52 protein-coding genes (2 of these 52 only partly in view) are annotated in these 57671 nt (G+C 67.0%); 38 read left to right on the top strand and 14 right to left on the bottom strand.

Going from position 1 to position 57671, the window contains the following annotated elements; all coding sequences use genetic code 11:
• A protein-coding gene (locus ACEN2M_RS06985; RefSeq protein WP_441647386.1) for a potassium channel family protein crosses the window boundary here: on the bottom strand, positions 1-388 show its 5' portion. 284 nt of this gene lie to the left of the window's left edge; only the first 388 of its 672 coding nucleotides appear in the window; it begins with the start codon at positions 386-388; its stop codon lies off the left edge, out of view.
• 104 nt (positions 389-492) lie between these two features.
• On the opposite strand from ACEN2M_RS06985, the gene ACEN2M_RS06980 reads away from it, so the two are divergent.
• Positions 493-1563: a hypothetical protein gene (locus ACEN2M_RS06980; protein WP_441647385.1), complete on the top strand. Its 1071-nt coding sequence runs from the start codon at positions 493-495 to the stop codon at positions 1561-1563.
• Between the two features lie 94 nt (positions 1564-1657).
• Positions 1658-2671 carry a hypothetical protein gene (locus tag ACEN2M_RS06975; RefSeq protein WP_441647384.1) on the top strand — a complete coding sequence of 338 codons (1014 nt, stop codon included), beginning with the start codon at positions 1658-1660 and terminating at the stop codon, positions 2669-2671.
• Between the two features lie 6 nt (positions 2672-2677).
• Here ACEN2M_RS06975 and ACEN2M_RS06970 read toward each other — a convergent pair whose 3' ends face one another.
• Positions 2678-3319 carry a TetR/AcrR family transcriptional regulator gene (locus ACEN2M_RS06970; protein WP_441647383.1) on the bottom strand — a complete coding sequence of 214 codons (642 nt, stop codon included), beginning with the start codon at positions 3317-3319 and terminating at the stop codon, positions 2678-2680.
• A gap of 87 nt (positions 3320-3406) precedes the next feature.
• Between ACEN2M_RS06970 and ACEN2M_RS06965 the strand changes: the two genes are divergently transcribed.
• The 4 genes from ACEN2M_RS06965 to ACEN2M_RS06950 all read left to right on the top strand — a co-directional run bounded on the left by ACEN2M_RS06965 (position 3407) and on the right by ACEN2M_RS06950 (position 6375).
• Positions 3407-4402 carry an ATP-binding cassette domain-containing protein gene (locus ACEN2M_RS06965; protein WP_441647382.1) on the top strand — a complete coding sequence of 332 codons (996 nt, stop codon included), beginning with the start codon at positions 3407-3409 and terminating at the stop codon, positions 4400-4402.
• Positions 4399-5238 carry an ABC transporter permease gene (locus ACEN2M_RS06960; protein ID WP_441647381.1) on the top strand — a complete coding sequence of 280 codons (840 nt, stop codon included), beginning with the start codon at positions 4399-4401 and terminating at the stop codon, positions 5236-5238. Before ACEN2M_RS06965 ends, ACEN2M_RS06960 begins: the two co-directional genes overlap by 4 nt.
• 103 nt (positions 5239-5341) lie before the next feature.
• Positions 5342-5728, top strand: a complete 387-nt coding sequence (locus tag ACEN2M_RS06955; RefSeq protein WP_441647380.1) for a VOC family protein — start codon at positions 5342-5344, stop codon at positions 5726-5728.
• Positions 5725-6375 (top strand): GyrI-like domain-containing protein, encoded by a 651-nt coding sequence (locus ACEN2M_RS06950; RefSeq protein WP_441647379.1) that lies wholly within the window; start codon positions 5725-5727, stop codon positions 6373-6375. The genes ACEN2M_RS06955 and ACEN2M_RS06950 overlap by 4 nt, the downstream gene beginning before the upstream one ends.
• A gap of 14 nt (positions 6376-6389) precedes the next feature.
• Here the strand turns inward: ACEN2M_RS06950 and ACEN2M_RS06945 are convergent, their stop codons facing one another.
• A complete protein-coding gene (locus tag ACEN2M_RS06945; protein WP_441647378.1) occupies positions 6390-7181 on the bottom strand; it encodes a LysR family substrate-binding domain-containing protein in 792 nt (263 codons plus the stop codon).
• Between ACEN2M_RS06945 and ACEN2M_RS06940 the strand changes: the two genes are divergently transcribed.
• Positions 7168-7323, top strand: a complete 156-nt coding sequence (locus ACEN2M_RS06940; protein ID WP_441647377.1) for a hypothetical protein — start codon at positions 7168-7170, stop codon at positions 7321-7323. The two genes, ACEN2M_RS06945 and ACEN2M_RS06940, sit on opposite strands and share 14 nt — an antisense overlap.
• Positions 7320-7763: a DUF5997 family protein gene (locus tag ACEN2M_RS06935; protein WP_441647376.1), complete on the top strand. Its 444-nt coding sequence runs from the start codon at positions 7320-7322 to the stop codon at positions 7761-7763. Before ACEN2M_RS06940 ends, ACEN2M_RS06935 begins: the two co-directional genes overlap by 4 nt.
• On the opposite strand, the gene ACEN2M_RS06930 is transcribed toward ACEN2M_RS06935, so the two are convergent.
• On the bottom strand, positions 7760-8428 hold the full coding sequence (locus ACEN2M_RS06930; RefSeq protein WP_441647375.1) for an alpha/beta hydrolase: 669 nt from the start codon (positions 8426-8428) through the stop codon (positions 7760-7762). The genes ACEN2M_RS06935 and ACEN2M_RS06930 overlap by 4 nt on opposite strands.
• Positions 8429-8550: 122 nt before the next feature.
• On the opposite strand from ACEN2M_RS06930, the gene ACEN2M_RS06925 reads away from it, so the two are divergent.
• Positions 8551-9138: an NUDIX hydrolase family protein gene (locus ACEN2M_RS06925; RefSeq protein WP_441647374.1), complete on the top strand. Its 588-nt coding sequence runs from the start codon at positions 8551-8553 to the stop codon at positions 9136-9138.
• A 15-nt stretch (positions 9139-9153) separates the two neighbouring features.
• On the opposite strand, the gene ACEN2M_RS06920 is transcribed toward ACEN2M_RS06925, so the two are convergent.
• From ACEN2M_RS06920 to ACEN2M_RS06900, 5 genes are all read right to left on the bottom strand, one after another.
• The gene (locus tag ACEN2M_RS06920; RefSeq protein ID WP_441647373.1) at positions 9154-10122 is read right to left on the bottom strand and encodes a nucleoside hydrolase; all 969 of its coding nucleotides are present in this window, start codon (positions 10120-10122) and stop codon (positions 9154-9156) included.
• 95 nt (positions 10123-10217) lie between these two features.
• Positions 10218-10712 (bottom strand): GNAT family N-acetyltransferase, encoded by a 495-nt coding sequence (locus tag ACEN2M_RS06915; RefSeq protein WP_441647372.1) that lies wholly within the window; start codon positions 10710-10712, stop codon positions 10218-10220.
• Between the two features lie 376 nt (positions 10713-11088).
• Complete coding sequence (locus tag ACEN2M_RS06910; protein ID WP_441647371.1) at positions 11089-12627, bottom strand: DEAD/DEAH box helicase; 1539 nt, start codon at positions 12625-12627, stop codon at positions 11089-11091.
• 311 nt (positions 12628-12938) lie between these two features.
• Positions 12939-13574, bottom strand: coding sequence for a DUF1684 domain-containing protein (locus ACEN2M_RS06905; protein WP_441647370.1), 636 nt, complete (start codon positions 13572-13574; stop codon positions 12939-12941).
• 4 nt (positions 13575-13578) lie between these two features.
• On the bottom strand, positions 13579-14130 hold the full coding sequence (locus ACEN2M_RS06900) for a hypothetical protein (protein ID WP_441647369.1): 552 nt from the start codon (positions 14128-14130) through the stop codon (positions 13579-13581).
• 43 nt (positions 14131-14173) lie between these two features.
• Between ACEN2M_RS06900 and ACEN2M_RS06895 the strand changes: the two genes are divergently transcribed.
• The 4 genes from ACEN2M_RS06895 to ACEN2M_RS06880 all read left to right on the top strand — a co-directional run bounded on the left by ACEN2M_RS06895 (position 14174) and on the right by ACEN2M_RS06880 (position 17171).
• Positions 14174-14620: an EVE domain-containing protein gene (locus tag ACEN2M_RS06895; protein WP_441647368.1), complete on the top strand. Its 447-nt coding sequence runs from the start codon at positions 14174-14176 to the stop codon at positions 14618-14620.
• A gap of 170 nt (positions 14621-14790) precedes the next feature.
• The gene (locus ACEN2M_RS06890) at positions 14791-16056 is read left to right on the top strand and encodes a hypothetical protein (protein ID WP_441647367.1); all 1266 of its coding nucleotides are present in this window, start codon (positions 14791-14793) and stop codon (positions 16054-16056) included.
• A gap of 74 nt (positions 16057-16130) precedes the next feature.
• A complete protein-coding gene (locus tag ACEN2M_RS06885; RefSeq protein ID WP_441647366.1) occupies positions 16131-16730 on the top strand; it encodes a 2-phosphosulfolactate phosphatase in 600 nt (199 codons plus the stop codon).
• Positions 16731-16868: 138 nt separating this feature from the next.
• Positions 16869-17171: a DUF427 domain-containing protein gene (locus tag ACEN2M_RS06880; protein ID WP_441647365.1), complete on the top strand. Its 303-nt coding sequence runs from the start codon at positions 16869-16871 to the stop codon at positions 17169-17171.
• A gap of 169 nt (positions 17172-17340) precedes the next feature.
• On the opposite strand, the gene ACEN2M_RS06875 is transcribed toward ACEN2M_RS06880, so the two are convergent.
• Together ACEN2M_RS06875 and ACEN2M_RS06870 are read right to left on the bottom strand one after the other, a co-directional pair.
• Entirely contained in the window at positions 17341-17832 is a 492-nt protein-coding gene (locus tag ACEN2M_RS06875; protein WP_441647364.1) for a SprT-like domain-containing protein, read from the bottom strand.
• Positions 17832-18782 carry a PQQ-dependent sugar dehydrogenase gene (locus ACEN2M_RS06870; protein WP_441647363.1) on the bottom strand — a complete coding sequence of 317 codons (951 nt, stop codon included), beginning with the start codon at positions 18780-18782 and terminating at the stop codon, positions 17832-17834. Before ACEN2M_RS06870 ends, ACEN2M_RS06875 begins: the two co-directional genes overlap by 1 nt.
• Here ACEN2M_RS06870 and ACEN2M_RS06865 point away from each other — a divergent pair.
• Positions 18775-18963, top strand: coding sequence for a hypothetical protein (locus ACEN2M_RS06865; RefSeq protein WP_441647362.1), 189 nt, complete (start codon positions 18775-18777; stop codon positions 18961-18963). The genes ACEN2M_RS06870 and ACEN2M_RS06865 overlap by 8 nt on opposite strands.
• Positions 18964-19175: 212 nt before the next feature.
• On the opposite strand, the gene ACEN2M_RS06860 is transcribed toward ACEN2M_RS06865, so the two are convergent.
• Together ACEN2M_RS06860 and ACEN2M_RS06855 are read right to left on the bottom strand one after the other, a co-directional pair.
• On the bottom strand, positions 19176-19853 hold the full coding sequence (locus tag ACEN2M_RS06860; protein WP_441647361.1) for a hypothetical protein: 678 nt from the start codon (positions 19851-19853) through the stop codon (positions 19176-19178).
• 177 nt (positions 19854-20030) lie between these two features.
• Positions 20031-20900, bottom strand: a complete 870-nt coding sequence (locus ACEN2M_RS06855) for a spermidine synthase (RefSeq protein ID WP_441647360.1) — start codon at positions 20898-20900, stop codon at positions 20031-20033.
• A gap of 485 nt (positions 20901-21385) precedes the next feature.
• Between ACEN2M_RS06855 and rpoB the strand changes: the two genes are divergently transcribed.
• From rpoB to ACEN2M_RS06805, 10 genes are all read left to right on the top strand, one after another.
• Complete coding sequence (rpoB, locus tag ACEN2M_RS06850; protein ID WP_441647359.1) at positions 21386-24877, top strand: DNA-directed RNA polymerase subunit beta; 3492 nt, start codon at positions 21386-21388, stop codon at positions 24875-24877.
• A gap of 44 nt (positions 24878-24921) precedes the next feature.
• Positions 24922-28818 carry a DNA-directed RNA polymerase subunit beta' gene (locus tag ACEN2M_RS06845; protein WP_441647358.1) on the top strand — a complete coding sequence of 1299 codons (3897 nt, stop codon included), beginning with the start codon at positions 24922-24924 and terminating at the stop codon, positions 28816-28818.
• A gap of 333 nt (positions 28819-29151) precedes the next feature.
• The gene (locus ACEN2M_RS06840) at positions 29152-29613 is read left to right on the top strand and encodes a hypothetical protein (protein WP_441647357.1); all 462 of its coding nucleotides are present in this window, start codon (positions 29152-29154) and stop codon (positions 29611-29613) included.
• Positions 29614-29972: 359 nt separating this feature from the next.
• Positions 29973-30317: a hypothetical protein gene (locus ACEN2M_RS06835; protein ID WP_441647356.1), complete on the top strand. Its 345-nt coding sequence runs from the start codon at positions 29973-29975 to the stop codon at positions 30315-30317.
• Positions 30314-30448, top strand: a complete 135-nt coding sequence (locus tag ACEN2M_RS06830; RefSeq protein ID WP_441647355.1) for a hypothetical protein — start codon at positions 30314-30316, stop codon at positions 30446-30448. Before ACEN2M_RS06835 ends, ACEN2M_RS06830 begins: the two co-directional genes overlap by 4 nt.
• Before the next feature lie 395 nt (positions 30449-30843).
• Complete coding sequence (locus ACEN2M_RS06825) at positions 30844-31239, top strand: hypothetical protein (protein ID WP_441647354.1); 396 nt, start codon at positions 30844-30846, stop codon at positions 31237-31239.
• 166 nt (positions 31240-31405) lie between these two features.
• Positions 31406-34300, top strand: a complete 2895-nt coding sequence (locus tag ACEN2M_RS06820; protein ID WP_441647353.1) for a sensor domain-containing protein — start codon at positions 31406-31408, stop codon at positions 34298-34300.
• Positions 34301-34546: 246 nt separating this feature from the next.
• Positions 34547-35248: a hypothetical protein gene (locus ACEN2M_RS06815; RefSeq protein ID WP_441647352.1), complete on the top strand. Its 702-nt coding sequence runs from the start codon at positions 34547-34549 to the stop codon at positions 35246-35248.
• Between the two features lie 344 nt (positions 35249-35592).
• Positions 35593-36042 (top strand): hypothetical protein, encoded by a 450-nt coding sequence (locus ACEN2M_RS06810; protein ID WP_441647351.1) that lies wholly within the window; start codon positions 35593-35595, stop codon positions 36040-36042.
• A 149-nt stretch (positions 36043-36191) separates the two neighbouring features.
• Complete coding sequence (locus tag ACEN2M_RS06805; RefSeq protein WP_441647350.1) at positions 36192-36530, top strand: hypothetical protein; 339 nt, start codon at positions 36192-36194, stop codon at positions 36528-36530.
• A gap of 54 nt (positions 36531-36584) precedes the next feature.
• Here ACEN2M_RS06805 and ACEN2M_RS06800 read toward each other — a convergent pair whose 3' ends face one another.
• A complete protein-coding gene (locus ACEN2M_RS06800) occupies positions 36585-36989 on the bottom strand; it encodes a hypothetical protein (RefSeq protein WP_441647349.1) in 405 nt (134 codons plus the stop codon).
• Positions 36990-37404: 415 nt separating this feature from the next.
• On the opposite strand from ACEN2M_RS06800, the gene ACEN2M_RS06795 reads away from it, so the two are divergent.
• From ACEN2M_RS06795 to ACEN2M_RS06730, 14 genes are all read left to right on the top strand, one after another.
• Complete coding sequence (locus ACEN2M_RS06795; RefSeq protein WP_441647348.1) at positions 37405-38082, top strand: hypothetical protein; 678 nt, start codon at positions 37405-37407, stop codon at positions 38080-38082.
• Between the two features lie 518 nt (positions 38083-38600).
• Complete coding sequence (locus ACEN2M_RS06790) at positions 38601-42794, top strand: FtsK/SpoIIIE domain-containing protein (protein WP_441647347.1); 4194 nt, start codon at positions 38601-38603, stop codon at positions 42792-42794.
• Between the two features lie 114 nt (positions 42795-42908).
• A complete protein-coding gene (locus ACEN2M_RS06785; protein ID WP_441647346.1) occupies positions 42909-43205 on the top strand; it encodes a WXG100 family type VII secretion target in 297 nt (98 codons plus the stop codon).
• 69 nt (positions 43206-43274) lie between these two features.
• Positions 43275-43577, top strand: coding sequence for a hypothetical protein (locus ACEN2M_RS06780; protein WP_441647345.1), 303 nt, complete (start codon positions 43275-43277; stop codon positions 43575-43577).
• 71 nt (positions 43578-43648) lie between these two features.
• Positions 43649-45313, top strand: a complete 1665-nt coding sequence (locus ACEN2M_RS06775) for a hypothetical protein (RefSeq protein WP_441647344.1) — start codon at positions 43649-43651, stop codon at positions 45311-45313.
• Positions 45314-45488: 175 nt separating this feature from the next.
• Entirely contained in the window at positions 45489-45833 is a 345-nt protein-coding gene (locus tag ACEN2M_RS06770; protein WP_441647343.1) for a hypothetical protein, read from the top strand.
• Positions 45830-46483 carry a hypothetical protein gene (locus ACEN2M_RS06765; protein ID WP_441647342.1) on the top strand — a complete coding sequence of 218 codons (654 nt, stop codon included), beginning with the start codon at positions 45830-45832 and terminating at the stop codon, positions 46481-46483. Before ACEN2M_RS06770 ends, ACEN2M_RS06765 begins: the two co-directional genes overlap by 4 nt.
• 215 nt (positions 46484-46698) lie before the next feature.
• A complete protein-coding gene (locus tag ACEN2M_RS06760) occupies positions 46699-47277 on the top strand; it encodes a hypothetical protein (protein WP_441647341.1) in 579 nt (192 codons plus the stop codon).
• Positions 47274-47945, top strand: coding sequence for a hypothetical protein (locus tag ACEN2M_RS06755; RefSeq protein ID WP_441647340.1), 672 nt, complete (start codon positions 47274-47276; stop codon positions 47943-47945). The genes ACEN2M_RS06760 and ACEN2M_RS06755 overlap by 4 nt, the downstream gene beginning before the upstream one ends.
• A 117-nt stretch (positions 47946-48062) precedes the next feature.
• Positions 48063-49208: a serine/threonine-protein kinase gene (locus ACEN2M_RS06750; protein WP_441647339.1), complete on the top strand. Its 1146-nt coding sequence runs from the start codon at positions 48063-48065 to the stop codon at positions 49206-49208.
• The gene (locus ACEN2M_RS06745; RefSeq protein ID WP_441647338.1) at positions 49208-55186 is read left to right on the top strand and encodes an Ig-like domain-containing protein; all 5979 of its coding nucleotides are present in this window, start codon (positions 49208-49210) and stop codon (positions 55184-55186) included. The genes ACEN2M_RS06750 and ACEN2M_RS06745 overlap by 1 nt, the downstream gene beginning before the upstream one ends.
• A 57-nt stretch (positions 55187-55243) precedes the next feature.
• The gene (locus ACEN2M_RS06740; protein WP_441647337.1) at positions 55244-56209 is read left to right on the top strand and encodes an AAA family ATPase; all 966 of its coding nucleotides are present in this window, start codon (positions 55244-55246) and stop codon (positions 56207-56209) included.
• On the top strand, positions 56206-57588 hold the full coding sequence (locus ACEN2M_RS06735; protein WP_441647336.1) for a DUF58 domain-containing protein: 1383 nt from the start codon (positions 56206-56208) through the stop codon (positions 57586-57588). Before ACEN2M_RS06740 ends, ACEN2M_RS06735 begins: the two co-directional genes overlap by 4 nt.
• Positions 57585-57671 carry the beginning of a transglutaminase domain-containing protein gene (locus tag ACEN2M_RS06730; RefSeq protein ID WP_441647335.1) on the top strand. Its footprint extends 2469 nt past the window's final position, so the window shows 87 of its 2556 coding nt (coding positions 1-87); its start codon is at positions 57585-57587; its stop codon lies beyond the right edge, outside the window. The genes ACEN2M_RS06735 and ACEN2M_RS06730 overlap by 4 nt, the downstream gene beginning before the upstream one ends.

The raw sequence follows: 57671 nt of genomic DNA, 5'->3' as shown, positions 1-57671 counted from the left end.
CGAGGTAAACCAGTACCCTGGCTCGAAAGGCCGTGCCGGCGGAATGCTGGAAGACGTTGCTGTGTGCGACGACCCGCAGCAGGCGCAGCGGCCGGAGCAGCGGCAGCAGCACGAAGACCAGGTTCACCGGATGGTGCAGAGCCCACTGCCACGGGCGCCGGGCGAGGATGATCTCCACGATGTAGCTCACCGGGAAGACCGCCCAGCTGACCAGGATCAGCACCCGCAGAATCCCGGCGGTGCCCACGTCGACGTCGGCGATCACCGTGACCGAATAGGCGACCAGGAAGACGATGGCCGCGATGGTCAGCGGCCAGTCCACCGCCCGCTGCCAGCGGGCCTGCCGCGGCCCGCCCCACGTGTCGCGGTGGATGTCGGTCGCCGTCATGCGGGCATCCTGCCACCGGCCGGGGGCGCGGCCAATGCCGGGCCGGCGCCGCCGGGTCGGGTGCAGATGGTGGCAGGATGTGCGCACCGAATGAGGGGAGTCCCGTGGCAGAGGCGCGGCGTGACGAAGACCCCTACGAACGCGCCCTGCACGACCCGGACTTTCTGCGTGCCGTGACCGCCGCATACCGGGGCCGCTGGCCGGTGCTCGATGCGCTCTGGTGGTGGTCACATCCCGGGGAGGCCGCGCCGAGCGGCAGCCCGTCGCCCGCGGCCCGGTTGAGCGCCATGCAGCGCCGGGTGTTTGCGGCGGATGGCGACGCGGCCGGCGACAGCGCCGTGGCCGGGGTCATCCGGGAGCTGGAAACCGAGATCGCAGCGGAGCGGGCGGGCATCGGCTCGGCGCTCGCCGCGGTGGCGGCGGCCGGAGAGCCACGGCCTGTCTCCGCGCAGTCCGCAGCCGCGCAGTCCGCAGCGTCGCAGTCCGCCACGTCGCCGGAGCGGGGGCCCGAGCTGCCGGAGGTCCGCGCCGACGGGCCGGACGGCCCTGACGAGGCTCCGGAGAACGGCTCGGCCGCACCGTCGGTCGACGACGGTGCTACGCCATCTCACCGACCCCCGCGCTCACGCCAGGGCCGACGACTGCTGCTGGGTGCCGGGCTGGTCGGGGCGTTGCTGCTCGGCGCCGTCGCCGGAAGCCAGGTGACGGCCGCGAATCGTGCCGGCGCGCCTGCGCCCACTCCGGCTGCGAGCAGCGGCCGGCCGGCCGAGGTGCCGGTGCTGGCCGCCCAGGTGTTCGCCCGGGGCCAGACCGGGCAGGACATCCCGCGAACACCGCTGCCCGCCGCCTACGACCCGACTTCGTTCAGGTACCTGGGCTCGGCCGGTTGGCGGGACTCCGACGCCAACGGGGTGACCGACTCGCCCTACTACGCGGCCAGGGGAGCGTCGAACATGGTCTGCCTCGTCGTGATCCCCGAGGGAGCGGGCTATCTGAGCACCTGCACGCTCGAAGCGGATTTTCCGCGCGACGGCCTGCGCCTGTCCTGGCAGAGCACCGACCTCCTGCCGGTGGAAGAGGACGGCCGCACGACGATGGTCATGGACATCACGGTGGCGTGGTTGCCCGATTCCTCCATCGAGACCAGGGGGTCTGGCCGGGCGCTCATCCCCTGAATCCTCGCCGGGATGCGCCGGTTCTGGGGGCTCCGCGGCACCGGGTTGTGTCAGGCTGTACCGACAATGCCGGGGGGTTCCATTGGACGAGACTGTGAACGACGACCCGTACGACCTTGCGCTGCGAGATCCGGGTTTCCAGGCCGCCGTGGCCGCCGCCCACACCGGGCGGTGGCGCCTGCTCGACGCGCTCTGGTGGGAGTGGCACCCGGAGGAGCCGGCTCCGAGCGGGAGCCGGTCGCCGATCCAGCGTCTGCGTGAGCTGCAACGCCGGGTCTTCGCGGCGGACGGCGATGCCGCCGGCGACCACTCCGTGGCCCAGGTCATGCGGGAGCTGGAGGTGGAGATCACGACCGAACGAGCCGCGATCACGGTGGCGATCGCGGCCGCGCGCGCACACCTCGAGCACCGCACGGCGGCCCGGCCCGCCCCGGCCCCGCCGCCCGGTTTCACAGGCGTCGGGACCGCCGTCGACCCCGCCGTCGCTGCCGCCGCCGCCGCGGATGCGGGGGATGCCCACGGGATCGCAGCGGCCCGGCCCGCACGTCGCCGACACGTGCCGACCCTGATCCTCGTCGCGGCCCTGATCGCGGCCGCCGTCCTCGGCGGGGTGCTGGGCAACCGGCTCACCCTCTCCGGCCTTGACGCGGCCGAGCCGACGCCGTCCGCCAGCGCCACCGCCGAAGCGCCGGGCAACCCGGCGGTGCTGTTCGCGCAGGCCCAACGCCCGGAGGACATCCCGGCGGTGGCGGTATCCGCCGTCTTCGAGCCGGACTCCTTCAGGTATCTCGGCTCGGCCGGCTGGCTGGACGACGCGAATCCGGTGGGGCCGTCACCGTACTATGCGGCCAGGGCGACCGGCGGCCTGACCTGCCTCGTGGCCGTGCCGGAGGGCGGCCGTTACCTCTCCACCTGCGCCCTCGAGTCCGCCTTCCCCTCGATCGGGCTGCGCCTGTACTGGGAGAGCACTGACCTTCCGACGGGAATGGCGTCGACCGTGTCTGTGCCGGAGGAAACGAGCCCCATGCTCGGCGACGTCACGGTGATCTGGGGCCGCAATGGTGAGGTCACCTCGGAGTGGGCGCTCCGTTCGCCGGTCATTCCCTAGCCGCGGCTACAGTCCCTGCTCCACCATGTCGATCACCCGGGTGATCAGGGCCTGCTTCACCGGGTCTGGCAGGGCCCGCAGCGGCCCGTCGATGAACAGTTCGGCCAGACCGTGCACGGCCGACCAGGCCAGGAACTCGGCCGCCGGCCGGCGCTCCGCGGGCAGGAGGCCCGCCGCCACAATGTCGTCGAGCGCGACGGTGAGCAGCTGGAAGGGGGTCAGGCCGCTGTCGCCGGCGCGGTCGGAGCTGGTGGCGCTCTCCAGGTCGGACGACGCCGAGAACGCGGTTTGGAACTGACCCGGCTCCTCGAGGGCGAAGCGCAGGTAGCCGGTGCCGACGGCGCGAAAGCGCAGCCGGGCGTGCTCGGCCGCGTCGCCGGAGCGGATGCCCGCCTGGTCGGCCTCGATCGCCCGCGCCACCAGTGCCTGGCAGCGCGAACACACGGCATCCAACAGGGCCTGCCGGTCGGCGAAATGCCTGTAGGCAGCGGAGGGGGTCACCCCGGCGCGCCGGGTGGCCTCCCGCAGAACGACGGCGCCCGGTCCGCCCTCCCTGGCCAGGTCGACACCGGCCTCGATGAGGGCCCGGCGCAGGTCGCCGTGCCGGTACGAAGTTCGTGCCGGAGAATCGCCCAGACCCGTTGTCATATCGCATCCGTTTCGTTACGATAAAAGCTCACATGTGTACAACGTACACATACAAGCATACCCATCCGATTCGGCAGGGGCATGGCAATGACAATTATCGAAGCTACGGGGCTCACCAAGACCTACAAATCCAAGACCGGACCTGTGCACGCGCTCGCCGGACTCGACCTGACCGTGCCGCGCGGCACCGTCAAGGCGATCCTCGGGCCCAACGGTGCAGGCAAGACCACGGTGGTCAAGATCCTTACCACCCTCATCCGGCCCGATCGCGGCACCGCGATCGTGGACGGCATCAACGTGCTCGACGACCCGAAGGCCGTGCGCAGCATCATTGGCGTGTCCGGCCAGTACGCGGCCGTCGACGAGAACCTCACCGGGTTCGAGAACCTCGAGATGGTCGGCAGGCTGTACCACCTGGGCGGCGCCGCCTCACGGCAGCGGGCCCAGGAGCTGATCGACCTGTTCGAACTCACCGCGGCAGGCAACCGGCCGGTGAAGGGTTTCTCCGGCGGCATGCGGCGGCGCATCGACCTGGCCGGGGCCCTGGTGTTCAATCCCAAGATCCTCTTCCTCGACGAACCGACCACCGGCCTCGACCCGCGCAGCCGGATGGCGCTGTGGGGCGTGATCAACCGGCTGGTCGAGAACGGCACCACGGTGCTGCTCACCACCCAGTACCTCGAGGAGGCCGACCAGCTGGCCGACAGCATCGCGGTCATCGACGACGGCAAGGTCATCGCCGAGGGCACCTCCGACGAGCTGAAAGCGCAGATCGGCGGCCACCGGGTGGTGATCGCCCTGGTCGATTCGGCCGACGCCGCAGCCGCCCGCGAGGTGCTGGCCCGGTACGGCGCGGGCGAACCGCAGGTGTCCAGCGACGGTCGCGGCGTCGACGTGGCCGTCACCGACGGCCCGCCGGCACTGCAGCACGTGCTCGCCGACCTGCGCTCCGCCGGCATCGAACTCCACGACGCCGGCATGCGCCGGCCCACCCTCGATGACGTGTTCCTCAAACTCACCGGGCACAAGGCCGACATGGCCGCCGGTGAGAACGAAGACGAGAAAATGGAGAAGGTGAAATGACCGCCACCGCCACCAGGCCCGCCCCGGCGCCCACCTGGAACCCGCTGTCGACGTGGTCCTCCGACGGCTGGACGACCACCAAGCGCAACCTCATCAAGATCAAGCGCACCCCGGACATGCTGGTCTTCGCCGTCATCCAGCCGATCATGTTCGTGCTGCTGTTCAGCCAGGTCTACGGCGGCGCCATCGCCGTGCAGGGCACCGACTACGTGCAGTTCCTCATGGCCGGCATCTTCGCCCAGACCGTGGTGTTCGGCTCCACCTTCTCCGGCTCGGCCATGGCCCAGGACCTGAAAGACGGCATCATCGACAGGTTCCGCAGCCTGCCGATGAGCTCCTCGGCGGTGCTGGTCGGCCGCACCAACGGTGACCTGGTGCTCAACACGATTTCGATGGTCATCATGATGGCCACCGGGTTCCTGGTGGGCTGGCGGGTGAACTCGTCGATGGGTGAGTTCTTCGCCGGCCTCGGCCTGCTGCTGCTGTTCAGCTACGCGTTCAGCTGGGTGATGGCGCTGCTGGGCATGAGCGTGCGTTCCCCCGAGGTGATCAACAACGCGTCGTTCATCATCCTGTTCCCGATCACCTTCATCTCCAACGCGTTCGTGCCGATCGAGACCCTGCCAGACCCGTTGCGCATCTTCGCCGAACTCAACCCGGTGTCGGCGCTCGTGCAGGCCGCCCGCGAGCTGTTCGGCAACGAGGGCAGTGCACCGGTGCCGGATGTCTGGACGCTGCAGAATCCGGTGCTGACGGTTCTCATCGGGGTCGTTGTGCTGCTGGTGGTGTTTGTGCCATTGTGCATCCGTAAGTTCGCGTCGATCAGTTCGCGCTGACCCGGCCGATCGCCGTTTCCGAACCACGGAGCAGTTCCGAACCACCGAGCAGTTGCGAACCACCGAGCAGTTCCGAAACACCGAGCAGAGGGAGTCGATCCTGGTGACAACAACGCAACTGACCTACGTGCGCGGATTCAGCGGATTCGCGGTGCCCGACCTTGATGCCGCCCGCAGTTTTTACCGCGACGTGCTCGGGCTCGCCGTGGCCGACAACGCCATGGGCATGCTGGAGATCACCCTGCCCGGGGGCGCCGTGGTGTTGGTTTACCCCAAGGACGACCACGAACCCGCGGTGTTCACCATCCTCAACCTCTCGGTGGCCGACATCGAGAAGTCCGTGGACGCGCTGGCGGAACGGGGTGTTCAGCTCCTGCGCTACGACTTCTTCGAGCATGACGAGCGGGGGATCGTGCGCGGCGAGGGCATGCCCGCCGGCGGCTGGTTCGTCGACCCGGCCGGCAACATCATCTCGATCCTGCAGGAGTGACCGCGTCGGTGGCGACGTCGCCGTATGACGTGAAGCGCGAGCTGCGTGCGCTGTATGCCCCGAAGAACCGGGACTGGGAGACGCTGGTGGTGCCGCCGCAACGGTTCCTCGCGGTGGACGGCTCTGGCGACCCGAATACGTCGCAGGCCTATGTCGATGCCGTCGAGGCGCTCTACTCGGTGGCGTACACGGTGAAGTTCGCGAGCAAGAATGCCGGCGGGCGCGACCTGGTGGTGGGTCCGCTGGAGGGACTCTGGTACGCCGAGGACGCATCGGTGTTCAGCGCCAGGAACAAGGCCGCGTGGAGCTGGACCATGCTGATCAGCCAACCCGACTGGGTGGACGACGCGCAGATCCACGACGCCGTCTCGGCGGCGCGCGCCAAGGCCCAGGCCAAGAAGAAGGCGCTGCCCGGCCTCGACCTGGTGCGCATCGAGCGGCTCGACGAGGGGCTCTGCGCGCAGGTGCTGCACGTGGGCTCGTACGACGACGAGGCGCCGGTGTTGGCCCGGCTGCACGGCGTGGTGTTGCCCGCGGCGAGGCTTCGCGAACGTGGTCGGCACCACGAGGTGTATGTCGGCGACCCGCGCCGGACCGCGCCGGAGAAGCTCAAGACAGTGGTGCGGCAGCCGGTGGCACCCGCCTGATTCCGCGCGTCGGGTCAGCGGCCGCCGCGGCGCTTTCCGGCCTGCGGGCTCGGGGAGTTGCGGGTGCGGCCGGCGCTCTGGGTCTTCCGCGGAGTGGCCGGTTTGGCCAAGGCGGCGGCGGCGCGCACGGCCTTGGCGGCGGCCTTGGCCTTCGCGGTCTTCTTTTCCTTCTTCACGGGCTCATCCCCGGCAGCGACAGCGTTGGTGCGTGAGCTGTCCCGGGTGCGGCCGCGCACGATGCCGATGAACTCCTCCACGTCGGGGGTGGTGTCCACGGTGCGCCAGGCCAGGGCGATCCGGCTCTCGGCGGTGTCCTCAACGGGCTTGGACACGACATCCTTCCGGCTGTGCAGGCGCGCCACCGAGTGCGGCAGGATGACGATACCCACGCCGGCGGCGACAAGCTCCATGGTCTCGTCCATGTCGCGCATCGGCGGCAGCGGGCGGCGGCTGCCGTCTCGCACCTCCACGGCCGCATCGCGCCACTCCGGCACGTCATCAGGGTTCTGCAGCAGGTGCTCATCGACGAGGTCGGCCACGACCACGCTGTCGGCGTCGGCCAGGAAGTGGTCCTTGGCCACGAGCACCACCGGGATCTCGTTGTACAGGTTGATCAGGCTCAGGCCCTCGACATCGATCGGCAGGCGCACCAGACTCACGTCGGCGCGGCCGTCGCGCAGCACGGCCTCCTGCTCGGCGAGGTCGGTGCGGAAGACGGTCAGCTCGACCTCGGGCCGCCGATCGGCCCAGATGCGGGTCCACTTGGTGGGGGTGACCCCGGCGACGAAGGCAATGGAAAAGGTCACCGGCATCCTTTCGTTGTGCAATATCAGTGTGTGGGTGGCGGCAGCGCTGGGGCTGCGCTGTGCCGCCGTGGGCCGTTTTGGCGGCGTTCGGGCGCACGGCACCCAAACCTTAGTGCTCTCAGGCTATACGCTGGAACAATGAGCGAGAAGAAGCCCCAGACCATGAAGCCGGCCACGGCTGCCCAGAAGCTCGGGATTCTGCTCGAAGCAGCACCCGAGGAATTCCAGTCCACCCCGGTGTCCCGCACCGAGCTGGCCGCCCTCGAGGCGAACCCGCCGGAGTGGCTCACCGGGCTGCGCGCCAATGGGCCGCACCCCAAGCAGGTCGTCGCCGCCAAGCTCGGCGTCTCGATCTCGGGCCTGGCCCGCGGCGAAGTGACCGAGCCGCTCACCAGCGCTGAGATCCTCGCGCTGCTGCAGCAGCCTCCGGCCTGGCTCGTCACCGAGCGCGCCACCCAGTTCGAGGTGCGCGAAGAGCAGATCCGCGTGAAAGACCGCGACGCCGAGAAGGCCCGCAAGAAGGCGCACGCCGAGCGCTTCGCCGCCCAGAACGAGCAGGCGGCTGCCCGCAAGCGCTCCTAGCTCGCCGGTACCGCCGGCACTGCGTACTGCTCGCGCAGGAACGTGACGATCTCGCCGAGTTCACGTTGTGAGATCGAGTGGCCCATGCCCTCGTAGATGCGCTCGGTGAGCGTGGAATGCGCGGGCAGCCAGGCCTGGGTGCGGGCGACCGCCGCCTCGGGGATCACCGGGTCGAGCGTGCCGCGGCCCCAGAACACCGGCGGCTTGAGCTCGGCGAGGCGGGTGTCGCCCGGATGCGTGCCGCTGGCGATGAAGCCCGACAACTGCACCGCGAAGGCGAACCGTTCCGGCGCGTGCCGCATCAGCTGCATCGTCATGGCGCCGCCCTGCGAGAAGCCGAGCAGGCCGATCGACGTGGGCTGCTCCGGCAGGGCGTCGAGCCACTCGATGATGCCCAGCGCTGCCGCGTCCAGAGCGTCGCCGACGGGGTCGCCCGGCACGCCGATCGGGAACCAGGACCAGCCCTGGCCGGCGGACAACGGTGCGCGCAGCGCCGCGATGGCCGGCTCCAGCGGCAGGTGCGGGGCCAGCGAGAACAGGTCGCCCTCGCGCGACCCGTAGCCGTGCAGCACCAGCAGCAGCGGGCGGTCCACCCGGTCGGGTTCGGCGGCCGACCAGAGCACGGCAGCCGGGTCGATCGGCTCGGGGCGGATGCTGTCAGGCATTGTTAGTCCTCACGCTCAGGCCGGCGCGTGGGGAGTGCCGACTCCGTCAATCCTTCCACGCCCGGGCGCGGACTCGCGGGGCCCGGTGGTGCATCCATCGCCCGGGTGAGTGAGAATGAACTATGAGCGTGCGCACCCCTGACCCCGATCCGGACTGGACGCCTGGCGGGGATGACGCGCCGCCACCCAACTCGAACCCCGGCTGGCTGACCGACGTCGAGCTCGCCGAGATCCGCCAGCGGCTGCCGCTGCTGTACGTGGAGGCGGTGCCCGTGCGGGTGGACGGACTGGGCCAGGTCGTGGAGGTGGGTGTGCTGTTGCGTGCCACTCCCGAGGGCAAAATGACCCGCACCCTGGTCTCCGGCCGGGTGCTCTACGGCGAAACCATCCGCGACGCACTGTTCCGCCACCTCGAGAAGGACCTCGGCCCGATGGCGTTCCCGCAGCTGCCGCCGAGCCCGGTGCCGTATTCGGTGGCCGAGTACTTCCCGATGCCCGGCATCACCGCGTTCACGGATGACCGCCAGCACGCCGTCTCGCTGGCCTACGTCGTGCCCGTCACCGGCACCTGCGACCCCCGCCAGGATGCCCTCGAGCTCACCTGGATGACCCCGGAGGAAGCAGCCACCGACGCCGTCTCGGCCGAGATGGAAGGCGGCCGTGGCGGCCTGCTGCGCATGGCACTGGCCTCGGTCGGTGCCCTGCGCTGACTGAGCCGGGATGACTCAGCCCGGGGTCGCCGAGAGGCCCAGGGTGTCCAGGAACAACCTGGCGAAGCGGGGCGCGTCCACGTCCAGGGCCACCTCCACGACCTCCCAGCTGCCCGCGGTGCCGTGCAGGATGTCTTCGCCCACCCGGCGGCGCTGATCCACGAGGGTCTGGCCGCGGCCGTAGCCGGTCAATTCCACCCGCACGGGCAGCAACCGCGTGGTCAGGGCCTCCGGATCCACGAGGGCGCAGAGAGCGCCGGCGTCGCCAATCAGCCCGGTGTATTCGGTCGCGCTGTTCTCGCTACGCGCCACCCGGTTCGCCAGCAGGGCCCCCACCACCCGGCCGTAGGCCGAGTCTCCGGTCTCCAACGCCGTCGCCACCTCGCGCTCCACCTGCACCTGATTGAAGACATCCAGCCCGTACATGAAGGTCGGGATGCCGGCATCCAGCACGATCGCCGCCGCCTCGGGGTCGTGCCACACGTTGAACTCGGCCACGGCGGTGGCGTTGCCCACGCTGGCCGAGCCGCCCATGAAGACGATCCGCTCGATGTTCTCGGCCAGGTCGGGGTACTGGCGCAACAGCAGGGCCAGGTTGGTCTGCGGTGCGAGCGCCACGAGGGTGACCGGGCGCGGGCTGTCGGTGATCAGCCGGCGCATCAGTTCGACGGCGTTCACGGGCTCCGGCCTGCGGTCGCCGGGCGGCACGTGCACGGTGCCGAGGCCACCCTCTCCGTGCACGTGCGACGCGCTGCGGGCCGGGGAGATCAGCGGACGCCTGGCGCCGGCGGCGACGGGGATGTCGGGGGCGCCGGCGACGTCGAGAATCCGCAGGGTGTTCTCCACCACCCGCTCGAGCGAGGCATTGCCGGCGACGCAGCCGATGCCGAGCACCTCGATGCCGGGGTGGGCGATCGCGAACAGGATGGCGAGGGCGTCATCGACGCCGGTGTCGACGTCGAGGACAACGGGGATCGTAGGCATCCGCCCAGTTTATGGGCCCGCGCCGGGTGTGGAGCCGAGAGAAAAGCCCCATCCCGGCGGGCGGGATGGGGCTGGCTTGTTCTCGTGAACGGCTGCTACTCGCGCACCAGGCGCACCTCGTGCACGGGCTCGCCGAGGATTTCCTCGTTCTTCTCCACGCCGTCGGGCCGGTAGCCGTTGCGGGTGTAGAAACGGTGCGCGCGGGGGTTGTCGGCGGCGACCCAGAGGTAGGTGGGGCCGACATCGACGACGGCGTCGAAGAGCTGCTGGCCGATGCCGGTGCCGTGGTACGCGTCGAGCAGGTAGATGAAGTACAGCTGGTGCGGCGTGGGCTTGCCTTCGTCGCGGCCGGGGCCGCTGCCGGCGAAGCCGACGATCTCGCCGTCGACCTCGGCGACCACCTGACGGAAGTCCGGGCCCTGGGAGGTGAACCGGCGCCACATGGCGGCGAAGCGTTCGGGGTGCAGCTGCGCGAGCGCGGCCTTGCTGAGGAGGTGGTCGTAGGTTTCGTGCCAGCAAGCCGCGTGGACGCGGCCGAGGCTGTCGGCATCCGTTTCGGTGACGGGCCGAACAACAGCAGTGGTGTTCATACATCGACCCTAACCCCGGCTGCGGACCCTCCCGGACCACCCGCCGGCAGTGCCCCGAGCCGACAGTGGCGCCTGCCCCGCGCAACGGCGCCTGACCCGCATATCGGCTCACCTCGTAGGATCGAGGGACCCGAGTTCGGAGATCTGCGGGGTACGCGCCGCTATGCGCATGGCGTGCCACCCGCATTCCGGCGCCTGCCCCGCACATCGGCTTTGTGCCGCGCGCAAAGCCGCCGTGCGTCCCGCGTGTTCGGCGCCGGCACCCGCGCACACGGCGTCACGTCCCGACCCCACCCCGACCCACCAACGACGAACGGGCCGGCCCCCGAAGGAGCCGGCCCGTTCGGGTCGTGCAAAGTGGATGCTGCCGGGCTGACTAGCCCTGCGCGCGGCGCGGAGCCGAGCGGCGGGCGCCGCCACCGGTGGAGCCGGAGCCGCGGACGAGTCCGCCGACCTGCAGGCCGCCGGAGCGACCGGAGCCGCCGGTGCCTGAGCCCGAGGTGCGGGGCGCGTTGCCGCGTCCACCGGAGGCGGGGCGTTCGGTGCGCTCGCGACGGGCGCCGCCGGCGGCAACGGCGTCGCCGCTGCGGCCACCCCGGCCACCGGAGTCGCGCGAGCCGCGGCCGCCGTTGTCGCGGTCGTCACGGTTGACGCGCTTGCGCTGGGCGTTGGCGCCCTGCGAGCGGCCGCCCTGCGACTGGCCGTGCGGCTGCTCGACGCGCGGCACCGGCTTCACGTATGCGGCCACGTCGCCGGTGAGGGCGATCACGGCGGGGGAGCCGGCGTTCACACGCTGCGGGGTCACCGTGATGGCGGCCTTCCGCAGCAGCTGGTCGGTGTCGCGCTTCTGCGCGGGCAGCACGATGGTGACGACGTCACCGGCGCTGCCGGCCCGGGCGGTGCGGCCCGAGCGGTGCAGGTACGCCTTGTGCTCTGCGGGCGGGTCCACGTGGATGACGAGCTCGATGTCGTCGACGTGCACGCCACGGGCGGCCACGTCGGTGGCGACGAGCACCTTCACGTCGCCGGCGCTGAACGCGGCGAGGTTGCGGTCACGCGCCACCTGCGAGAGGTTGCCGTGCAGGTCGACGGAGGGGATGCCCGCATCCGTCAGCGCCTTGGCCAGCTTCTTGGCGTGGTGCTTGGTGCGCATGAAGAGGATGCGACGGCCGCTGCCCGAAGCGAGCTTCTCGATGAGCTCCTTCTTCGATTCGGCGGAGTCGACCTCGAACACGTGGTGGGTCATGGCGGAGACGTGGCTGGTGGCCTCGTCGACCGAGTGCAGAACCTCGTTGTGCAGGAACCGGCGCACGATCTTGTCCACGCCGTTGTCGAGCGTGGCGGAGAACAGCAGACGCTGGCCGCTGGACGGGGTCTTGTCCAGGATGCGGGTGACGACGGGAAGGAAGCCCAGGTCGGCCATGTGGTCGGCCTCGTCGAGCACGGTGATCTCAACGGAGTCGAGGTTGACGAAGCCCTGCTTCATCAGGTCCTCGAGGCGACCGGGGCAGGCCACGACGATGTCGACGCCGGACTTGAGCGCGGCGACCTGACGGTTCTGCGAGACGCCACCGAAGATGGTGGTGGTGTTCAGGCCGTAGGCCTCGGCGAGCGGGGTGAGCGCTGCGGTGATCTGGGTGGCCAGCTCGCGGGTCGGCGCGAGGATCAGGCCGAGCGGGCGGCCCGGGCGGCGCTTGCCGCCGGCGAGTTTGCCGCCGAGGCGGGACACCATCGGGATGGAGAACGCGAGGGTCTTGCCCGAGCCGGTCTTACCGCGGCCCAGGACGTCGCGGCCCTTGAGGGTGTCGGGCAGGGTGTCGACCTGGATCGGGAACGGGCTGTCGATGCCCTGCGAGGTGAGCACGGCAACGAGGGGAGCGGGCACGCCAAGCGCGCCAAAGGAAGTTTCAGACAAAGTGGTGCCTTTCGGGCATCAGTGCCTCGCTCGAACCGGTATCGCTTGAGCGACGGCCGGAGCAAGGAGGATTCACATGGCGAAGGTGCCGATGGGCACATCCGTTCGCCGTAAGAAGGTTTCATTCGGAAATCGAGCGGGCTGCGGGTCTTGTTCGAGTCGTACTCGGCAAGGCGGCCATCGATAAGAAGAGGGCGTTCTACGACGCAGTGAGCGCAACAACGAACTCACAAGTAGGTCTACTCTAGCGGATGCTGTCAAGCGCGCAGCCGAAATGCGGCCTGAACGAGCGGCGGCCGGGACCTGCGACTCTAGTCTTTGGCCGTGTACAGCTCGCCGACGGGCACCTCGACGGTGACGATATTGCCGGCCTGCGGCAGCGGGCAGGCCCACATGGGGTCGTACGCGCACGACGGGTTGTAGGCGAAGTTGAAGTCCAGGATCAGGCTGTCGTCGCCCGCGCCGGGGCCGAGGTCGGCGCCCTTGATGGTGTCCAGCAGGTAGCGACCGCCGCCGTAGGTGCCGCCGGACTTGCCGGCCAGGGTGTCTTTGAGGGGCAGGAACAGGCCGCCACCGTAGCTGGCGAGTCGCCAGACGTCGAGCGAACCGATGTAGGGCAGCCGCACGGTGCCCACCAGGTCGAACGGCACGACGCCGTCGGTGCCGGTCTCCACCTTGATGCGCAGCGGCTCCTCGGTGCGGTGCACCTCCACCTCGAAGCGCCAGTCGGGGTCGTACGCGGCGACGGTGAGGCCGGTGAATGCGGCCCGGTCATCCGGCAGCAACGGCGAGGCCGGATGCCCGGCGAAGAGTTCGTCGCGCCCGGAGCGCCACAGCTCGTGGCCCGCGGACGGGTTGCGTGCGCTCAGCTGGCGCACCCCGCCGTAGAGCCCGAACACGCGGCGGCGCCAGTCGGCGATCTGCAGGGCACCGATGCTTGTGCTCATGTGCTCAGGCTAACCCGTCGCCCCCGTCCGGGCCGTCGGCCGCGCCAGCGGCCACGAAGGCGGGGTCGTCGGCGCCCAGGTCGTACTGCCAGGTGGGCGCCAGGGCCTTCAGCCGCAGCATCCGCAGTTGCCAGAACGCCCAGAGGCCCGGCCACACCGCGAGGGTGGCGGGCCCGGCGGAGAAGATCAGCTGGTCGCGGTAGAGGGTCTTGCCGGTGCCGGCCGGGTCGGGCGCGATGGCCATGCGGTGGTCCCAGTGTGTGACGGCCTTCATCGCCCCGGTGACGCCGTTGCCGGTGTCGTGCACGATGCGCACACCGGTCTTCGTGGTGCGCATCTCGAGCCGGATCATCTGTTGGCCCAGCGGCACCAGGCCCAGCCCGCTCATGGTCACGGGGTGCTCGCCGGGCGACCACTGGGTGGGGAAACCGTCGGTCTCCAGGGACTCGACGCTCATCAGCGGGCTGCTCACCTCGCGGAACACCGCGGGGCTGGCCAGGGCCCGCCAGGCGGCATCAGGGGTGCAGTCGAGGATCTCTTTCAGCAGTACGCGCATGCCTTCAGTCTGTGCTGTCGGGGCGATGCAGTACAACTAGTACGTGGCGATTCGGTACTGGCTCGGGGTGGTGCAGCAGGAGTATGTGCTGCGGAGCGTTGCCATGGGCCTGGCCCAGATGAACTTCGCGGCCCGCGAGATGCTCGAGGGCATGAACGAGTCCGACGGGCTGGTCTACTACTCGCCCAAGACCGAATTCGAGGGCGAGCGGCTGCGCCAGTTCACCGCGATCGGCTACGTCAGCGACAACGTGGTGGTGCAGGTGGGCGACTCCGGCAGCGAGTACCGGCCCTGGCGGCGGCGGGTGCAGTACGACCCGGATGCCGAGCCCGCGTCGATCCGGCCGCTGCTCAAGGTGCTCGACCTCACCCGCGACGACCGCGACTGGGGGCTCAAGCTGCGCCGCGGCCTGCTCGAGATCAGCCGGCACGACTTCGACCTGATCCGCGCGCAGATGCGCCGCCCCAGCGCCGACGACCGCCGCCGCTGACCCCCTCCGGCCCATGGCTGGCCCGTTTTTGCTAGTCCGGGGCGCTCTCGCACTAGCGAATCCGGGCCAGTCATGTCGGGACGACACTTTCGGCGGGCGTGAAAGCGAGAGCGCCGCCGGACCGGCCCGTCACCGGGAGTTTCGTCAGCTTCGCTCAATAGGATGGCGGCATGAGTGATGCTTTGTGGTGGCTCCCGTCCGTCATCGTTCTGGCCGTGGTCGCCGGGGTGATCGCGCTGCTGGTGACGGCATCCCGGCGCAAGTCCCGCGGCATCCGGGCGGCCCAGAACGCCGAGGTGGCCGAGCGGGCGCGTTCCGCGGCGATCAGCCTGGTGCGGGCGGATGACCTCATCGAGGCAGCCTCCGACGAGCTCGGTTTCGCGATCGCCCAGTTCGGCGAGCGGGCCACGGCCGACTTCGCCGAGGCCCTGACGGTGTCCAAGCGGCAGCTGCGGGAGGCATTCGCGTTGAAGCAGAAACTCGACGACGGCGTGCCGGACACCGATGCCCAGATTCGCCAGTGGACCGAGCAGATCACCCGCCTGGCCGACGAGGCCACCGCCAGGCTCGACGCCCAGACCCGCGACTTCGACACCAAACGCGTGGTGGAGCAGAACGCCCCGATCCAGCTCGAGCAGCTGCGCCGCCGCCTCGACCGGGCCACCGACCGCCTGTCCGGCGGAGCGGCCACCCTCAACCGGCTCACCACCAGCTACTCCGCGTCGGCCCTCGCCGCGATCAGCGGCAATGTCGAACGCGCCCGCACCGCCATCGACGCAGGCCGCCGGGCCGCGGATGCCGCCGACGCCCGCCTGGCCGCCGGGGCCACGGAGCCCGTCGGAGAGCAGGTGAGTGCCGCCGAGCATGCGCTGTTCACCGCCACGGCGCTGCTCGACGCCATCGAAACCGGCGAGGACCAGCTGCACGTGGGCTTCGCCAGCCTGGGCGCGGCCCTCGCCGCGGCCGAGACCGAACTCGCCGAGGCACGGGCCCTGCGCGACCGGCACGAGGAGTCAGACGCCAGCGCCGACCTCAACCGGGTGATCGCCGCCGCCGACACCGTGCTGGCCGAACTGCGCCGGCCCGACCGGGTGAGCGACCCGTCCGCCGACCTCGCCAGGCTGCGCGAGGCCCTCGACGGTCTCGACGTCACCCGCTCCGAGGCCCGCAACCGCCAGCTGCGACGGGACAACGCCCGCGAGGCCTACGTGGGCGCCCGGCTGGCCGCGCGCAGCCAGATCGGCATCACCCGCGAGTTCATCACCGCCAACCGCGGCCGGGTGGGCGCCGACGCCCGCACCCGTCTGGCCGAGGCCGAACGCCAGCTGGCTCTCGCCGAGGCCGAGGCCGACCCGGTCACCGCGCTCGACGCCGCCCGGCGGGCGATGACCCACGCCACGGATGCCGACGCGCTCGCCCACTACGACACGCTCTGAGTGGGAATACCCCGGATGTCTTCCGGTGACGGCGTTCCCGGCGGCGGGCCGGCCCGGTTCGGTACTCTGAACCGGTGAGCGACGCCCAGCCCCAGATCAAGTACCAGGTCCGTTTCGACTGGGGCCTCGCCGGTTTCCAGGCCCTCGCCGCCGATGCCGATGTCATCGTGCTCGCCGACGCCCTGCCCGCGGTGGATGCCGCGCGCGGCTTCCCCACCCAGCTCGCCTCGCACACCGTGATCGTCGCCGACCTCGGCACGAGCACCCTCGTGGCCGACTGGGCGCTCGCCCGCCAGACCGCGAAGGGCGACAGGTTCTCCGTCGCCGTCGTCGCGGTGGGGGAGAGCCGCGCCGACGGCAGCATCCGCTTCGCCACGGAAGACCAGCTCGTGGCCGGCGCCGTGATCGACGCCCTCGCCGCCCTCGGCATCGACCACTGCTCGCCGGAGGCCGCCGCCGCGGCCGCGAGCTTCGTGGGCCTCAAAGGGGCCGTGAAGCATCTCGTCAAGGCCTCCGAAACCGGTCAGGCCCTCGCGGCCGCCAGCCGGGTCCCGGCTGCGACGAGCCAAGCCCCCGTCACCACGGGCCAGGGCCAGGTCCCCACTCCGACTGCCGACCCCGGGGTCGGGCCCGACGCCGTCACGGTCGTCACTGACTTCGTCTTTCCCGCCTGAGCGGGCCTTTCCGTGCAACCGACGAGAGGCCGCCGGGAATGCGGCGGCGCCGACCCGCGTTGCACCCGGCACGCGTGCCTGACTACGCGGCCCCGCCCCATCCGCACCACCCCGTCTCACCGTCTAAGGAGCCCGCAAATGAAGGCAGTACTCAACGGCACGATCGTGGCCGAGGCCGCGCTGGAAGACCTGATCAAGATCGAGGGCAACTGGTACTTCCCGCCGTCGAGCATCACCGCGGGCCTCCTCACCGCCACGGACACCGCCTACACCTGCTCGTGGAAGGGCGAATGCCAGTACTTCACGGTGACCGACGGCACGTCCAGCGTCACCGACGGCGCGTTCAGCTACCCGACTCCCACCCCGAGCTCCTTCGACCGGGTCGGCCAGGACTACAGCGGCTACGTCGCGTTCTGGAAGGACCTCAAGGTCATCGACTAACCCCAACTGTTCCCCGTGCGGACAAATGGTCCCGGTGCGCCGGGACCATTTGTCCGTTTCGGCAACACTTAGTCCGTCGGTCCCGTCATTTGTCCGCCTCGGCAACAGTTATGCCGAGCAGGGCGCGCCGGATGCTGCGTGAATGCGCCGGCGGGCGGCGGGCGGCGGCTCAGCGGGCGGCGGCGGCGGCCCGGCGGCGGGCGGCCGGGGTGATCTCGCGCCGGGTCCAGGTGATCACGTGGGCGGTGCTGAAGCCGCGCCCGCACAGCCCGCAGGCCAGCGGCCGGGTGGGCTGCCGGTACCGGTAGTGGGTGTGCCCGGCGGCGCAGGTGCCGACCCAGGGCGCGAGGTCATCGGCGATCTCGCCATCGTGGGTGCGCTTGCCGTCATAGCCGAGCCCGAGGGCCACGCTCCGCCAGACCGGGCCGTGCCCGGCCCGTGCGCCGGCCAGGGCGTGCGCCACCTCGTGCAGCAGGATCTGGTGGATCTCGTCGTCCTCGTACCGGGCGGCCAGGTACCGCGACACGGTGATGCGCTTGGCGGTGAAGTTGCACAACCCGGCCCGCTTCTTGGCGTTGTCGAAGTCGAACGACCAGCTGGGGTCGAGATGCAGGGCGATGAGCGCGTCGGCCCAGCGGCGCACTCGCATGAGATCGGCCATCAGGGCCCCACCTCCACCTGGTAGAGACGGTCGTCGCCGGGGGCTGGAGTGCCGCGGCCATCCGTATTGTTGCTCACGAACCACAGTGTGCCACCCGGCCCGGACACCACATCGCGCAGCCGGCCGAAGCTGTTCACAAACCAGCCGTCGACGGTGCCTGTGGAGGGATCGATGCGCCACACCCGCTCGCCGCGCAGCGCCGCCAGGAACACTGTGTCGTTCACGATGGCCAGGCCGCTCGGGCTCGCCTCATCGGTGGACCACTGCCGCACGGGGTCCACGAAGCCTGCGCCGCCGTCTGCGCCCTCCACCTCGGGCCAACCGTAGTTGCCGCCGGCGGTGATCAGGTTGAGTTCGTCCCAGGTGTTCTGGCCGAACTCGCTCGCCCACAGCTGACCGGTCGAGTCCCAATCGATGCCCTGCGGGTTGCGGTGTCCATAGGAGTAGACAAGGCTGCCGAACGGGTTGTCCGGCGGCACCGCACCGGTGGGGGTCATGCGCAGGATCTTGCCGCCCAGGGAGCCGAGGTCCTGGGCGTTTCCGGAATCACCCGCGTCGCCCACGGTGGCGTAGAGCTGGCCGTCTGGCCCGAAGCCGATGCGCCCGCCATTGTGGTTACCGGCCGCGGGGATGCCGGTGAGCACGGGCTCCGGCGCTCCGAAGCCGAGGCTGCCTGCGCTGCCGGTCAGGGGCATCCGCACGATGCGGTTGTCGGATGCGGCGGTGAAATAGGCATAGACCCAACCGTTGGCGTCGTCGACCGGCCAGTGCGCCAGCCCGAGGAGCCCGCCCTCGCCGATCGGTTCGACGTCGGCGACGGTGCCGGCATCCCGCAGGCTGCCATCCGGCAGCAACTCGCGCACCAGGGCGGTGTCGCGTTCGCTGATCAGGGTGGCACCGTTCGGCAGGCGCAGGATCGACCACGGGGCGTCGAGGCCTGAGGTGATCACGACAGGCTCACCGACCGGACGCACCGGAACCGGTGCAGCCTCGGTGGCCGGGGCCGTGGTCTCCGGTGCGGGCCGCGCCGGGGTACTGGTGCTGGCACTGGGCTCTGGAGCGCTCGCCGTGCAGGCGCACAGCAGCGCCACCATGCCCGCGGCGACCGCGCCGCCCCAAACCCGTCTGTGATGCATATCTCCTGCAGAATGCCACGAAAGTCTTGGAAAAGGGCGAACCGACGTGGCGGTGCTGCCCGCCGGGTGCGCCGAGCCGGCCGTCGCCGGCGAAGTCCGGCATGCGGGCCGCGCGCCGGTATGCGCGTGGCGCGCCACCCGCAGAGCGGCGCCTCACCCGCAGAACGCCTCACGGGCGGTCAAGGGTCGCGGCAGGGGACCGGCCGGTCAGCGCTGCGGGCGGCGTTCGCCGATGAACGACTCCACGACGGCCACGGCGATCAGGGCACTCTCCAGCTCGTCGGGCGACGCCCCGGACTTGTCGCGCAGGAACACCGCGGCGGTGAAATCGGCCAGGGCGCCGTCGAGGTCGTCCTGGTCGAAGTGCACCTTGCCGCGGGTCTCCCGGGCAAACGCGGCGGTGAGGTTCCACTCGTGAGTTTCGGATTCGAGCACACACTGGGTCAGCTCGGACGCGGCCTCGTCGAGCTTGCCCTGAAACTGCATCACCTGGGCACGACGGATGCGGCAGAGCACGAAATCCTGCCGGTCGCCGGTGAACCGGGCCTGGCGCAGCGCCTGGTTGGCGATCTCGAAGGCCTCGTCCAGGCGGTCGAGCAGACGGAGCAGGGTGACCTTCTCATTCAAGGCCGAGAGGCTGCGGAGTTTGCCGAGGTCGTCGAGACGTTCGGCGGCGGCGGGGAGGTCGACTTTTTCCCGAAGGGTAACGGCGTCGTAGCCAGTGATGATGGTCAGGATGATGTCCTTGACAGGGCGGCCGAGGGGTGCCGCGGGGAGGTCGGGTTCCCCTCCAGAGTAACCCGGGCGGCGAGACGCTGACGCCCGCTCGGGGGTGACGCCGCGAGCTTTCCGGTCGCGGAGCGGCCCCTGCCCAGCGAGGTGCACAGATGCGCACTGCCGAGGCCGGGCGTGTTGCCGTCGCCGCCCGCCGTAACTGTTGCCGGTGCGGACATGTGCACCCGGTGTGCCGGGTGCAGAAGTCCGCAGCGGGAACAGTTGGCTGGAGGGGAGCCGGGGGAGCCGGGGAGCGGGCTGCTGAGGGTGCGCTTCCGCGTGGGGAAGTCAGTTGCCGATCTGGAACACCGTGCGGCCGGGCAGCGGCGACGGCGTGGCCGTGGCATCCGTGGACACCGAGGCGGCCGACATGAACTGCGCCAGTTCGGCGCCCTCGACCACCTTGGCCGGATGCGGCCCGCCGGCCAGCAGCCGCGGCACCCAGTGCAGGTCGAGCGGGGTGTGCGCGGCAACGAAGACTATGTTGCCGAACCGGCGCCCCTTGAGCACCTGCGTCTCGGCCAGGCCGAGAACGTGCCCGAACACCGCCGACAGCGTGGCCGCCTGGCCGCGGGCGAACGCGAGGCCCGGCCCATCCGCCACATTCACCGCGAGCACGCCGCGCGACGACAGCAGGGGAGCGGCCAGCTCGTAGAACTCCCGGCTGGTCACGTGCGCCGGGGTGCGGGCACCGGAGAAGATGTCGACGACCAGCAGGTCCACCGAGCCGTGCAGGCCGGCGGGCAGCTTGCCGAGCACCTCGCGGGCGTCGCCGTGCCGCACCCGCAGGTTGGCGCGCTTGTCCCAGGGCAGTTCGGCACGCACGAAGTCGATCAGGTCGCTCTCGATCTCCACCACCTGTTGCCGGGATCCGGGCCGGGTCGCCTCCACGTAGCGGGGCAGGGTGAGCGCGCCGGCCCCCAGGTGCACGGCGGTGATGGCCTCGCCAGGGTCGCCGATCAGGTCGATGACGTGCCCGATGCGCTGGATGTACTCGAAGAACAGCTCGTCGGGGTGATCGATGTTCACGTGCGACTGCGGCGTGCCGTCCACCACCAGCTGGTAGCTGCCCGGCGTGAAGCGGTCGGGCTCGATCACGGCCTGGTGTCCGCTCAGTTTCAGTGTGATCGTCGGATGTTCGTGCTCGCCCCTGCTCATTCCCTCAGTCTGACAGCCCGGTCACCTCGACACATCTCGCGAGAGCGGTCAAACGGTCGCTTCCCGTCCCTGAGGCAGCCACACGGCCGCTCTCGCGACTTCGGGTCGCGGAGGCAGCGACACGCGCCCGATGGCGAAAGCACCCCGCGCCGATGGGGCACAATGGAGCAACTCAACATCCACTCGAGACGACGCCCCGCCGCTCCAGCCGGCCGGTCGAATCCGGGTTATACCTGAGAATTTGGCGAAGGTCAATATTCCAGTAGACACGAGCGCGCAAACGGCATATAGTTGACCTTTGCGCTCCCAGATTTAACTCTGCCTTCATATTGCGGTCGGCTTTGCGTGCTCAAGCCACCTTGCAGCACATTTCTGAGCCGGATGTCCTCATATTCAAGGATCGACATTCCCGCCCAGAATCTGCGGAGTCCATACCAAATTACTAACAGTGATTAGACCTGACGGGGTCCACGGAGGTTACTTCCTTGGCTGCTGCGCGCAACGCAACCACCAATTCACCCAAGAACGGACGAGCCGCTGGCCGTCTTTCGTTCGCAAAGATCACCGACAACCTCACGGTTCCCGATCTGCTGGCTTTGCAGACCGAGAGCTTTGACTGGCTCGTCGGAAACGACATCTGGAAAGCTCGCCTCGCCGAGGCCCAGGCTGCCGGTCGCCACGACCTGAACGCCCGCACCGGCCTCGACGAGATCTTCGAGGAGATCTCTCCGATCGAAGACCTCAGCGAAACGATGCAGCTGTCGTTCACCAACCCGGAGCTCGAGCCGGAGAAGTACACGATCGACGAGTGCAAGGAAAAGGGCAAGACCTATTCCGCACCGCTGTACGTGAACGCTGAGTTCATGAACCACCTCACCGGTGAGATCAAGACCCAGACCGTGTTCATGGGCGACTTCCCGCTGATGACCCCCAAGGGCACCTTCGTGATCAACGGCACCGAGCGTGTCGTCGTGTCGCAGCTGGTGCGTTCGCCCGGTGTGTACTTCAACCGCGAACAGGAGAAGACCTCCGACAAGGACATCTACTCCGCCCGCGTCATCCCGAGCCGTGGCGCCTGGCTCGAATTCGAGATCGACAAGCGCGACCAGGTCGGCGTTCGCATCGACCGCAAGCGCAAGCAGTCCGTCACGGTGTTCCTCAAGGCCCTCGGACTCACCTCCGAAGAGATCCTCGAGGAGTTCAAGGGCTTCGCGTCCATCGAGCTCACCCTCGAGAAGGACAACATCCTCACCAAGGAAGAAGCCCTCAAGGACATCTACCGCAAGCTGCGTCCGGGCGAACAGGTTGCCGCCGAGGCCGCGCGTGCGCTGCTGGACAACTTCTTCTTCAACTCCAAGCGCTACGACCTGGCCAAGGTTGGTCGTTACAAGATCAACCGCAAGCTGGGCCTCGAAGCGCCGCTCACCGACTCGGTGCTCACCCTTCAGGACATCCTGGCCACGATCAAGTACCTGGTTGCGCTGCACGACAACCAGACCACGATCCGCGGAACCCGTGAGGGTGTCGAAACCGACATCCGTATCGACATCGACGACATCGACCACTTCGGTAACCGTCGTATCCGCGCCGTCGGCGAGCTCATCCAGAACCAGGTGCGCACCGGCCTGTCCCGCATGGAGCGCGTCGTTCGCGAGCGCATGACCACGCAGGACATCGAAGCGATCACCCCGCAGACCCTGATCAACGTGCGCCCCGTCGTCGCCGCGATCAAGGAGTTCTTCGGTACCTCCCAGCTGTCGCAGTTCATGGACCAGAACAACCCGCTCGCCGGCCTGACGCACAAGCGTCGCCTGTCCGCGCTGGGCCCGGGTGGTCTGTCCCGTGACCGCGCCGGTGTCGAGGTGCGAGACGTTCACCCGTCGCACTACGGCCGCATGTGCCCGATTGAAACCCCGGAAGGCCCGAACATCGGCCTGATCGGTTCGCTCGCCTCGTTCGCGCGGATCAACGCCTTCGGTTTCATCGAGACCCCGTACCGTCGCGTCATCGACGGTGTCGTCTCCACGACGATCGACTACCTCACCGCCAGTGAGGAAGACGAGTACATCGTCGCGCAGGCCAACGCCCCGCTGACCAAGGCCGCCCGCTTCGCCGAGACCCGTGTTCTCGCGCGTAAGAAGGGTGGAGAGGTTGACCTCTTCCCCGCAGAAGACATCGGCTACATGGATGTCTCGCCGCGCCAGATGGTGTCCGTCGCCACCTCGCTCATCCCCTTCCTCGAGCACGACGATGCTAACCGCGCACTCATGGGTGCCAACATGCAGCGTCAGGCTGTGCCGCTGCTGCTCAGCGACAGCCCGCTGGTCGGAACCGGTATGGAGGGCTTCGCGGCCATCGACGCCGGTGACGTGCTCACCGCGCAGAAGGCCGGTGTTGTCATGGAGGTGTCGGCTGACGTCGTCACCATCCAGCTCGACGAGGGCGGAACGCAGGACTACTACCTGCGCAAGTTCAGCCGCTCCAACCAGGGAACCAGCTACAACCACCGCGTCATCGTCAACGCCGGCGACCGTATCGAGGCCGGCGAGGTCATCGCCGATGGTCCCGCGACCGACCAGGGTGAGCTCGCTCTCGGAAAGAACCTCCTCGTGGCATTCATGTCATGGGAGGGTCACAACTTCGAGGACGCCATCATCCTGAGCCAGAACCTGGTGAAGGACGACGTTCTCTCCTCGATTCACATCGAAGAGTACGAAGTTGACGCGCGCGACACCAAGCTGGGCAAGGAAGAGATCACTCGCGACCTGCCCAACGTCTCCCCGGACCTGCTTGCAGACCTGGACGAGCGTGGCATCATCCGCATCGGCGCCGAGGTTCGCCCCGGCGACATCCTCGTGGGCAAGGTCACGCCGAAGGGCGAAACCGAGCTCAGTGCCGAGGAGCGCCTGCTGCGCGCGATCTTCAACGAGAAGAGCCGCGAAGTTCGCGACACTTCCCTGAAGGTTCCCCACGGTGAGCGTGGCACCATCATCGGTGTCAAGGTCTTCGACTCGCAGGATGGCGACGACGAGCTGGGCTCGGGCGTCAACCAGCGTGTTGTGGTCTTCATCGCCCAGAAGCGCAAGATCACCGAGGGTGACAAGCTCGCCGGTCGTCACGGCAACAAGGGTGTCATCTCGAAGATCCTGCCGGTTGAGGACATGCCGTTCCTCGCCGACGGAACCCCGGTTGACATCATCCTCAACCCGCTGGGCATCCCCGGTCGCATGAACTTCGGTCAGGTGCTGGAGACCCACCTCGGGTGGATCGCCAAGCAGGGCTGGCAGGTCGAGGGCAAGCCCAAGTGGGCCGGCCGTCTTCCCGAAGCCGCGCACAGCGCCGCCCCGAACACCAAGGTCGCGACCCCGGTGTTCGACGGCGCGCTCGAGGAGGAAATCGCCGGTCTGCTCGACTCGACGACTCTGACTCGTGACGGCGACCGCCTGATCGACTCGACCGGAAAGACGCAGCTGTTCGATGGCCGCTCCGGCGAGCCGTACCCGATGCCCATCGCGGTCGGATACATGTACATCCTGAAGCTGCACCACCTCGTCGATGACAAGATCCACGCACGTTCGACGGGCCCGTACTCCATGATCACGCAGCAGCCGCTGGGTGGTAAGGCGCAGTTCGGTGGACAGCGTTTCGGTGAGATGGAGGTGTGGGCGCTCGAAGCATATGGAGCCGCTTACGCCCTGCAGGAACTCCTGACCATCAAGTCGGACGACATCCTCGGCCGCGTCAAGGTGTACGAAGCCATCGTCAAGGGCGAGAACATTCAGGAACCCGGTATCCCCGAGAGCTTCAAGGTTCTGATCAAGGAAATGCAGTCGCTGTGCCTGAACGTCGAGGTGCTCTCGGCCGACGGAACCGCAGTCAGCCTGCGCGACACGGATGACGAGGTCTTCCGCGCAGCGGAGGAACTGGGCATCAACATTTCCACCCGGTTTGAGTCGTCTTCAATTGACGACATCTAAGCCTGGCCACTGACGAATACTCGAAAACTTTCCAAGGAGAGAAATTGCTCGACGTAACAACATTTGACGAGCTTCGCATTGGCCTGGCCACCGCCGACGACATCCGTCGTTGGTCGCACGGTGAGGTCAAGAAGCCCGAAACCATCAACTACCGCACGCTCAAGCCCGAAAAGGATGGCCTCTTCGGAGAGCAGATCTTCGGACCGTCCCGCGACTGGGAGTGCTCGTGCGGCAAGTACAAGCGAGTGCGCTTCAAAGGCATCGTTTGTGAGCGCTGTGGCGTAGAGGTCACGAAGTCGTCGGTGCGCCGTGAGCGCATGGGCCACATCGAGCTCGCCGCCCCCGTCACTCACATCTGGTACTTCAAGGGTGTGCCCTCGCGTCTCGGTTACCTGCTGGACATGGCTCCGAAGGACCTCGAAAAGGTCATCTACTTCGCTGCCTACATGGTCATCGAGGTCGACGAAGACGGTCGCCACCAGGACATGCCTGGGCTGGAGAACGAACTGCGCCTCGAGATCAAGACTCTCGAAGGCAGCCGCGACTCCCGCATCGCCGACCGCCTGCAGCGCCTCGAAACCGACCTCGCAGCACTGGAGGCCGAAGGCGCCAAGAGCGACCAGAAGAAGCGCACCAAGGACGCCGCCGAGAAGGAGATGAGCCAGGTTCGCAAGTCCCTGGACGAGCAGATCGCTCACCTCGAGCGTGTGTGGGAAGACTTCCGCACCCTCAAGGTCGGCGACCTGAAGCCGGAAGACTCCGTCTTCCACGAGCTCCAGGACCGCTTCGGCATGTACTTCGAGGCCTACATGGGCGCCGAGGCCATCAAGAAGCGCCTTGAGGCCTTCGACCTGGTTACCGAGAGCGAAAACCTGCACCTGCAGATCGCCGAGGGCAAGGGTCAGAAGAAGATCCGCGCCATCAAGCGTCTGCGCGTCGTCAACGCCTTCATCATGACCGGCAACTCGCCGGCCGCGATGGTGCTCGACGTCGTGCCGGTCATCCCGCCGGAACTGCGCCCGATGGTGCAGCTCGACGGTGGCCGTTTCGCGACCTCCGACCTCAACGACCTCTACCGTCGTGTGATCAACCGCAACAACCGTCTGCGTCGTCTGCTTGACCTCGGTGCCCCCGAGATCATTGTGAATAACGAGAAGCGGATGCTGCAGGAGGCCGTTGACGCGCTCTTCGACAACGGTCGTCGTGGCCGTCCCGTCACGGGTACCGGTAACCGCGCCCTCAAGTCCCTGAGCGACATGCTCAAGGGTAAGCAGGGTCGGTTCCGTCAGAACCTGCTCGGTAAGCGCGTTGACTACTCCGGTCGTTCGGTCATCATCGTCGGCCCGCAGCTGAAGCTGCACCAGTGTGGTCTGCCCAAGCAGATGGCTCTGGAGCTCTTCAAGCCGTTCGTGATCAAGCGCCTGATCGACCTGAGCCACGCTCAGAACATCAAGGCCGCCAAGCGCATGGTTGAGCGTTCACGCCCGCAGGTTTGGGACGTGCTCGAGGAGATCATCCGTGAGCGCCCGGTTCTGCTGAACCGTGCACCCACGCTGCACCGCCTCGGTATCCAGGCCTTCGAACCTCAGCTCGTGGAGGGTAAGGCCATCCAGCTGCACCCCCTCGTCTGTGCGGCGTTCAACGCCGACTTCGACGGTGACCAGATGGCTGTGCACCTGCCGCTGTCGATGGAGGCCCAGGCCGAAGCGCGCATCCTGATGCTCGCCTCGAACAACATCCTGAAGCCGTCAGACGGTCGCCCGGTGACCCTGCCCACGCAGGACATGATCATCGGTCTGCACCACCTGACCACGCTCAAGGACGGCGTCACCGGCGAAGGCCGCGCGTTCACCTCTGTCTCGGAGGCCATCCTGGCCCACGATCAGAAGTCGCTCGACCTGAACGCCAAGGTGCGCATCCGCATCACCGACCTGTACTTCACCGAGGGCACCCAGCCCGACGGTGTCGAGCTGGTCGATGGTCAGGCTGTGGGAACCGTACTGGTGAACACCACGCTGGGCCGCGCCATCTTCAACGAGGCGCTGCCGGCCGACTACCCGTACTTCGAGAAGGTTGCCGACAAGGGCACCCTCTCGGCCATCGTGAACGACCTGGCAGAGCGGTACCCGAAGGTGGAAGTAGCGGCAACGCTCGACCGCATCAAGGACGCCGGCTTCTACTGGGCCACCCGTTCCGGTGTGACCGTCGCGCTCAGCGACATCCTGACGCCTCCGAACAAGAAGGAGATCGTCGGTACGTACGAGAAGATGGCCGCGAAGGTTCAGACGCAGTTCGAGAAGGGTCTCACGACCGACCTCGAGCGTCGCCAGGAGCTCATCCAGATCTGGACCAAGGCGACCGAAGACGTCGCCGCGGCCATGCAGGCGAACTTCCCGGCTGACAACACGATCAACCGGATGGTCACCTCTGGTGCTCGTGGTAACTGGCTGCAGGTGCGAAACATCGCCGGTATGCGTGGTCTGGTTAACAACCCGAAGGGTGAGATCATCCCTCGCCCGATTATCTCGAGTTACCGCGAAGGCCTGTCCGTCGCCGAGTACTTCATTGCTACTCACGGTGCTCGTAAGGGTCTGGCCGACACCGCTCTGCGAACTGCAGACTCCGGTTACCTCACCCGTCGTCTCGTCGACGTCTCGCAGGATGTCATCATCCGCGAAGACGACTGCGGCACGACCAAGGGTCTGGAACTGCCGATCGCCACGAAGGACGCTGCCGGTGTACTGGCTCGCCACCCCAACGTGGAGAACGCGGTTTACGCTCGCAGCCTGGCCGCCCCCGCGGTCAACGCCAAGGGCGAGGTCGTTGCTGACGCCGGAGACGACGTCGGTGACGTGATGATCGAGAAGCTGGTTGCCGCCGGCGTCGAGAACATCAAGGTGCGCTCGGTGCTGACCTGCGAGTCTGCTGTCGGTGTGTGTGCGGTCTGCTACGGCCGTTCGCTCGCTACCGGCCTGCTCGTGGACATCGGAGAGGCCGTCGGCATCATCGCCGCACAGTCGATCGGTGAGCCCGGCACGCAGCTGACCATGCGTACCTTCCACACCGGTGGTTCCGCATCCGCAGACGACATCACCCAGGGTCTGCCCCGGGTGCAGGAGCTCTTCGAGGCGCGTACCCCCAAGGGCGCATCGCCGATCGTCGACGTTGCCGGCCGCATCACCATCGAGGACACGGATCGTAGCCGCAAGGTGATCCTGACCCCCGACAACGGTGACGAAGCAATCGCCTACCCGGTGCTCAAGCGTGCGACCCTTCTCGTTGAGGATGGCCAGCACGTGGAGCTCGGCACGCAGATCATCATCGGCGCCGTCGACCCGAAGGAAGTTCTTCGAGTCAAGGGTGTCCGCGCGGTGCAGAAGCACCTCGTCGGTGGCGTGCAGGATGTATACCGTTCGCAGGGCGTGCCGATTCACGACAAGCACATCGAGGTCATCGTTCGTCAGATGCTTCGCAAGGTGACTGTTGTGGAGCACGGCGACACCGGCCTGCTGCCGGGCGAGCTCGTTGACCGGTTGAAGTACAACGAACTCAACCGCACCGCGCTCACCGAGGGCAAGAAGACGGCTTCGGCTCGTCAGGAAGTCATGGGTATCACCAAGGCTTCGCTGGCAACCGAGTCGTGGCTGTCGGCCGCTTCCTTCCAGGAGACCACCCGGGTTCTGACCCAGGCGGCCATGGAAGGCAAGAGCGACCCGCTGATGGGCCTGAAGGAGAACGTGATCATCGGTAAGTTGATCCCGGCCGGCACCGGTCTTCCCCGCTACCGCGACGTCAACGTCGAGGCAACGGATGAAGCCAAGGCTGAGCGTTACCCGAACCGCATCTTCACTGATGATGCAGCGTTCACCGAGGGTGACCTGAGCTTCGTCGACTTCGACAGCTTCTCGTCGGACGACTTCACCCCCGGTACGTACAACTAACCGAGTGTGATTCCTGGATGGCCCCCTGCTCCGGCAGGGGGTCATTCCCCGTTAACGGGCGGATGCGCCCTCCCACTGATCCTGGTTCCCCGCCGTCTATCGAGCCTCCCCACCGTTGATCGAGCTTGTCGGTGATTCCCGTCTCCCCGATTGGGGTGAAAGCGGTCGCGGTGCATGGGTGCGTGCGTACACCCCGAGGGTGCACTACGTTTAGCATCTGACCGGGGGACTTCACGCATGAACAGAAAAAGATGGGCTCGCGCAGCCCTGACTAGGTACCTTTCAGCGGGATTCACGGGGTGGCGGGCGGCTCGCGCGCTCCTGCCCGCAGGCGTGGTTCTTCTGCTCGTGGCGGGATGCTCCATTCTTCCCGGCGGAGCCGGCGAGGGGGCGAACACCGATTCGGCCGGGAGCTCAAGCTCCGACCAGACGAGCGAGGACGAGGCGAACATTCCTGTGGTTGATGCAGTGAAGTCAAGTTCCGATGAGATCTCACAGGTGAGGGTTGTTCCTGCGATTGACGGGCTGGCCAAGTTCTTGAACGTCTCTGTGACAATGACCGGGGAACAGGTCACCGCCGCCCAGATCGACGCCATGCTGGCGGCTGCGACTAGCGTCATCCCTGAGGAAAACCAGAGGATCAATTTCAGCGTGCGGCGGTCAGATGGCCGTGAGCGGCTATCAATAGTGGAGCAGGCTCAAGAGCTAGGCGTGCCCGAATTTTACGTCCACAGCGACTACACGCTCGCTATCCCGCTGGAGTGGCTGGCGTCGAAATACGGAACTGCCCCGTGACGTCAGATTCTGGTCTGCCCCGCTGGCGCTTTCGCCTGGCCTGCGAACGGTTCTCCATTGAGCTGCACGACGACGCTCGACGCAAACACGACCCTCACCTGCCCTCGTCCACGCGCAACCTCACTGTCCAAGAGCCTTAGCTGCCACTTGGCGATGACCGCGAATCCGGGGGGACTCCACGCATGAAAACCAAAATATTGGCGAGCGCAGCGCTATCCGCTCGCGCGGTCCTGCCCGTAGGGGCGATTCTGATGCTCGTTGCAGGATGCTCCCTACTGCCCGGGGGAGCAGGCGAGGGGGGCGGCACCGATTCGGACGGAAGCTCAAGCTCCGGCCAAACGAGCGAGGACCAGGCAAACATGCTGGTAGTTGATGCAGTGAAATCAAGTTCCACCGAGATCGCAAGCGTTAAGGTCATTCCTGCAGCCGACGGGCTGGCCAAGTACTTGCACCTGTATGTGACCATGGTTGGGGAGCAGGTCACCGCTGCCCAGATCGAGGCAATACTGACCGCCGCGACCGGCGTCAACCCTGACGGCAACGCTTGGATCGAGTTCTCCGTGTGGGAGTCCCAAGGTCTCGAGCGACTGACACTTGTGGAGCAGGCCCAGGAGCTTGGTGTGCCGGAGGAATACGTCCTCGATGACTACACTCTCGACCTTCCGCTCGAGTGGCTGCGGGCGGACTATGGCGTGGCTCCGTGAACCGGAGCATCACCACGGGCGAGGTGGTCCTGCCCCGCTGGCGGTTTCGCCTGGCCGGCAAATGGTTCTCCATTGAGCTGCACGACGCCGCCGCCCGGCGACGGTCGATCAAGGAGCTCGTGGAGGAGTAAGTCGGCAAGGCGGAGGCGAACGCCACCCTGCGCGCCCTGAGATCAAGCCAACCCTGAGCGACAGCTTCTCGTCGGACGACTTCACCCCCGGTACATACAACTAACCGAGGTTGATTTTGGATGGCCCCCTGCTCCGGCAGGGGCCATTCCCCGTTGACGCCCCGCACGTTGCTCGAGCCCCGCTTGATCCCGCCCCCACGTTGATCGAGCTTGTCGAGATCCCGCTAGACGACCTCTAAACGTAGGGTCACCGGGTTCGACAGGCGCGCTAGATTGGGCCGTGGCATGTAGCGTTCTTCGAATTGAACCTGCCGGTTGTCGGCACGAGCTGTGGGGGAGTTATGTTTCGAGTCGAGCCGTGGTTTAGTCCGTACCTGGGTGTGATGCAGACTATCGTGGTTGACCACGAGCGGGATGTGTCGCTGTACCGTGCCGCGAAAATGGGGCGTATGCCCGGTGACGGGTTCATTCTGACTTGGGGCGATCGTCAGATCCCATTCGAGTCGCTCAGCGGACCTGTGAGGGACGCCGTGAGTGGCGAGACGTATTACCTGGTCAAGTTCACGGCTTTCGGTTTCAGTGCGGCGGTCGAATTGCGCACGCAGGTGAAGTCGTACAGGTTCGGCAGCGATGAGGAACTGGCGACGGCGCAGCGGCTCGCTGCGGAAGCGCTGCTGGTCTACGGGTCAAATTACAACGGCTTGACATACCCCGACGGGGAGAACCGGGTTGAGCTCAATGGGGTCGAGTTACGGCTGAGCGATTTTGGCATTGAGGGTGTGTCCGCGTGAGTCACGTGATCGAGCCCGTCTCGCGGTTCGCGCCGCCACGTTGATCGAGCTTGTCGAGATCCCGCACGAACGACCCCTGAACGCAGGACGGCTCTGAGACGAGCGACAGCCCGGTAGAATCTTCAGGACGAGTGGCGCCCCTGCCCATCGGGAGCAGAGGCACAACATGCGCATCGCCAGTCTGACTGGAGCGGCCGTCGCCGGGGCGCTCGGGGTGGTCCTGCTGATCGGCTGGTACGTCGGGATCGGCTCGATCCCCGCCACGATCATCGGCCTGTGGGCGATCAAACCCATGACGGCACTGGGCTTCGTCCTCGTCTCGACTGCCGTGACAATGCTGGAGCGGCGCCGAGTCGCCTTGGTGCTGGGTCTCGCCGTTGCCCTGATCGGTGCGCTCACCCTGGCCGAGTTCATCTTCGGGACGCCCCTCGGCATCGACGAGCTTGCGGGTATCGACTTCGACGGGCACCCTGCCCGCATGGCCCCGGCCACGGCGGTGTCGCTGCTGCTGCTCGGAGCCTCCGTCATCGCCAGTCGGTTCGCCCGCGCCAGCGTGATGCTCGGACTGGCCTTCGGCACGCTCACGATCAGCCTGATCGCGATTCTCGGCTACGCCTACGGGGTCTCCTCCCTTTACAGCGTCGGCGGGTTCACGAGCATGGCCCTGCCCTCGGCGCTCGGGCTCGTGATCTTGTCAGTGTCGATCCTGCTGCAGCGTCCCGCCAACGGCCTGATCGCGCTGTTACGCGACCCGGGCAGCGCGGGGCATCTGCTCCGTCCGGTCATCCCAGTCTTGTTCCTCGGCCCGTTCGTGCTGGGGCTGCTCGACCTGGCGGGTCGCCGCCTGGGCTGGTACGACACGGTGTTCGGCGTCGCCATCCTGATCGCGGTGATGACGGTCCTCGGCTCCGGGCTCGCCTGGATCGCGGCGCGCCGGCTGCGCACCCTCGATCGCCAGCGGGACGCGGCCATGCAGGCCCTCGCCGAGGCCAACCACACCCTCGAGGAGACGGTCGACGCTCGCACCCGGCAGCTGGCCGAGACGGCCGACACGCTCCACACGCTGATCAAGATCGCACCGGTAGGCATCGTGCAACTGGATGCCGCGGGCGGAATCATTTCGGCCAACGACGTGTGGCTCGAGCTGAGCGGGCTCACGAAGACCCAGTCACGGCGCGACGGCTGGGTTGCGGCCATGCACCCCGACGACGCCGATCGGGTGCGTCAGGAATGGCACCAGTACGTCGCAGCCGGGGAAGCTTACGAGACGACCCTGCGCTTCCGCACTCCCTCCGGGCAGGTCAACTGGGTGCAGGTAAGCACCTCTCCGATGACAGACGCGACGGGCGCGACGGATGTGGTCGGGCACCTCGCCAGCGTCACCGACGTGACCGCGCTGCGCGTTGCCCAACACGCGGCATCGGCGGCGAGTGCCCGCTTCGAGGCCGCCTTCGCCTCGTCGCCACTAGGAACGGCCATCGTGTCGCTCGACGGAACGGTCGTCGAGGCGAACAAGCGGCTCTTCGACCTGGCCGGGTCGTTGACCCCGGTGGTGAACCAGCCCATCGAGTCGATGTTCAGTCCGGCGAGTGCCGGTGATGCCGCGGCATCCGCGACGGTCGGCGTCGACGGCCCAACGGGCCGCCGCATGGACCGTCGGATGCGACGTGACGACGGCGAGGAAACCTGGGTCAAGGTCAGCATCGCCGAGATTCAGGAGGGCGAGCAGGCTGGCGGGTTCCTGTACCAACTCGAGGACATCACCGCCCGGCGCCTGGCCGAAGCCCGGGTCGAGCACCTGGCTTTCCACGACCCGCTGACGAACCTGCCCAATCGCCTGCTGTTACTCGACCGGCTGAACCAGGCGCTCCTCCAGGCGTCACGTCGCGGTACGGGCGTCGCCGTGTTGTTCATCGACCTCGACCGGTTCAAGTTCGTCAACGACAGCCTCGGCCATCACGCCGGCGATGCCGTCCTCATGCAGGTTGGCATCCGGCTGCGCCAGCATGCCGGGGCGACCGACACGGTGTCCCGCATCGGCGGCGACGAATTCGTGGTCATCTGCCCGGATGTCGGCCGCAGCGGGGATGTCAACAAGATCGCCGAGGCGTTCCAGAAGGCCATCTCAGAGCCGATCCAGTTCGGTGACCAGGTCGCAGCCGTGGACGCCAGCATCGGCATTGCATTCGGACTCGGGCATGACGACGCCGAGTCGTTGCTGCGCAACGCGGATCAGGCGATGTATCTGGCGAAGGGGCGAGGCCGTGCCCGTTACGAGGTCTTCGACGACGACCTGCGTTACCGCGTTCACCAGCGTCTCGACACTGAGCTGGCTCTGCGGGAGGCCGTCGCTCTGGGCGAGATCGAGACGTGGTACCAGCCCATAGTGGACCTGCAGGAACAGCGAGTTGTGGCCACCGAGGCGCTCGCGCGCTGGCGGCGGCCCGAGCGCGGGCTGGTCGCACCGGGTGAGTTCATCGCGATTGCCGAAGAGGTCGGCCTGATCAAGGGCATCGGTGCCACGGTGCTGGGCCAGGCGTGCCATGCGGCGACCGCCCTGGAGCGCGGTATGGCCGTCAGCGTCAATGTGTCGGCCCGACAGTTCGTGCAGGACGACTTCGGTGCGGTCGTCAAGCGCGCGCTCAAGGACTCGGGTCTGGCCCCCGACCAGCTCTGGCTGGAACTCACCGAGAGCGCCGTGCTCGAGGCGATCGACTCCGCCGCCCGAACCTTTCAGGAGCTGCGCGCCATGGGCGTACGGCTCGCGATCGACGACTTCGGCACCGGTTACTCGTCGTTCACACATTTGCGCGCGTTCACCGTGGATCTGTTGAAGATCGACCTGTCGTTCATCCGGGACCTCGAACGGTCCGAACACGATCGGGCGATCGTGGAGGGCATCCTCCGGCTGGCGGACTCGCTGAATCTGGACGTGGTGGCTGAGGGCATCGAAACCACTAGCCAGCGAGATCTGCTGCAGGCGATGGGCTGCCGGTACGGCCAGGGCTACCTCTTCTCGAAGCCGACGCCCAGCGCGTCCCCCGCGGTCGTTTTCGCCTAGTCGCTCGTCGAGCTTGTCGAGACACCGTGCCCTGTCCTGCGGGGCGTTCACCGCGCCGCTGGTCGAGCTTGTCGAGACCCCGTGACTCGTCCTGCGGGCGTCACCACGTCGTTGGTCGAGCTTGTCGAGACCCCGTGACCGGTTCTGCGGGGCGTCACCACGTCGTTGGTCGAGCTTGTCGAGACCCACCAAGGACGCTGCTCGGCCGCCGGACTATGCTGTGCGTAAACCGCGAGGAAGTCACTCATGGGCGCTGCGCACTCACAGCCACCCGCTCCGGCGAAACGTCGGCTGCGGGTGATCTTCGGGGTGCTCGCTGCTCTGGTCGCCGTCGCCGCGCTCGTCGTCGGCCTGTTCTGGCCACGCGATTCCGTCACCCCGGCCGCCACCGAAGCGGCCCGGCCCACACCGTCAGCGACCGTCGCGCCGACCACAGCCACCCCCACCCCCACCCCGGGCAGTTCGGCCGCACCGGGTACGCCGCAACCGGCATCCTGCGCCGACCTGTACAGCCCCGAGATGGTTGCAGCCTTCGGCAGGATGGTGCTCAACCCGGCCTGGCTGGACGACCCGGAGCTGGAGATGAAGATCGGCGAGGACGACCCCGTGCAGCAGGAGGTCATCGAAACGAATGACTCCCTCCTCTGCCAGTGGGCCATGCCGGAAGGCCCGTCCGGGGCCGGGGTCTCCACCACCGTGGTGTGGGTGGATGCCGAGGACAGCGCCACGATCGAGGCCCATCTGGCCGACCGCGGCGACAGCTGCTTCGAGCAGCAGGGCGGGTTGCGCTGCACCACGGAGAGCTCCAACGACGAGGGCTACTTCGGCGAGTCACACTTCCTGCGCGACGGCATCTGGGTGGCAACGGAGTACTCCAACGCCGGCCCAGAGGGTTACACGCTCGACATCGTGAACCACCTCTGGCCCCCTATGGCGCCGGGGGACTGACCCGCAACACGCGGCGCCGGTTCCGAAAACCGCGACCCGTCCCGCGCTTCGCGCCCCCACGTTGATCGAGCTTGTCGAGATCCCGTGAGCCGACTTCTCAACGCACGTCACCAGGTTTCAACAAGCGCCACCAACGGGTGGGTTCCGACAAGCTCAACTAGCGGCGGCCGGCCCACCCCCATTTCGGGCAGGAGAGAACTCGACTTGCCTGAATGCACCGCGCAGACCAATCCCGTCCACTACGTTTAGCCTCAACGCGGCCGGGGTGGGCGACGCGAAGTCCTCAGCGATGCTCGCCCCGCGATGCCACACGGCGATGGCCGCAATCCAGGGGGACTCTACGCATGAACATCAAGAAGTGGGCTCGCGCGGCTCTGCCCGCGGCCGCCCTGCTGATGCTTCTCACCGGTTGCTCGAGCCTGTTCGGCCCCTCCACGGAGGAGGAGATGGCCGCGGTTGCCGAGGCCGTGGAAGCCAGCTCAAGCAATATTTCCGAAGTGAAAGCGTCACCGGCGACTGACGGGCTCGCAGAGTTCCTGAACCTTTCCGTGACCGTGACCGGAGATGACGTTACTGCCGCCCAGATCGACGCCTTCCTGGCCGCCGCGACGGGTGTCATCCCCGAGAGCAACCATAGGATCAATTTCAACGTGCGGCGGTCAGATGGTCTCGACCGGATTTCGATTGTGGAGCAGGCACAGGAGTTAGGCGTGCCCGAGCTCTATTTCCACAGTGACTACACGCTCGCAATTCCGCTGGAGTGGTTGGAGCAAAACTACGGGTCAAGCCCGTGAGGCTACGGTCCCAGGCCAGCGCCAGTACCCCGGTCACAGGCCTGAGCCGGCCTGTGGTTCGCGCGATCCTGCCCTCGGCCATCCTGCTCCTACTACTGACGGGCTGCTCGAGCCTGTTCGGCCCATCGAAGGAAGAGCAAGCAGCGGCGGTGAGCGAGGCCGTGCAGTCCAGTTCATCCGAGATTTCAGCAGTGGAGGTGATCCCGGCAATTGACGGCTTCTCCAGGTATTTTCACCTGTACGTCACCATGAACGGAGATGACGTCACCGCCGCCCAGATCGACGGGTTCTTGGCAGCCGCGACGCCGGCCACGCCGGAGGATAGGGACAGGATCACTTTCGGCGTATACCCGGCCGATGGTGACGACAGCCTCTCTATTCTTGAGCAGGCTCGGGAGCTTGGCGTACCCGCAAAGTACGTCCTCGACGACTACACGCTGGAACTTCCGCTCGAGTGGCTACGGCAGGAGCACGACACGGCACGGTGAGACGTTGGTAGAACCGGACCAGCGTCAACCGGGCATCTCTCCCACGGGTTCACGTCAGGGGTGGAGCAGTGCGCGCAGCGCACGGAGGTGGTGCACGCCGTGGACCGTGGCGGCGAGCGACAGCACCATGCACACGCTGAGCGCGAGAATCGGCCAGAGGTATCTGCCGGGATCCGACCAGGTCGCATAGAGACCCTCATAGTTCGTGTACGGCACTCCGGTCGACACCCAGACGATCTCGAGGGTGAGACAGACCGTGCAGACGGCGAACATCGCCACCGCGCCGCTCACCAGAAGGACCCAGAACCGCAAGGCCGTGGCGGTGAAGTAAATGAGCACGAGCAGGGCGACACACGCCAACGCCGCCGGGAACCAGAGCAGTTGATCGGCGACGAACGGCACCTTGCCGCTGAGCGCCGCTGACTCACGGGACAATGTCGAGCCGTCTCTGCGGCTCATGGTGAAGAGAGAGCCGACTGCACCCGACCAGGTGAACATGGCGGCCGTCGCGAGAAGACTCACGATGATTACGACGTCGAGAACCCGGGACCACGCCGACCTCCTCGTTCGATCGCTCGCTTGTCCGCCGGTCCGTCGCTTCCGAATCGCAGTAGGCATTAGATCCCCCCCCGTTAGGGCCTGAAAACGCGCCCGATCAGCACTATTGTATTGCGCGGGCTCGCCAAGGTCGGCTAGTTTTGGCAACGTCGTGCCGGGGTGGGCGGCATTGGCCGATGCCGGCATCCGACCCCGGTTGAATCTATGATCAGGGGCGTGCACGATGGGCAGCACGCGGGAGTCAGAATGAGCGTTCCGCTGCAGTGCCGTTTCCCACACCCCTGGGTGGAACTCCCTCTCGCTCTTGGAGTGACCCGTGGTGCTTGAGGTCGTTAGGCCCTTCGTCGTTCTGTATCGCCCCAAGCGGTGGCGCACCTGGTTCGCCGTATGGTTCACCGCCGCGTGCGCCGTCCCGACCGTCATCTTCGTGGTCGCGCACGCCGCGACGAACGCACTGAGCTGGCTCGCCCTGCTCTTCCTGGTGCCGGGCGGCGTGATAACCCTGAAGGCAGGGGTGCGCAGCAGAACGCTGACAGTCTCACCGGGCCACTATCTCGAGTATCGCGACATCCTCGGCCGACGGCGCCGCATAGACTCCACGACCGCAACGGAGATCGTGCGATTCGCAGACGTGTCTGGGTCGAATTGGCTGCCTTTTCGCCCTATCCTCACACCTATCGGCGTTTACGACGAACGCTGGGCAGTGTTGCGGAACGGGCACAAGACCGTGCTGCGCCTGAGCATGTGGGTGTGGACGACCCCCGATCTGGTCGCACTCGCCGAGGCCCTGCCCGCGACACTGCGCATCCACAGTGCCCCGATCACTCCGTGGGCTGTCGCCAAACGGATGCCCGACCACTACACCTGGCTCGAGAAGCACCCACGAACCTACCTGATGGCCTTCTACGCGGTGCTGCTGACGATGGCGTTCGCGGTTTTGGTGGGCCTAGTGGCGGTCATCCTGGTTTTGCGTGCGGCGGCGACCGATGCGTGACCCTCACCGCACCCCCGCCGAGGACGATGTCAAGCATGTGGCGGGAGCGTCTCCGTTAGCCGCGCTGACTTCCGCTAGCCTTCGAAGCAATGAGCCGGGCGGTGCGCTCGATACTCGCGGGGGAGCTACGTTGACGCAGGTTTGCGCGGCGGGGGAGTGACAGCCATGCAGCAACAGTCATCCATTGGATTTGTGTCACGGTCTGACGGCGGTCGGCGATGAAGCTCAGGGTGACCCTGGTTCGTCCGGACGGGACCGAACAGGACATCGAACTGGTCGCCGATGCCTCCGCCACCGTGGCGGATGTTGCGGCCGCGATCGTGCAGCGCGACCCGCTGCTGGAGTATCGGGTGATCGCGCCTGGACCTGAGGCCGTGACCCTCGAATCGCTGGCGTTGGGCGGTACCCACACCGAGGTGCTCGACCCTGAAGAGACTCTCGCGGAGGCCAAGCTGGCCTCCGGTACCGGGGTCAGAGTCGTTCCGCGGTCCGATGCCCCACGCCCGCGGCTGGGTCAGTTGGAGATCCTCTCCGGACCCGACGCAGGCGAGGTGTATTCGTTGTGCAGAGGCATTGAGATCATCGGTCGTGGGCCCGACAGCGACATCGTGCTCACCGACCGCACCGTCTCGAAAAGCCACGCCCGGTTCCACGTCAGCGCCGACAAGATCGAACTCGTGGACCTGAACTCGGCCAACGGGATCCTCGTGCAGGGCGAACCCGTCCGCCGGCTCGAACTCCATCACGGTCAGGAAGTCATGATCGGCGAGACGCTGATTCGCGCGACCCTGCTGGTGGCCGCACCCAGCCAGGCGATCACTCCAGTGCAGGGGATGCTGCTCACCCGGTCGCCACGGGTGGAACCACGCTACGTCGGCGAAGACCTGGACGGAGTCGACCTCCCGACGCCGGCCGAACCTCAGCCGTTCCCGTGGTTGGCGATGGCCGCACCGCTGATTCTCGGCGGGGTGCTGTTCAGCGTCACCCAGCAACTCCTGTCCGTGGTCTTCGTCGCGATGTCTCCGGTGCTGATGTTCGGTACCTGGCTGACCTCCCGAATGACGAAAAAGCGCAAAATGAAGATGGACAAGGAACGGTTCTCCACGCAGCTTGACCGGCTGGACACCCGGTTGACCAGTGAGCGGGAAACGGAGATCGCCACCCGGCTCGGAGAGACTCCGGCGCTGCACCAGATCTACCAGCACGCGATTTCCGCGGGAACGTTGGTCTGGACGCGTCGCCTGGAGCACTGGTCGTTCCTGCACCTCCGGCTTGGCATGGGAGTGCAGCCGTCGAGGAACAAGGTGACCCAGCCGAACAACCGTGACGCAGCCATCCCCGAGTACCTGGAAAGCTTCGAGTCGCTGGCAGAGTCGTTCCGGGACATCCCGGACCTGCCCGTCATCGAGTCGCTCGCCGAGGCAGGGGCACTCGGCATCACCGGTAGCCACCAGGAGGTCGCGGACTACGTTCGCGGCGTGATCGCCCAAGTTGCCGGTCTCCACGCGTCCAGCGATGTGCTTCTGGTTGGCTTGCTTGATGCCGTCTGGGCCGGTGAGCTAGCCGACCTCAAGTGGCTGCCGCATACGTGGGAGGTCGAGCCGGTGATCGGCACCACCGCCCTGGCCGACAGCCCTCCGGCGGCCATGAACCTGATCGCCCGGCTCGAGGACCTCATCGCCGCGCGATCGCCCGGTAACTCCACTGAACCCGCCCGGCTGGGCGCGCTGAAGGAGGAGGAAGCCGCCAGACTGGCCGGAGGCCGGGTGGGCGTCGATGGTCGCTCCGACGGCGGCGCGGCCGCCCCGACACCGGCCGTGGTGATGGTTATCGCCGACCATGCGCCTGCCGACCGCGCGCGATTGATCCAGGTCGTGGAACGGGCCGCGCAGCGAGGAATCTACCCGATCTGGATTGCCGAACGGCCTGAACTGCTTCCGGCAGCGTGCCGCACCTTCGTCGAAGTCTCTTCCCCGACCACGGCGAGGGTCAACTTCGTGCGCCAGGGAACGGAAGCCCTCGAGCTCTCTGTCGAGGGCCTCACCCGGCAGCAGTTTTCACACTTCGCACGTTCGCTCGCGCGCCTCACCGACGCATCAGTGGTCGAGGAGGACGCCAGCGACGTTCCCCGCACGATCCCGTTGCTTCACCTGCTCGGCAAGGAGATGGCCCTGAGCTCGCTCAGCGTCAGAGACCGCTGGGAACAGAACGGTTCGATCCTGCGCGAGGGGCAAGCCATCTCCCCGAAATACCAGCCCAAACTTCGCGCCTTGGTCGGGCAGTCCGCGTCCGGGGCGATGCAGATCGACCTGCGTACCCAGGGCCCGCACGCGCTTGTCGGCGGAACGACGGGCTCGGGCAAGAGCGAGTTCCTCCAGGCCTGGGTGCTCGGCATGGCCTCCGAATACAGCCCGCAACGAGTCACCTTCCTGTTCGTCGACTACAAGGGCGGCTCGGCGTTCGCCGACTGTATCCAGTTGCCCCATTGTGTGGGCCTCGTCACCGACCTCAGCCCACACCTCGTGCGCCGAGCGCTCGTCAGCCTTCGAGCGGAGCTGCACTATCGCGAAACGCTTCTGAACCGCAAGAAGGCCAAGGACATTCTCGAGCTCGAAAAGCGGGGTGACCCGGACACCCCGCCAGCCCTGGTTCTTGTCATCGACGAATTCGCCGCGCTGGTGAGCGAGGTGCCGGCTTTTGTCGACGGTGTCGTCGATATCGCCCAGCGTGGCCGATCCCTCGGGATCCACCTCATCATGGCCACCCAACGCCCGGCCGGGGTGATCAAGGACAACCTGCGGGCCAACACCAACCTGCGGGTGGCCCTGCGGATGGCCGATGAACTGGACAGCGATGACGTCGTCGGCACCAAGGAAGCGGCCCTCTTCGATCCGTCGATTCCCGGACGGGCACTGGCCAAGACCGGACCCGGACGATTGACCGTGTTCCAATCCGCCTATGCGGGTGGGTGGAGTCTGGCCGACGTCGACGACGCCGAGGTGACGGTGAAGACATTCGGGATCGGTAACTCGAGCGTGTGGGAAGTGCCGGAGGACCTCCGTCCGCCCCGGCGCGAAGCCTCTGAGCTCGGACCCAACGACCAGCAGATGCTAGTCGCACGCATGGGCGAAGCCTCGGCGGGCCTGGGAATTCCAGCGCCCCGTCGGCCGTGGCTCGATGAACTGGCGCCGATCGTGGACCAACTCGACCTGATGCAACTGAGCGACCGTGAGCTGTTGTTGGGGATGAAAGACGTACCGGAGCGGCAAATGCAGGTTCCGGTCTCGTTCGATCCTGATGCCGAGGGCCACCTGGCCGTTTTCGGCACGGGAGGGGCGGGCAAAAGCGGCACCCTGCGGGCCCTGGCAATCGCCGCGCGGCAGACCGTCGGCGGGGAGCCGGTGCACGTTTACGGCCTGGAATTCGGCTCCGGCGGGCTGCGCATGCTGGAGTCCCTGCCGCACGTCGGGTCGATCATCCCCGGTGATGACAGCGAGCGGATCATGCGGCTCTTCCGGATGCTGCGCTCCGAACTCGACCGCCGGTCCGAGGCCTACGCGGCCGTGACGGCGGACACGATCACCGAGTACCGCCGGTTGGCCATGCTGGCCGATGAACCACGGCTTCTCCTCCTGATCGATGGATTTCCAGCCTTCCGAAACGAATACGAGGGAATCCCGGGGCGGGCGGAGGCGTACCAGATCCTGCAACAGATCATCTCTGACGGGCGCTCGGTCGGTGTGCACATTGCGCTGTCGGCCGATCGTGGCCAGAGCCTGCCCAGCGCGCTGAACGCCATGATCCAGCGCCGCATTGTGCTCAGAATGGCCGATAGCGACGCCTACGTCATGCTCGATGTGCCGCGCGATGTGCTCTCGTCGGACTCCCGTCCGGGGCGCGCGGTGATTGATCGTGGCGAGGCGCAGATCGCGGTCATTGCCGGAACCGGCAACTCCAAAGAACAGTCGCGCGCGGTCGATGACCTGGCCGCGCGGTTGCGCGCGGAGGGCCGCACCGAGGCCCCGCCGATTCGGTCGCTCCCGGCGCTGTTCAGCGCGGATGCTCTGCCCGCCGAGGTGGGCGGACAGCCCACCATCGGGCTGTCCGACATCGACCTCGGCCCGATAGCGATCGAGCCCTCGGGAGTGTTCCTGGTGGCGGGTCCACCGCAGAGTGGCCGGAGCAACGCCGTCGCCGCGATCGTCGCGGCAGTCGCACGTTCACGGCCCGACACTCGCTTGGTGTACATCGGCACGAGAAAGTCTCCGGTGCTGGCTTCCCGGGCCTGGTCGGACGTCGCCACCGACGCGTCGACGGCGATGACGATGCTGAGTGGAATCATCGCCGATGGACATCAGGGTGACAACGACCTCCTGATCGTCGTGGAGGGGATCTCCGACTACGCGAACTCCATGGCGGAGTCTCTGCTGTCCGACATCGTGCGCCGGGCTCGCCGAGGTGAAGGAATGGTCCTGATCGAGGGGGAAACCAACGACTGGGGTTCGTCCTTCGGACTGGTCGGCGACATCAAGTCGGCTCGGCGGGGAGTCGTGCTCCAACCGGACACCCACGATGGTGAGTTGATCCTGAAGACAGCTTTCCCCAGGCTCGCCAAGAGCGAATTTCCCCAGGGGCGGGCCATGCTGGTGCAGGGCGGCCGGGTCGCACGGATCCAATTCCCCTTGGCGTTTTCTCCCCCGATCAGGGGGTAAACACAAATTGGGCTCGGTTGACGGCGGTCCCCGTATGACGCTAGCCTCGCGATCAGGTGTGAAACTTGTGTTCGCCCGTCCGGGGGTTCACCAATGAATGGGGAGGGTAATTCAATGGCTAATCTCAATGTGAGCTACGACCAGATGCAGTCGGCGTCGTCGCGTCTGCGCCAGGGCCAGCAGGAGATCGAGGGAAATCTGCGCCAGCTGCGCCAGCTGGTGTCGCAGCTCGTGCAGGAGGGCTTCACCACGACGCGCGCGTCCGGCGCCTTTGACACGTCGTACAACGACTTCAACACCGGCGCCACCCAGACCGTCCAGGGCATCGAGGGCATGGCCCAGTTCCTGGAGAAGGCTTCTCAGGCCCTGCAGCAGACCGACGAGCAGCTGGCGCAGCAGCTCGGCGGCTAAACCAGCATGTTGTGGTGCTGACGGGCCGGCCAGGCCCGTCAGCACCGAATCTTCCAGGGGGGACCGGGAATGGCAGATCTCAAGATCGACTTCAGCGCCATCGGGCGCGCACAGACGCTCACGAACAACGTCAAGTCGGAGTTCGATCGTGCCGAGCGCGTCAGCGATGACGCCGCCGGCTTCACCGGCCACGACGGTTTGGCCAACAAGGTGCGCGAGTTCGGTAACAACTGGGACGTCGGTCGGGAGAAGATCAAGGAGAATCTGGTCTTTTTGGCGGATGCCTTGACATCACTCGTTGATACGTTCAGCGACCTCGACCGCACCCTGGCCGAAAGCGCAGCCGAAGCGACCGCTGCCGCACATGATTGACTCTGCGAGCGGCGTCTTGGTCGTTCGCCCGGTAGTACCGACAGCGCAGTTCGAAGACAAGGTTTACAACTATGTCCCTGCCAGGTAATCCGTCGGCCTTGTCCGAACGTGCTGAAGCCTACGTGCGGTCTGCCGAGGCGATCGCAGATGCCGCCAGGCTCCTCAACTCACTCGCCGCTGAGGGCACCAGCGTCGCCCTGGACGCCATCCGTGAAAGAGCCGCAACGGTTGCCACCGGATTGACGGAAGCGCATGGCCGCTACAGCGGAACCGCGTCAGCTCTGAAGACCTATGCGGTGGAGCTTGCGGCTGCGCAACTGAGCGCAGACCGGGCGACGACCGCTGCGGAAAGCGGATACGCCAGCCTGGCCCGGGTGAATGGGCAGCTCCAGCGGGCGGATTTCAGCCGCATCGTGCACGAGTCGCATGGTTCGTCGGAGCAGGTGCTGGAGCAGGTCGATGACGAGCTCCGTCAGCTGCACTCCCAGCAAAGCTCCGCCGAATCCACCCTGGCGTCAGCCAACGCGTCGTACGACCGCGCGCGAGACGAGCTTGAAGAAGCCGCGCAGCGCGCGATCGCCGCGATTGACAGCGCCATCAGCGACAGCAACGATGGCTTCTGGGACAAAGCGGGCAAGTTCGCAGAGGATGTCGGCGCGTTCTTCGCCACGATCGGCGCATGGATAGTCGACTTCCTGGCCACGGTAGTCCAGGTTCTCCTTGTCGTGATCGCGGTGGTGATCGCGGCCATCCTGATCGTGCTTCTGGTCGCAGTCCTGATCCTCGTGATCCAGGCCGTCCTCGCCGTGGTGCTGGCCATCCTCACGAGCGCCGCGTTCTGGATCGCCGTGGCCGCGGCCGTCGCGATTGTGGCGACAGCCTTCATCTCCAGGGTGGTCAAAGAAGCGAATGCACCGACTCCCACTCTGACGCCCTATTCCTCGACGGACGCCAGTGAGGAGGAGTCGGATTTCGCCGACGATTCCCTGGCTCAGAAGGACCTGAACAGCGTCGACGATTTCATATTGGCTGAGGGGTTCGTGGATCAGCTGGGCGGCACCGACGAGACCGTGGTCGACATCAAGAACATGGGCGGCGAGCCGCCGAATTGGGTGGTTACCCTACCCAGCACCCAGGATTGGCAGATCGCCGGTGGATTCTTCGATTCGGGTTTCGACGTGAACGATGACGGCAAGGTCAACGACCTTGACTCGAACATGATCCTGATGTATCCCGAGCTCATGCCCATTCTTCCAGCAGTGGCCACACAGTACGAGAGGGCAGTGCTTGCGGCCATGGAACAGGCGGGCATCTCCTCCACGGACCCCGTCATGCTCGTCGGGTTCAGCCAGGGCGGCATTATGGCCGGTCATCTGGCGACGACGCAGACGCAGCTTCAAGGAGGGGATTTCAACGTCACAGCGGTGCTGGCGTACGGTGCCCCCATTGACGGCATGAACATCCCGAAAGAGACCACCGTGGTGTCTCTGCAGCATGATGGAGATATCGTGCACACCCTCGACCTCACCGACCCGTCAGCGCACAGCGACAAGAACAAGTGGGTCACCTATGAGGTGGACCCTAACACGTCCGAACAGCCGCATAACAACGAAATCTATCGCGCCACCGCGACCGACCTGATCAAGAAGAACCCAGGACTTAATGACAGCTTCGCGAACTTCTATGGGCCGGTTGTCGAGCAGAAACAGTATGCCTTCAGTGAAGCGCATGAATAGGTACCGTTCGGCGGGAGCCAGGGGGTGGGGGGCGGCTCGAGCGCTCCTGCCGGCGGGGGCGATTCTGATGCTCGTGGCGGGATGCTCCCTCCTGCCCGGAGGACCAGGCCAGGGGGCGAACACCGATTCGGCCGGAAGCTCGAGCTCCGACCAGACGAACGAGGACGAGGCGAACATGCCAGTGGTTGATGCAGTGAAGTCAAGTTCAAATGAGATCTCAAAGGTGAGGGTGGTTCCTGCGATTGATGGGCTGGCCAAGTTTTTGAACGTCTCTGTGACAATGACCGGGGAGCATGTCACCGCCGCCCAGATCGACGCCATGCTGGCGGCTGCGACTAGCGTCATCCCTGAGGATAACCAGAGGATCAATTTTAGCGTGCGGCAGTCAGATGGCAGTGAGCGGTTATCAATTGTGGAGCAGGCTCAAGAGCTAGGCATGCCCGAATTTTACGTCCACAGTGACTACACGCTCGCTATTCCACTGGAGTGGCTGGAGTCCAAATACGGCACTGCCCCGTGACGTCAGATTCCGGTCTGCCCCGCTGGCGGTTTCGCCTGGCCGGCAAATGGTTCTCAATTGAGCTGCACGACGACGCTGCCCGGCGACGGTCGATCAAGGAGCTCGTGGAGGAACAAGTCGGCAAGGCGGAGGAGAACGCCACCCTGCGCGCCCTGATGCGGCGCCGCGTGGAGACCGGCGCGGTTGCCGCTCGCGACGCGCAGGCGCAGGGAATGTTCATCGCCACCGAAGTTTCGCCCGGCCTGGCGATGCCGGTCACCCTCACGGTCTACGCGCCGTCGGATCTGCACATGAGCCCCGCTGTCGGCACCGCCCCAGAAACGGTGATCTCGATGCTGGAAAAGAGTTTCGTCACGCTCGGGATGGAAGGCAATGACACGGCGACGCGGCTCTCCCTCGGCCAAGCGGAGGTGCTGCGGTTGCATCGCTACGCCTCACCGCCGCCCGATGAGCACGCGCCGGAGACCGTTCGAAATCTCATCGTGGACTACTGGTGCACCGTACCCGGTTCCAAACGGGTGGTGTTGGCCAACTTCTTCACCCCCTTGTCGGACATCACCAACGTCATGCTCGAGTATTTCGACGGTGTTGTCCGGGCCTCGTATTTCGAGGCAGAGGCTCAGGCAGCGGCTCAGGCCGCGGTCGTCTGAGCCGATACCCCCGGAATGGTCGCTAAACGGATGCCCGACTACTACACCTGGCTCGAGAAGCACCCTCGCACCTATCAGCGACAACACCAACTGGGTCACCCATGAGGTGGACCCCCGCACGTCCGAGCAGCAACACAACAACAAGCTCTACCGAATCACAGCGATCGACCTCGCTAAGAAACACCCAGAACTGAATGAGACCTTCAAGGACTTCTATGGGTCGGTTGAAGATGGAGGGCACAAGCAATATGCATTCAGCGAAGCGCATGACTAGGTATTGTTCAGCGGGATTCAAGGAATGGCGGGCGGCTAGCGCGTTCCTGCCTGCGGGGGTTGTACTTCTGCTCGTGGCGGGATGCTCGATACTTCCCGGCGGAGCAGGCGAGGGGGCGAACACTGATTCGGCCGGAAGCTCAAGCTCCGGCCAAGCGAGCGAGGGCAAGGCAGACATGCTGGTTATTGATGCAGTGAAATCAAGTTCCAACGAGATCGCAAGCGTTAAGGTCATTCCTGCAGTCGACGGGCTGGCCAAGTACTTGCACCTGTATGTGACCATGACTGGGGAGCAGGTCACCGCTGCCCAGATCGAGGCAATACTGATCGCCGCGACCGGCGTCAACCCTGACGGCAATGCTTGGATCGAGTTTTCCGTGTGGGAGTCCAAAGGTCTCGAGCGACTGACACTTGTGGAGCAGGCCCAGGAGCTTGGTGTGCCGGAGGAATACGTCCTCGATGACTACACTCTCGACCTTCCGCTCGAGTGGCTGCGGACGGAATACGGCGTGGTGCCGTGACCGGGGGCGTCACAACTGGCGAGGTTTCCCTGCCCCGCTGGCGGTTTCGCCTGGCCGGCAAATGGTTCTCCATCGAGCTGAACGACGACGCTGCCCGGCGACGCTCGATCAAGGACCTCGTGGAGGAACAAGTCGGCAAGGCGGAGGAGAACGCCACCCTGCGCGCCCTGATGCGGCGACGCGTGGAGACCGGTGCGGTGGCCGCTCGCGACGCGCAGGCGCAGGGGATGTTCATCGCCACGGAGATTTCGCCCGGCCGGCCGATGCCGGTCACCCTCACGGTCTACGCGCCGTCGGATCTGCACATGAGCCCCGCTGTCGGCACCGCCCCGGAGACCGTGATCTCGATGCTGGAAAAGAGTTTCGTCACTCTCGGGATGGAGGGCAACGACACGGCGACGCGACTCTCCCTCGGCCAAGCGGAAGTGCTGCGGTTGCACCGCTACGCCTCACCGCCGCTGAATGAGCAGGCGCCGGAGCAGACCGTTCGAAATCTCATCGTGGACTACTGGTGCACCGTACCCGGTTCCAAACGGGTGGTGTTGGCCAACTTCTTCACCCCCTTGTCGGACATCACCAACGTCATGCTCGAGTATTTCGACGGTGTTGTCCGGGCCTCGTATTTCGAGGCAGAGGCTCAGGCAGCGGCTCAGGCAGCGGTCGTCTGAGCCGATACCCCCGGAATGGGGGTGGCTGGCATCATGCAATCAGAAATCCGGTCGAGTAACTCTCGATAGGCTCACACCCACGGCTGAATACAGCCGTGGAAAATCCGGGGGGAAATTGTGGCGACACGCCTGCCCTCCGCGCCGCCGGTGTTGTCTGGATACACCTACGTCAGGCCTCTGGGTACCGGCGGATTCGCCGACGTGTTCCTTTTCGAGCAGAACATGCCGCGTCGTGCCGTCGCCGTGAAGGTGTTGCTGCAAGACGTCATCGACGACGACGTGCTCAGGCTCTTCAACGCCGAGGCCGATGTCATGGCCCGCTTGAGCTCGCATCCGTCGATTCTCACCGTCTACAACGCCGGCATCTCGGCCGACGGTCGGCCCTTTCTGGTGATGGAGTTCTGCCCGAGCTCGCCCGGCGCCCACTACCGGCGGCAGCCCCTCTCGGTGCCGGATGCGCTCATCATCGGCGTGAAGATCGCCTGTGCGCTGGAGACCGCACACCGCTCCGGGCTGCTGCACCGTGACGTCAAGCCCTCCAACATTCTGGCCACCTCGTTCGGCAGTCCGGTGCTGGCCGACTTCGGTATCGCGACGTCGCTGGCCAGTGTGCGGCACGACGAGCTGCTGGCCATGTCGGTGCCGTGGAGTGCACCGGAAGTCGTCAACGAGAGCACGAGCGGTTCGGTACCTACCGAGGTGTGGTCCTTCGGGGCCACGATCTACTCCCTGCTGGCCGGCCGGCCACCGTTCGAATCGGTTGAACGCGGCCGCAATTCCAGGGAACAGCAGAAGCAGCGCATCGGGCGGGCCAAATACACTTCGATCGGCCGGGCGGATGTGCCGGTCGCACTGGAAGAGGCCCTGGCCCGCATGATGAGCCGAGACCCGGCGCATCGCCAGGCAAGCCTCCTCGAGTGCGCCCAAGACTTGCAGCGCGTGCAGCATGACGCAGGCATCATGCCCACGGCGCTGGAGGTCGCCGTCGACGAATGGGCGGCCGCGGGCACCCCGATCGACTTCTCGAACACTGCCGTGCGGGGCACCGTGATCTCCGAGGTCGCGTTCGCCTCGCGACGCTCGAGGGACCGTGCCAAGCCGGTGCGGCCCAGCATGGTCGAAGACGAGGGCACCCGGTTGGCAGAAGCCGATCGCCGGCGACCTGGCCTGTCTGGCGTGAAACTGGCGATGGTGCTCGGCGGGGTGCTGGTGCTGGGCGGCGGCCTGGCCTTTGGCGCTGTGCAGATCATGGCCGGGCTCTGATGGCCGGCAGACGACAGGCCGTCGGGCGCCGGTTCGCGCCGAGGCCCCGCACCCTGCGCCTGGCCGCCGTCGTCACAATCGCCACGCTGCTGGGCGGTGTCGCCATCGTCGCCAACGGCTTCGACGTGAAGCAGACCGTCGTCGACGACAGCTCGATCTGGGCGTTGCAGAGCGGCGAGGGCAACCGGTACGCCAGGGTCAACACCGACCTCGGCGAGCTCGACACCGTGAAGACCGTGCCGAGCCCCAGCACTCTCGTGCAGACCGGCACCGGGGTCATGCTCTACGCGCAGAACAACGAAAAGGTCGTCGACGTCAGCCTGACGGCGCCGGTCGACCTGGGCGAAGACCCCACCGACTACGCCAGCACCCCCTCGGGCACCCGCACGGTGGTGTCCTCGGGGCCCTGGGTGGGTTACCTCACCGGCAGCGGGGGAGTGTTCACCGCCCCCGCCGTGGATGGGGTCGCGGCCGCACCGACCGCGGTCGATCCGTACGCCGATGAGGAACCCGCCAAGGGCGAGGAGCCGCAGAGCTACCACTCCGACGCGATCACGATCGGCACCGACGGCATCCTGTATAGCTACTCCAGCGCGCTGGACAGCGTGCTCCGTTTCGACATCGCCGAAGCGAAGGTCCTCGGGTTCGACGACGTTGCCGACGGACCCACGGACGATGGCGCCAGGATGACCGTGATCGGTGACACCTGGGCGCTGCTCGATGTCGCCGGAGAGAACCTCTGGCTCCGAGGTTCCACAGGGTTTGTCGAGACCCGACTGGCGACATCCGCGGTGCTGCAGACACCCTCAGCCACCGGCGACGCGGTCTACCTGGCGGATGCGTCCGGGCTCGTCTCCTTCGCCCTCGACGACGGCGAGAGCACCAGGGAAGTCGGCGAGGACGGCGGCGACATCGGTGTTCCCGCCGCACCCACCATGCTCGACGCAGAGCTGTACGCGGCCTGGCTGCCGGGTGGCGGGGCCGGGGGCACCCTGTGGAACAGTGCTGAGGGGGAGGGCGAGCTCGACTACGGCGACGCCACCTCCGGCAGCGATCCGCAACCGGTCTTCCAGACCAATGGCAGCCGGATGATCCTCAACGACACCCAGAGCGGGTGGGTGTGGGGTATGCCCGACGGCGCCCTGATCCTGAGCTCCCTGGACTGGGGACTGGCCGCCCCGACCGAACCGCAACAGAACACGGATGTCGAGGAGGCGTCCGAGGTCGTGGAGCCCAAGGCCCCCGTCGCCGAGGCCGACGCTTTCGGCGTGCGCGCCGGGCAGCAGGCGAGCCTGCCGGTGCTCCTGAACGACCACGATGCCAACGAAGACGTCCTCACGATCGTGCCTGACTCGGTGACGGGGCTGCCGGCCGAGTTCGGCACGCTCAGCGTCACGAATGCGGGCCAGTCCCTCGCCGTGCAGGTGGCCGCCGACGCCGCGGGCACCGTCACCTTCAGCTATGCGGTCACCGATGGCAGCCGGGTCGACGGGCTGAACTCCCCTCCCGCCACGGTCACCCTCACCGTGCACGATGACAGCATGAATTCGGCGCCGGTGTGGTGTGGCGTCGAGGGCTGCCTGCAGGACTGGCCGACCGTCGAGGTGCAGCCAGGCGGAACCGTCAGCGTGCCGTTGTTGCCCGGCTGGGTCGATCCCGACGGCGACCCGATCTTCGTGACCTCGGTCGTCAACACCTCCGGCACCGGCTCCGTCAGCGCCACCCCGTCCGGCACCCTGGTCTTCAAACACCCCAACGCGGCCGAGGCCGTCGAGGAGGTCGTGTCGGTCACCGTCGGAGTCTCCGACGTGCGCGGGGCGGTCACCGACAAGGTGCTGCCGATCCAGGTCACCGCCGCTCCCGCCCTCACCGTGCGCCCGTTCGCGCTGTTGGCCGCTGTCGGCGAACACGTCACCGCCAGCCCGGCAGAGCACGTGTGGGCGTCGGCCGGGCCGTACCGCATCGAAGCCGCAACCCTGCCGGAGGCATCCGTCGGGTCGACCGTCACGGTCAACGCGGGCGGCGCCACCTTCGACTTCGTGTCCACCCAGCCGGGCAACTATCCGGTCAGTCTTACGGTCGCGGACGACGCCACCGAGGTGGTGGTCCTGGTGCGCATCACGGTGCTCGCCCCCGAGTCCACCACCCTGTCGACCGATCCGGTCACGGTTTTTGTGCGACCGAAGGCCGACACCAGCGTGGACGTGTTCACCGCCGTGTCGAACCCGGCCGGCCGGGTGCTGCTGCTCAGCGAGGCGCTGCCCTCCGCGGCGGGCGCCGGTTCCCTCGACGTCGAAATCGTGGGCCAACGGATGCTCAGGGTGCGCGGTGCGACGGCGGACGAGCAGCCGGGCCTCCTCGGCGTGGTGAACTACACGGTCTCGGACGGCTCCGACGCGGCCGGCACGTCCGTGAACGGGCAGGCCACCGTGTATCAGCTGGCGCCGTCGGTTCCGCAGCCTCCCATCGCACTCGCCGATAGCGTCATCGTGCGGGCGGGTGCGCAGATCGACATCCCGGTGCTCGCCAACGACGTCGCGCCTGATGGCAATATCGTCGTGCTCAACGCCGACTCCATTCAGAACCCGTCCAAACTGGGCTTGGCGTTCGCCTCCGGGTCCACCCTGCGCTATCTGGCACCGGACCAGGCGGGCGTGTATGAGCTGCGCTACAGCGTGTACGTCGCCGGTGCCGCCGAGCTGGCCGATTCCGCGGGCGTCATCGTGACCGTGGTGGCTGCCGGCGAGAACAGTGCGCCGCAGCCCCGCCCGCTGACCGGGCGGGTGCTGTCCGGTGAGCAAATCGAGATTCCGTTCAACAGTTTCGGCATCGACCCCGACGGTGACGACGTCTCCCTGGACCGCGTCGTCGCCCAGCCGGCCCGGGGCACCGCCTCGGTGTCCGCCGCCGGCGACGCCATCGTCTACAGCAGCGTGGCGGGCGACCACGGTGCGGTGGAGTTCGAGTACCGGGTTCGCGACACCAGCGGCGTCACCGGAACCTCACTGGTGCGCATCGGTGTGCTCGACCAACGGGCCGACCCACGCCCGATCACGTTCAGCGACTACGTGGAGGTGGAGGCCGGCGAGGGGAACCAGGTCATCGTGTTCCCCGCGAGCAACGACGTGGATCCCAGCGGAGGTGCGCTGACCCTCACCGACGTGACGCCGGATGCCGCCGCCGATTCCGCCGAATTCGCCAGCCTCGCCGACCGCATCGCCACCGTCGAGGATGGCCAGGTGGTGCTGACCGCCGGACTCGAACCCGGCTTGCTCACCTTCGTGTACTCGGTGCAGAACGCCGACGGCAACACCGGCCAGGGCCTGATCGTCATGAAGGTCGTACGCGCCTCGGTGCCCGACTACCCGGTCGTGGCCGACACCCTCGTGTCCCTGGAAGAACGCGCCCAGTTCCCGAAGGGAATCGACGTGATCACCGGCCGGGCGTCGTGGGCGTCCGGTGACGTGAGCGGCCTGAAACTCAGCCTGTGGGGCAAACCAACCGGTGTGACCGTGTCTGGGTGGAAGATCAGCGGAGTAGCGCCGGATGACGGTCTGCTGTTGCCGTTCACGGTGAGCGGCAAGAATTTCCAGGGCAACACCGTGACGACCTACGGTTTTCTCCGCATCCCGCCGAAGGACGCCGTCATCCTCGCCCTCGATCGTGGCACCGCGCAACAAAACGTCAAGGAGGGCGAGTCCGTGGCCTTCGACATGGCCGCGCTGGTGTCGGTTCCCGACACCGACACGCTCGAGGTCGGCGAGGCGGTGCGGCCGTCCGGGCAACGCCCGGCCGCCAAGTGCAGTGTCAGCGGGCGAACCCAGATCACCTACACAGCGGGTGCCGGCGCACCGTGGATCGATTCCTGCACGGTGCCGGTGCGGCTGGCGGGCCAGGCCGACACGACCGATCTGGTGGTGCCGATCACGGTCGAACCGCTCGAACCGCAGCCGGAGCTCGTGCCCGCCGCCCTCACCCAGAGTCCCGGTGCCGGTGCCCACTCCTTCGAGCTCGGACAGATGGTGCGCTGGCAGGGAGAGGCAGACGCCGCAGCGTTGGTTTTCGGGATCGACTATGCCGGAGACCAGTTCACGGTGGAACAGAGCGGGTCGAGCCTGACCATCCTGGCCGCGGACGTCGCCGTGCCCGGCAAGGAGGAAGCCGTCACCGTGCGCCTGACCAGCCACCCCGACGTTCCCGTCGCCACTCTCTCGCTGAAGGTCGGACCCGCGCCGAGCGACCTGCCCAAGGGGGCCAGCGTCGCAACGCAGTGTTCCAAGGAGACCGGCAGCAGCTGCACGGTCCAGGTCATCGGTGGCGCCGGCGAAGTCAACTCGTATGCCTCGACTCCGCTCACGCTCGTGTCGGTGGCCTCGGCTGGCACCTGCCCCGGCGTGACGTTCGGCGTCGCCGACGCCCGCACCGTGCAGGCCAGTTGGACCAACGACACCGTGGGCGGCATCTGCCAGGCCAGCTTTGTCGTGCGCGACGCGCAGGGCAAGCTGTCGGCCGGTGCGCGTGACGGGGCGGTGACGATCGACCTGCAGGGTGTGCCCGGCGCCCCGGCGGCTGTCGCGCAGACGGCGTACAACGACGGTTCCATCACCCTGGCGGTCACGCCGGGAGGATCAGCCATCGCCTACCCTGCCCTGGAGGGCTTCCGCGTCCTGCGGGACGGCTCCGATATCGGCGTCACCTGCTCGGCCGGTGGGGAGTGCCCGGCGATCACCAACGTGACCAACGGTTCCAAGGCCATGTACTCGGCGCAGGCGTTCAACGCCGTCGGCAGCTCCGCGGCCTCGGCCGCGACCGAGGCCTGGTCGTATGCGCCACCAGGCATGTCCGGCGCCACGGCCACCCCGGTTTACGACGCCGGGATCACCTCGCCGACCAGCGGTGTCGTCGAGCTGGCGATGGACAGCAGCGACCCCTCGACCAGGAGCTACCAGGTCAACGACCAGGTCATCGCGTCCACGGGTGGCCGCACGGTCACCCGCCTGACGCTCGGCGTGGGTGCCCAGACCGTGCAGGTCACCCCGTTGAGCCGGTTCACGCCTCCGCCGATTTCGGGCGGTTCGAATACCTCCACAGTGTCGGTCGACGTGGCGGTCGCGGGCGCGCCGTCCATGAGCGGAGGCACCCTGTCGGCGACCCCGAACTCGATCACAGTGGCCGACGTGGCCCAGAACCCCAATGGCAGCGCGAAACCGTCGAGCATCGTCTATGTCGCCTACCTGGGCGCCGCCCCCAGTTGCACCGCCGCCGCGGACGGAACCATGCTCGCGCCGGCCAACGCTCGCACCGACGCCACAATGTCCGGCCTCACCAAGAACAGGGACTACCTCGTACTGGCCTGCTACGGCAACGGATTCGGTGTGGCGCAGGTCACCCTGGGCCCGATCACCACCTGGGAGCAGCCGGCAGCGCCGAAGGGGTACACCTATCAGATCGCTACGGATGCGGCGAAGCACGCGTACACGATCCAAGCTCCGACCTCGACCGAGCGGGTGCCGGACGATCACACCCTCGAGGTCTCCGGATTCCCCACCGACGTCTGGGGCGCCGCACCCACCATTCAGGTGCGCTACTGCCTGAACGGCAAGACCGCGGTCTGCGGCCCGTACGCCCAAGTGGCACCGGCGCAGGCCGACCGCGCCTGGCAGGCGCGCGTTGACGCTGTCACACCCGCCGCCTGCAAGCCAGGCGCGACACTGACCGCGATCGCGGACGGTCCAGGTTCTGAATCCGCCACGGTGACCGTTGTGCGTGCGACCTACCTGATCCCGGACAAGCCGAACCCGGACACCCCCGACGTGATCCCCACAACCAGCTCCTGGAAGGTCGTCGACGGAACCAAGGTTCCCGCGGACGCCACCCAGGTGAAGGACGTCGAATGGACCCTGTCCTGGGGCGGAACGGGTACGGCCGGCCTGGAGGGCTACTCCGGCGCCTTCGCGACCCCGAAACCCTGTGCCTGACCCGCGGCCGCACCGCTACCCGAACCCGCACGTGAATCAGAAAGCGACACGAGAACGATGACAATCACCCCGGAGCAATCCACCTGGTTCGCGAGCATGTTCACCGCGATGGTCGAGAATGTCGAGCAGGTTGTGCTCGGAAAGCGACACGTTGTCGAACTGGCATTCACCGCGATGATCAGCGAGGGGCACCTGCTTCTCGAAGATTTTCCAGGCACCGGCAAGACCTCGCTCGCCCGTGCCATGTCGCAGACCGTGCAGGGTGTCTCGACCCGCATCCAGTTCACACCCGACCTGCTGCCCGGTGATGTGACCGGCATCACCGTGTACGACCAGAAGACCGGCCTGTTCGACTTCCATAGCGGGCCGATCTTCGCCAACGTCGTGCTCGCCGACGAGATCAACCGGGCCAGCCCGAAGACCCAGTCGGCTCTGCTGGAGGCCATGGAAGAGGGCAACGTCACCGTTGACGGTGTGACCCGGTCCACGGGAGTTCCGTTTTTGGTCATCGCCACGCAGAACCCCATCGAGCAGGCGGGAACCTATCGGTTGCCGGAGGCTCAGCTCGACCGCTTCATGATGAAGACCTCCCTCGGCTACCCCGACCTGTCCTCAACCATCCGCATTCTCGAGGGCACCAGCGTCGTGCGGGGCGAGCTGTCGCCGGTGATCACGCCCCAGGCCCTGGCAGGCATGTCGGACATCGCCCGGGCGGTTTTTGTGAACCCGCTGGTCTACGACTACATCGCCCGAATCGTTGAGGCCACCCGCACTGCCCGGCAGGTGCGGATGGGCGTGAGCGTGCGTGGTGCCAGGGCGCTCACCAAGGCCGCCAAGACCTGGGCGGCCGCCCAGGGCCGTGTCTTCGTGACGCCGGACGACGTGAAGGGCCTCGCCGACCAGGTTCTCGCGCACCGCATGGTGCTCGACCCGGAGGCTGAGTTCGACGGGGTCACCGCGAGCGCCGTCATCGGACAGATCCTGCTGGACATCATTCCACCCAGCCGAAGCGACCTGGCGTGACCCTGCGCACAGAGTCGCACACCTCACGCACCTCGCACACGTCGACCTCGACCTCGACGTCGACCTCGACGGTGTCGGCTACGCATACCCGGTACGCCTCCGGCCGCGCCGGCTCGCTCGTCGAGGTCGTGGTGTGGTGGCTGCGGGCCTGGCGCACCCTGACCGCGGCCATCCGCGCCACGCTCCGGTGGGTGGGGGAGACCGTGACCACGGCCGGCTGGGTCGCGGTGTTCGCCGTGATCGTGCTCCTGCCCACGGGGCTGATCTTCGGCTGGACCGAATTGATCCTCGCCGGGGTTGTCGGCGCGGCCCTCATCATGATCGCCCTGCCCTTTCTCACCGGCGGACGCGCCTACAGCGTCGACTTCACCCTTCCGGTTGAGCGCGTCGTGGCAGGGTCGGAGGTGACCGGGGCGCTGAGGGTGACCAACATCGCCAAGCGACTCGAGCTTCCGGGACGCATCGACGTGCCCATCGGCGCCGGCCTGACCGAGGTGTATGTGCCGCTGATGCGGCCCAGACAAGTGCATGAGGAAGCCGTCGTCGTGCCCGCCTACCACCGTGGTGTCATCGACGTGGGACCGATCACCACCGTGCGCAGCGACCCGCTGGGAGTGCTTAAGCGCGAGGTCGCCTGGGCATCCATCAACCGGCTCTACGTGCACCCGATCACGGTATCGATCCCCAGCACCAGCGCCGGGTTCGTCCGCGACCTGGAAGGCAACCCCACCAGCGACATCGTCGACTCCGACATCTCCTTCCACGCGATCCGCGAGTACGCCCCCGGCGACGGTCAGCGCAACATCCACTGGAAGTCGACGGCGAAGACCGGAAAACTGATGGTGCGCCAATTCGAAGAGAGCCGGCGCTCCCGCCTGGCGATCATCCTCAGCCTCGACACGGCCGAATACGGCTCGGACGAGGAGTTCGAGATGGCCGTCAGCGTGGTCGGCTCGTTGGGCGTGCGAGCCGTGCGGGATGGCCGCGACCTCGCCGTGGTGGTGAGCGAGGAGATGCCCGACATCGTGTCCACGCGCATGCGATCGGTGCGCAGCCTGAATGTCATCTCGAGCCGCACCCTGCTGGACGACCTCACCACGGTCGGGTCGAGCCCCCGGATGATGGCGATCGAAGAGGTCTGTGTTCTCGCGGCCCAGGTGATTCCCGACATCTCGATCGCCTTCGTGGCTTGTGGTTCGGCGATCACCCCAGCCAGGATCCAGGCCCTCCGCCTCAAGTTCCCGGCCAACGTCTCCATCGTGGCCGTGCTCTGCGACCCGCAATCGCCGCCGTCGTACCGCGACCTGTCCGGAACCGGGGTGTTGACCATCGGCATCCTCGACGACCTGCGCTCCCTGCTCGCGCGTAAAGCCGCATGACCGGCACCGACCTGCCTGCGCGCCGCGATCGCGCCTTCCTCACCGTGAACGCGGGCTTCGTGGCGCTCATGGTGCTGCTCGCT

The sequence above is a fragment of the Cryobacterium sp. W22_MBD10_FK3 genome, from assembly GCF_052113745.1.
In the GTDB taxonomy this organism is placed as follows: Bacteria; Actinomycetota; Actinomycetes; order Actinomycetales; family Microbacteriaceae; genus Cryobacterium.
This window is presented reverse-complemented; position numbering and strand designations above follow the sequence as displayed.

Bases quoted from the DNA above. Each gene is read 5' to 3' on its own strand.
- ACEN2M_RS06880 (WP_441647365.1), top strand. From the start codon at position 16,869: ATGAAGGCAGTACTCAACGGCACGATCGTGGCCGAGGCCGCGCTGGAA.
- ACEN2M_RS06965 (WP_441647382.1), top strand. From the start codon at position 3,407: ATGACAATTATCGAAGCTACGGGGCTCACCAAGACCTACAAATCCAAG.
- ACEN2M_RS06800 (WP_441647349.1), bottom strand. From the start codon at position 36,989: ATGAGCCGCAGAGACGGCTCGACATTGTCCCGTGAGTCAGCGGCGCTC.
- ACEN2M_RS06760 (WP_441647341.1), top strand. From the start codon at position 46,699: ATGGGTCGGTTGAAGATGGAGGGCACAAGCAATATGCATTCAGCGAAG.
- ACEN2M_RS06855 (WP_441647360.1), bottom strand. From the start codon at position 20,900: ATGAGCAGGGGCGAGCACGAACATCCGACGATCACACTGAAACTGAGC.
- ACEN2M_RS06745 (WP_441647338.1), top strand. From the start codon at position 49,208: ATGGCCGGCAGACGACAGGCCGTCGGGCGCCGGTTCGCGCCGAGGCCC.
- ACEN2M_RS06820 (WP_441647353.1), top strand. From the start codon at position 31,406: ATGCGCATCGCCAGTCTGACTGGAGCGGCCGTCGCCGGGGCGCTCGGG.
- ACEN2M_RS06960 (WP_441647381.1), top strand. From the start codon at position 4,399: ATGACCGCCACCGCCACCAGGCCCGCCCCGGCGCCCACCTGGAACCCG.
- ACEN2M_RS06835 (WP_441647356.1), top strand. From the start codon at position 29,973: ATGCTGGTAGTTGATGCAGTGAAATCAAGTTCCACCGAGATCGCAAGC.
- ACEN2M_RS06770 (WP_441647343.1), top strand. From the start codon at position 45,489: ATGCCAGTGGTTGATGCAGTGAAGTCAAGTTCAAATGAGATCTCAAAG.
- ACEN2M_RS06785 (WP_441647346.1), top strand. From the start codon at position 42,909: ATGGCTAATCTCAATGTGAGCTACGACCAGATGCAGTCGGCGTCGTCG.
- ACEN2M_RS06920 (WP_441647373.1), bottom strand. From the start codon at position 10,122: ATGCCTACGATCCCCGTTGTCCTCGACGTCGACACCGGCGTCGATGAC.
- ACEN2M_RS06905 (WP_441647370.1), bottom strand. From the start codon at position 13,574: ATGAGCACAAGCATCGGTGCCCTGCAGATCGCCGACTGGCGCCGCCGC.
- ACEN2M_RS06815 (WP_441647352.1), top strand. From the start codon at position 34,547: ATGGGCGCTGCGCACTCACAGCCACCCGCTCCGGCGAAACGTCGGCTG.
- ACEN2M_RS06940 (WP_441647377.1), top strand. From the start codon at position 7,168: ATGGAAAAGGTCACCGGCATCCTTTCGTTGTGCAATATCAGTGTGTGG.
- ACEN2M_RS06875 (WP_441647364.1), bottom strand. From the start codon at position 17,832: ATGGCCGATCTCATGCGAGTGCGCCGCTGGGCCGACGCGCTCATCGCC.
- ACEN2M_RS06780 (WP_441647345.1), top strand. From the start codon at position 43,275: ATGGCAGATCTCAAGATCGACTTCAGCGCCATCGGGCGCGCACAGACG.
- ACEN2M_RS06740 (WP_441647337.1), top strand. From the start codon at position 55,244: ATGACAATCACCCCGGAGCAATCCACCTGGTTCGCGAGCATGTTCACC.
- ACEN2M_RS06775 (WP_441647344.1), top strand. From the start codon at position 43,649: ATGTCCCTGCCAGGTAATCCGTCGGCCTTGTCCGAACGTGCTGAAGCC.
- ACEN2M_RS06935 (WP_441647376.1), top strand. From the start codon at position 7,320: ATGAGCGAGAAGAAGCCCCAGACCATGAAGCCGGCCACGGCTGCCCAG.
- ACEN2M_RS06925 (WP_441647374.1), top strand. From the start codon at position 8,551: ATGAGCGTGCGCACCCCTGACCCCGATCCGGACTGGACGCCTGGCGGG.
- ACEN2M_RS06915 (WP_441647372.1), bottom strand. From the start codon at position 10,712: ATGAACACCACTGCTGTTGTTCGGCCCGTCACCGAAACGGATGCCGAC.
- ACEN2M_RS06930 (WP_441647375.1), bottom strand. From the start codon at position 8,428: ATGCCTGACAGCATCCGCCCCGAGCCGATCGACCCGGCTGCCGTGCTC.
- ACEN2M_RS06890 (WP_441647367.1), top strand. From the start codon at position 14,791: ATGAGTGATGCTTTGTGGTGGCTCCCGTCCGTCATCGTTCTGGCCGTG.
- ACEN2M_RS06810 (WP_441647351.1), top strand. From the start codon at position 35,593: ATGAACATCAAGAAGTGGGCTCGCGCGGCTCTGCCCGCGGCCGCCCTG.
- ACEN2M_RS06970 (WP_441647383.1), bottom strand. From the start codon at position 3,319: ATGACAACGGGTCTGGGCGATTCTCCGGCACGAACTTCGTACCGGCAC.
- ACEN2M_RS06900 (WP_441647369.1), bottom strand. From the start codon at position 14,130: ATGCGCGTACTGCTGAAAGAGATCCTCGACTGCACCCCTGATGCCGCC.